The 57,671-nt window shown below is 63.6% G+C and carries 53 protein-coding genes and 1 pseudogene (2 of these 54 cut by a window edge); 36 read left to right on the top strand and 18 right to left on the bottom strand.

Features of this window, described 5'->3' with window-relative positions:
* The 10 genes from AC0L3E_RS02535 to AC0L3E_RS02490 form a co-directional block, all read left to right on the top strand.
* Positions 1-318, top strand: the 3' end of a protein-coding gene (locus AC0L3E_RS02535; RefSeq protein WP_128306936.1) for an NAD(P)-dependent oxidoreductase. The gene continues 621 nt to the left of window position 1, outside the view; only the last 318 of its 939 coding nucleotides appear in the window; its start codon lies beyond the left edge, outside the window; its stop codon occupies positions 316-318.
* Positions 308-1,222, top strand: coding sequence for an NAD(P)-dependent oxidoreductase (locus tag AC0L3E_RS02530; RefSeq protein WP_128306935.1), 915 nt, complete (start codon positions 308-310; stop codon positions 1,220-1,222). The genes AC0L3E_RS02535 and AC0L3E_RS02530 overlap by 11 nt, the downstream gene beginning before the upstream one ends.
* Positions 1,223-1,245: 23 nt before the next feature.
* Positions 1,246-1,995: an SDR family NAD(P)-dependent oxidoreductase gene (locus AC0L3E_RS02525; protein ID WP_473604366.1), complete on the top strand. Its 750-nt coding sequence runs from the start codon at positions 1,246-1,248 to the stop codon at positions 1,993-1,995.
* Between the two features lie 222 nt (positions 1,996-2,217).
* Positions 2,218-2,673 carry a hypothetical protein gene (locus tag AC0L3E_RS02520; protein ID WP_292459493.1) on the top strand — a complete coding sequence of 152 codons (456 nt, stop codon included), beginning with the start codon at positions 2,218-2,220 and terminating at the stop codon, positions 2,671-2,673.
* 25 nt (positions 2,674-2,698) lie between these two features.
* Positions 2,699-3,586, top strand: a complete 888-nt coding sequence (locus AC0L3E_RS02515; protein ID WP_024505467.1) for an N-acyl homoserine lactonase family protein — start codon at positions 2,699-2,701, stop codon at positions 3,584-3,586.
* A 42-nt stretch (positions 3,587-3,628) separates the two neighbouring features.
* Positions 3,629-4,675, top strand: coding sequence for an ABC transporter permease (locus AC0L3E_RS02510; RefSeq protein WP_473604168.1), 1,047 nt, complete (start codon positions 3,629-3,631; stop codon positions 4,673-4,675).
* A 106-nt stretch (positions 4,676-4,781) separates the two neighbouring features.
* Positions 4,782-5,957, top strand: a complete 1,176-nt coding sequence (locus AC0L3E_RS02505; RefSeq protein WP_164898426.1) for a substrate-binding domain-containing protein — start codon at positions 4,782-4,784, stop codon at positions 5,955-5,957.
* Positions 5,958-6,040: 83 nt separating this feature from the next.
* Positions 6,041-8,593 carry an ATP-binding cassette domain-containing protein gene (locus AC0L3E_RS02500; RefSeq protein ID WP_206631145.1) on the top strand — a complete coding sequence of 851 codons (2,553 nt, stop codon included), beginning with the start codon at positions 6,041-6,043 and terminating at the stop codon, positions 8,591-8,593.
* Positions 8,594-8,951: 358 nt separating this feature from the next.
* The gene (locus tag AC0L3E_RS02495) at positions 8,952-10,028 is read left to right on the top strand and encodes a pyridoxal phosphate-dependent aminotransferase (RefSeq protein WP_245469285.1); all 1,077 of its coding nucleotides are present in this window, start codon (positions 8,952-8,954) and stop codon (positions 10,026-10,028) included.
* 48 nt (positions 10,029-10,076) lie between these two features.
* A complete protein-coding gene (locus AC0L3E_RS02490) occupies positions 10,077-10,982 on the top strand; it encodes an allantoinase PuuE (protein ID WP_128306931.1) in 906 nt (301 codons plus the stop codon).
* 54 nt (positions 10,983-11,036) lie between these two features.
* Here the strand turns inward: AC0L3E_RS02490 and AC0L3E_RS02485 are convergent, their stop codons facing one another.
* From AC0L3E_RS02485 to AC0L3E_RS02470, 4 genes are all read right to left on the bottom strand, one after another.
* Positions 11,037-11,939, bottom strand: coding sequence for an SMP-30/gluconolactonase/LRE family protein (locus AC0L3E_RS02485; protein ID WP_128306930.1), 903 nt, complete (start codon positions 11,937-11,939; stop codon positions 11,037-11,039).
* A 97-nt stretch (positions 11,940-12,036) separates the two neighbouring features.
* Entirely contained in the window at positions 12,037-14,466 is a 2,430-nt protein-coding gene (locus AC0L3E_RS02480) for a GcvT family protein (protein ID WP_473604167.1), read from the bottom strand.
* Positions 14,467-14,591: 125 nt separating this feature from the next.
* Positions 14,592-16,247 (bottom strand): ABC transporter substrate-binding protein, encoded by a 1,656-nt coding sequence (locus tag AC0L3E_RS02475; protein WP_128306928.1) that lies wholly within the window; start codon positions 16,245-16,247, stop codon positions 14,592-14,594.
* A gap of 194 nt (positions 16,248-16,441) precedes the next feature.
* Positions 16,442-17,329 (bottom strand): LysR substrate-binding domain-containing protein, encoded by an 888-nt coding sequence (locus AC0L3E_RS02470; RefSeq protein WP_128306927.1) that lies wholly within the window; start codon positions 17,327-17,329, stop codon positions 16,442-16,444.
* Between the two features lie 216 nt (positions 17,330-17,545).
* Here AC0L3E_RS02470 and AC0L3E_RS02465 point away from each other — a divergent pair, with 216 nt between their 5' ends.
* Genes AC0L3E_RS02465 through AC0L3E_RS02420 form a run of 10 tightly spaced genes read left to right on the top strand, consistent with a single transcriptional unit; the run spans position 17,546 to position 28,517 of the window.
* The gene (locus AC0L3E_RS02465; protein ID WP_473604166.1) at positions 17,546-18,916 is read left to right on the top strand and encodes an MmgE/PrpD family protein; all 1,371 of its coding nucleotides are present in this window, start codon (positions 17,546-17,548) and stop codon (positions 18,914-18,916) included.
* A 6-nt stretch (positions 18,917-18,922) separates the two neighbouring features.
* Positions 18,923-19,090, top strand: a complete 168-nt coding sequence (locus AC0L3E_RS02460) for a hypothetical protein (RefSeq protein ID WP_473604165.1) — start codon at positions 18,923-18,925, stop codon at positions 19,088-19,090.
* Between the two features lie 2 nt (positions 19,091-19,092).
* Positions 19,093-19,860: an FAD-dependent oxidoreductase gene (locus AC0L3E_RS02455; protein WP_473604365.1), complete on the top strand. Its 768-nt coding sequence runs from the start codon at positions 19,093-19,095 to the stop codon at positions 19,858-19,860.
* 2 nt (positions 19,861-19,862) lie between these two features.
* Entirely contained in the window at positions 19,863-20,129 is a 267-nt protein-coding gene (locus AC0L3E_RS02450; RefSeq protein ID WP_128306925.1) for a sarcosine oxidase subunit delta, read from the top strand.
* The gene (locus AC0L3E_RS02445; protein ID WP_128306924.1) at positions 20,126-22,984 is read left to right on the top strand and encodes a 2Fe-2S iron-sulfur cluster-binding protein; all 2,859 of its coding nucleotides are present in this window, start codon (positions 20,126-20,128) and stop codon (positions 22,982-22,984) included. Before AC0L3E_RS02450 ends, AC0L3E_RS02445 begins: the two co-directional genes overlap by 4 nt.
* Complete coding sequence (locus tag AC0L3E_RS02440) at positions 22,985-23,575, top strand: aminomethyltransferase family protein (RefSeq protein WP_128306923.1); 591 nt, start codon at positions 22,985-22,987, stop codon at positions 23,573-23,575.
* Positions 23,572-24,480, top strand: coding sequence for a dihydrodipicolinate synthase family protein (locus AC0L3E_RS02435; protein ID WP_127326361.1), 909 nt, complete (start codon positions 23,572-23,574; stop codon positions 24,478-24,480). The genes AC0L3E_RS02440 and AC0L3E_RS02435 overlap by 4 nt, the downstream gene beginning before the upstream one ends.
* A 9-nt stretch (positions 24,481-24,489) precedes the next feature.
* Positions 24,490-25,458, top strand: a complete 969-nt coding sequence (locus AC0L3E_RS02430) for a D-2-hydroxyacid dehydrogenase (RefSeq protein WP_473604164.1) — start codon at positions 24,490-24,492, stop codon at positions 25,456-25,458.
* 19 nt (positions 25,459-25,477) lie between these two features.
* On the top strand, positions 25,478-27,019 hold the full coding sequence (locus AC0L3E_RS02425) for a trimethylamine methyltransferase family protein (RefSeq protein WP_473604163.1): 1,542 nt from the start codon (positions 25,478-25,480) through the stop codon (positions 27,017-27,019).
* A 7-nt stretch (positions 27,020-27,026) separates the two neighbouring features.
* Positions 27,027-28,517, top strand: coding sequence for an N-acyl-D-amino-acid deacylase family protein (locus AC0L3E_RS02420; RefSeq protein WP_473604162.1), 1,491 nt, complete (start codon positions 27,027-27,029; stop codon positions 28,515-28,517).
* On the opposite strand, the gene AC0L3E_RS02415 is transcribed toward AC0L3E_RS02420, so the two are convergent.
* The 7 genes from AC0L3E_RS02415 to AC0L3E_RS02385 are packed head-to-tail and all read right to left on the bottom strand — an operon-like array spanning position 28,502 to position 35,646.
* Positions 28,502-29,167 carry a cysteine hydrolase family protein gene (locus AC0L3E_RS02415; protein ID WP_473604161.1) on the bottom strand — a complete coding sequence of 222 codons (666 nt, stop codon included), beginning with the start codon at positions 29,165-29,167 and terminating at the stop codon, positions 28,502-28,504. The two genes, AC0L3E_RS02420 and AC0L3E_RS02415, sit on opposite strands and share 16 nt — an antisense overlap.
* Entirely contained in the window at positions 29,164-30,447 is a 1,284-nt protein-coding gene (locus tag AC0L3E_RS02410) for a Zn-dependent hydrolase (protein ID WP_127326356.1), read from the bottom strand. The genes AC0L3E_RS02415 and AC0L3E_RS02410 overlap by 4 nt, the downstream gene beginning before the upstream one ends.
* The gene (locus tag AC0L3E_RS02405; RefSeq protein ID WP_127326355.1) at positions 30,444-31,610 is read right to left on the bottom strand and encodes an NAD(P)/FAD-dependent oxidoreductase; all 1,167 of its coding nucleotides are present in this window, start codon (positions 31,608-31,610) and stop codon (positions 30,444-30,446) included. Before AC0L3E_RS02405 ends, AC0L3E_RS02410 begins: the two co-directional genes overlap by 4 nt.
* Entirely contained in the window at positions 31,607-32,929 is a 1,323-nt protein-coding gene (locus tag AC0L3E_RS02400; protein ID WP_128306920.1) for a Coenzyme F420 hydrogenase/dehydrogenase, beta subunit C-terminal domain, read from the bottom strand. Before AC0L3E_RS02400 ends, AC0L3E_RS02405 begins: the two co-directional genes overlap by 4 nt.
* Positions 32,930-32,941: 12 nt before the next feature.
* Positions 32,942-33,856 (bottom strand): nitrilase-related carbon-nitrogen hydrolase, encoded by a 915-nt coding sequence (locus tag AC0L3E_RS02395; RefSeq protein WP_127326353.1) that lies wholly within the window; start codon positions 33,854-33,856, stop codon positions 32,942-32,944.
* A complete protein-coding gene (hydA, locus tag AC0L3E_RS02390) occupies positions 33,841-35,271 on the bottom strand; it encodes a dihydropyrimidinase (protein ID WP_127326352.1) in 1,431 nt (476 codons plus the stop codon). The genes AC0L3E_RS02395 and hydA overlap by 16 nt, the downstream gene beginning before the upstream one ends.
* A gap of 24 nt (positions 35,272-35,295) precedes the next feature.
* Positions 35,296-35,646, bottom strand: coding sequence for a RidA family protein (locus AC0L3E_RS02385; protein ID WP_127326351.1), 351 nt, complete (start codon positions 35,644-35,646; stop codon positions 35,296-35,298).
* A gap of 304 nt (positions 35,647-35,950) precedes the next feature.
* On the opposite strand from AC0L3E_RS02385, the gene AC0L3E_RS02380 reads away from it, so the two are divergent.
* From AC0L3E_RS02380 to AC0L3E_RS02355, 6 genes are read left to right on the top strand one after another with little or no spacing between them, the layout of a single operon-like run.
* The gene (locus AC0L3E_RS02380; RefSeq protein ID WP_473604159.1) at positions 35,951-37,204 is read left to right on the top strand and encodes an MFS transporter; all 1,254 of its coding nucleotides are present in this window, start codon (positions 35,951-35,953) and stop codon (positions 37,202-37,204) included.
* A 10-nt stretch (positions 37,205-37,214) separates the two neighbouring features.
* Positions 37,215-37,964 (top strand): SDR family NAD(P)-dependent oxidoreductase, encoded by a 750-nt coding sequence (locus tag AC0L3E_RS02375; RefSeq protein ID WP_127326349.1) that lies wholly within the window; start codon positions 37,215-37,217, stop codon positions 37,962-37,964.
* Between the two features lie 30 nt (positions 37,965-37,994).
* Positions 37,995-39,020 carry an NAD-dependent epimerase/dehydratase family protein gene (locus AC0L3E_RS02370; RefSeq protein WP_128306919.1) on the top strand — a complete coding sequence of 342 codons (1,026 nt, stop codon included), beginning with the start codon at positions 37,995-37,997 and terminating at the stop codon, positions 39,018-39,020.
* A 12-nt stretch (positions 39,021-39,032) separates the two neighbouring features.
* Entirely contained in the window at positions 39,033-39,968 is a 936-nt protein-coding gene (locus AC0L3E_RS02365; RefSeq protein ID WP_128306918.1) for a polysaccharide deacetylase family protein, read from the top strand.
* Between the two features lie 15 nt (positions 39,969-39,983).
* Positions 39,984-41,318 (top strand): dihydroorotase, encoded by a 1,335-nt coding sequence (locus tag AC0L3E_RS02360; protein ID WP_473604158.1) that lies wholly within the window; start codon positions 39,984-39,986, stop codon positions 41,316-41,318.
* A gap of 7 nt (positions 41,319-41,325) precedes the next feature.
* On the top strand, positions 41,326-42,099 hold the full coding sequence (locus AC0L3E_RS02355; RefSeq protein WP_128306917.1) for an SDR family NAD(P)-dependent oxidoreductase: 774 nt from the start codon (positions 41,326-41,328) through the stop codon (positions 42,097-42,099).
* Between the two features lie 205 nt (positions 42,100-42,304).
* Here AC0L3E_RS02355 and AC0L3E_RS02350 read toward each other — a convergent pair whose 3' ends face one another.
* The 3 genes from AC0L3E_RS02350 to AC0L3E_RS02340 all read right to left on the bottom strand — a co-directional run bounded on the left by AC0L3E_RS02350 (position 42,305) and on the right by AC0L3E_RS02340 (position 45,583).
* Complete coding sequence (locus tag AC0L3E_RS02350; RefSeq protein WP_128306916.1) at positions 42,305-43,495, bottom strand: ROK family transcriptional regulator; 1,191 nt, start codon at positions 43,493-43,495, stop codon at positions 42,305-42,307.
* A gap of 141 nt (positions 43,496-43,636) precedes the next feature.
* Positions 43,637-44,659, bottom strand: coding sequence for an SIS domain-containing protein (locus AC0L3E_RS02345; RefSeq protein ID WP_473604157.1), 1,023 nt, complete (start codon positions 44,657-44,659; stop codon positions 43,637-43,639).
* Complete coding sequence (locus AC0L3E_RS02340; protein ID WP_245469591.1) at positions 44,660-45,583, bottom strand: BadF/BadG/BcrA/BcrD ATPase family protein; 924 nt, start codon at positions 45,581-45,583, stop codon at positions 44,660-44,662. It lies immediately after the preceding gene.
* 151 nt (positions 45,584-45,734) lie between these two features.
* Here AC0L3E_RS02340 and AC0L3E_RS02335 point away from each other — a divergent pair, with 151 nt between their 5' ends.
* The 9 genes and pseudogenes from AC0L3E_RS02335 (at position 45,735) to AC0L3E_RS02295 (ending at position 52,601) form a co-directional block, all read left to right on the top strand.
* Positions 45,735-46,985, top strand: coding sequence for an extracellular solute-binding protein (locus AC0L3E_RS02335; protein WP_128308070.1), 1,251 nt, complete (start codon positions 45,735-45,737; stop codon positions 46,983-46,985).
* A 1-nt stretch (position 46,986) separates the two neighbouring features.
* Positions 46,987-47,922: a carbohydrate ABC transporter permease gene (locus AC0L3E_RS02330; protein ID WP_127326341.1), complete on the top strand. Its 936-nt coding sequence runs from the start codon at positions 46,987-46,989 to the stop codon at positions 47,920-47,922.
* Complete coding sequence (locus AC0L3E_RS02325; RefSeq protein WP_128308069.1) at positions 47,919-48,767, top strand: carbohydrate ABC transporter permease; 849 nt, start codon at positions 47,919-47,921, stop codon at positions 48,765-48,767. Before AC0L3E_RS02330 ends, AC0L3E_RS02325 begins: the two co-directional genes overlap by 4 nt.
* 45 nt (positions 48,768-48,812) lie before the next feature.
* The gene (kce, locus tag AC0L3E_RS02320; RefSeq protein WP_473604156.1) at positions 48,813-49,745 is read left to right on the top strand and encodes a 3,5-dioxohexanoate:acetyl-CoA acetone transferase; all 933 of its coding nucleotides are present in this window, start codon (positions 48,813-48,815) and stop codon (positions 49,743-49,745) included.
* An 11-nt stretch (positions 49,746-49,756) separates the two neighbouring features.
* Positions 49,757-49,888 (top strand): annotated as a pseudogene (locus AC0L3E_RS02315) (ATP-binding cassette domain-containing protein); the annotation flags it as partial.
* Between the two features lie 50 nt (positions 49,889-49,938).
* Positions 49,939-50,640: a periplasmic heavy metal sensor gene (locus AC0L3E_RS02310; protein WP_245469590.1), complete on the top strand. Its 702-nt coding sequence runs from the start codon at positions 49,939-49,941 to the stop codon at positions 50,638-50,640.
* A 122-nt stretch (positions 50,641-50,762) separates the two neighbouring features.
* The gene (locus AC0L3E_RS02305) at positions 50,763-51,356 is read left to right on the top strand and encodes a hypothetical protein (RefSeq protein ID WP_473604155.1); all 594 of its coding nucleotides are present in this window, start codon (positions 50,763-50,765) and stop codon (positions 51,354-51,356) included.
* 57 nt (positions 51,357-51,413) lie between these two features.
* Positions 51,414-51,923: a hypothetical protein gene (locus AC0L3E_RS02300; RefSeq protein ID WP_245469587.1), complete on the top strand. Its 510-nt coding sequence runs from the start codon at positions 51,414-51,416 to the stop codon at positions 51,921-51,923.
* An 81-nt stretch (positions 51,924-52,004) separates the two neighbouring features.
* Positions 52,005-52,601, top strand: a complete 597-nt coding sequence (locus tag AC0L3E_RS02295; protein ID WP_245466201.1) for an ATP-binding cassette domain-containing protein — start codon at positions 52,005-52,007, stop codon at positions 52,599-52,601.
* 437 nt (positions 52,602-53,038) lie between these two features.
* Here AC0L3E_RS02295 and AC0L3E_RS02290 read toward each other — a convergent pair whose 3' ends face one another.
* The 4 genes from AC0L3E_RS02290 to AC0L3E_RS02275 form a co-directional block, all read right to left on the bottom strand.
* Positions 53,039-54,025: an ABC transporter permease gene (locus AC0L3E_RS02290; RefSeq protein ID WP_164762477.1), complete on the bottom strand. Its 987-nt coding sequence runs from the start codon at positions 54,023-54,025 to the stop codon at positions 53,039-53,041.
* 14 nt (positions 54,026-54,039) lie between these two features.
* Positions 54,040-54,894 (bottom strand): ATP-binding cassette domain-containing protein, encoded by an 855-nt coding sequence (locus AC0L3E_RS02285; RefSeq protein WP_473604154.1) that lies wholly within the window; start codon positions 54,892-54,894, stop codon positions 54,040-54,042.
* A complete protein-coding gene (locus AC0L3E_RS02280) occupies positions 54,891-55,436 on the bottom strand; it encodes an ATP-binding cassette domain-containing protein (RefSeq protein WP_473604153.1) in 546 nt (181 codons plus the stop codon). Before AC0L3E_RS02280 ends, AC0L3E_RS02285 begins: the two co-directional genes overlap by 4 nt.
* A gap of 73 nt (positions 55,437-55,509) precedes the next feature.
* Complete coding sequence (locus AC0L3E_RS02275; RefSeq protein WP_128308066.1) at positions 55,510-56,703, bottom strand: ABC transporter substrate-binding protein; 1,194 nt, start codon at positions 56,701-56,703, stop codon at positions 55,510-55,512.
* Positions 56,704-56,897: 194 nt separating this feature from the next.
* On the opposite strand from AC0L3E_RS02275, the gene AC0L3E_RS02270 reads away from it, so the two are divergent.
* Positions 56,898-57,671 carry the 5' portion of a DeoR/GlpR family DNA-binding transcription regulator gene (locus AC0L3E_RS02270; protein ID WP_473604152.1) on the top strand. It continues 99 nt past the right edge of the window, so only the first 774 of its 873 coding nucleotides appear in the window; the start codon lies at positions 56,898-56,900; its stop codon lies beyond the right edge, outside the window.

Below are 57,671 nucleotides of genomic sequence, written 5' to 3'. Positions count from 1 at the left end.
GATGCTGCGCTGCTGCCCGAATGCGTGAAATACGGCCATGCCGACGGCGTTCTGATGCAACAGCTCTATCCACGTATCGCCGCACATGATTTCGCGCCGCGGGCCTATGCGCGTCAGCTGCTGAAAGACCTCGACATGGTGCAGGAGCTCGCCCGTAGTTCGGGCACGGCAACCCCAATGTCCGGCCAAGCCGCCCAGCTCTTTCGTCTGCTTATCACCGCCGGCCACGGCGAAATCGACGGCACCGGCATCTATCGCCTCTACGAAGGCGCGCCGTCACATCTTACAGCGATCGGGGAGAGCGCGCGTGCCCAGTAATTCTTACGGATTCATCGGTCTCGGTGCGATGGGCATGCCCATGGTCAGCAAGGCTCTGGCAGCTCAGCTCGACGTCCACATTTTCGATACCAACGCTGCGGCCGTCGACGTCCTTGTCGCGCAGGGAGCAAAGCGGCAAGACAGCGCCGCCGCGGTCGCCAATGCGGTCGAGACGGTCTTCGTCAGCCTGCCAAACGCACCGATCGTCGAGGCCGTCGCGCTGGGTGAGGCCGGCCTTATCCAAGGCAAACGCATCAAGCACTATATCGATCTCTCGACCACCGGCCCGACTATGGCGCGCAAGGTCGGTGATGCGATGGCGGAACGCGGCGTATCTGTGCTGGATGCGCCCGTCAGCGGCGGACCAATCGGCGTCCGCAACGAGACGCTGGCGGTCATGGCGTCGGGGTCGGAGCAGACACTGGAACGGGCACGACCGTTCCTGGCGACATTTGCAAAGACTTTTGTCCATCTCGGCCCGGACGTCGGCAAGGCACAGATCCTCAAGCTCGCCAATAATCTTCTCACCGCAACCAACATGGTGATCGTCGGCGAAGCGCTAGCATTCGCCGAAAAGGGCGGTATCGAGCCCGAGGATCTGTTCCGGATCATCAATGCCGGCTCAGGCCGGTCTTGGGTGTCGGAGATCGCCTATCCAAAGCATGTGGTGACACGCCGCTACGACCAGAATTTTCGCACCGAGCTCATGCACAAGGACGTGACGCTTTGCATGCAGGAAGCCGAGCGTATGGGCGTGCCAATGTGGCTCGGGGCCAACGTCCGCCAGTTCTGGCAGTTCGCCATGACGCAAGGCATGGCGAACGCCGATTGCTCGCGCATCGCGGCCCTCATCGAGGGTTGGGCGGGCGTGGAAATCGAAGACGCGGCCGAGGCTGCCGAATGAATGAACATGGGGAGGACTACGCCGTGATGCTGAAGGACAAGACCGCCATCATTACAGGCGCGGCGTCGCCGCGCGGCATTGGCAAGGCCACGGCCCGGCGGTTTGCCGTGCAGGGATGCCGTGTGGCAATCTTCGACCTCGACGAAGAAGCCGCCATGAATGCAGCGCGCGACATCGGCCCCGAACACATCGGCGTCGTCTGCGATGTCCGGGATCCTGCTTTTTGCCGCAAGGCAGTTGGTGACGTCATGGCCCGCTTCGGACATGTTGACATCCTGGTCAACAATGCCGGCATCAGCCAACCAGACCGGCTGATGGATATCACCCAGGAGAATTTCGACCTGGTCATCGATTCCAGCCTACGTGGCAGCCTGAACATGGCCCAGGCTACCGTGCCTTCGATGATCGAACGGCGCTCCGGCGCGATCGTTTCGATCGGCTCGATCGCGGCTCAGATCGGCGGTGGCATTTTCGGCGGGCCGCATTATTCCGCCGCCAAGGGCGGCATCCACAGCCTCACCAAGTCGATGGCGCGTGAACTGGCGCAGCACAATATCCGCGTCAACGCGATAGCCCCCGGCACGATCGACACGGACATCTTTGGCGACAAGCTGACCGAAGACAAGCGGCGCGACATAGTCGTGAACATCCCGCTTGGCCGGCTCGGAACGGCTGACGATATCGCAAAAGCTTGCCTGTTTCTGGTCTCAGACCTGTCCGACTACGTGACGGGGCTCATTCTCGACGTCAACGGCGGCCGATTCATGCACTGAAAAGACAGTCCGCACGGCCCTGCGGTCGATGCGACGACGAAACATTGGAGGCGACGCATGCTCAGGATCAATTCCGGACAAGACGAGGCTCCGCTTGCGCATGGGGCGGCGCTTCTACCATTTCGTCGTGAATTTCCAGCGCCTTCTTCAGCGATCGAAGGCGTGCATCGTCCCGCCTGTTCGATATGGGACACCCCCCGCGAGTTCCAGCCAGATGCCTTGTTGAAGTCAGGGATCAAGGATGAAGCGGTTGCCTCCTACCTGTCAGACACCCGCCCGCTCTATGACGCCGCCAAGCGTTGCGTTGGCCAGCTTTCGGGAATCCTGCTTCTGCTCCAGACCGACAGCCTCGACCGCAACCGCAACGATCTCTTGCTGGCGTCGGTGACAAGGCAGTTGCGCGAGGCAACCGACCGGCTGGGTGCGGTGAAGGCGCCGCCGACAGCGGCCCGCCACCAAGCCGCGCTAGCCGATCTGCTTGTGCTTCTCGGCCGGATACTCTCGCGGCTTGATCGTCTTGCCGAGCTCATTGATCCGGCGAGTCCCGATCTCGATGCCGTCGTTGACGCGCTTTTTTTCGCGCAGCGGTCGCTGCGGATGGTTTCGGAACCTTCCGCCGGACTGACGCCCGTGGATTTCACGGCGGCCTGCTGCAACTGCCGACCCGCGAAAAATTAACCGGCTGGATCAAGGGAGGAAACCGGTGTCACTCTATTCGATCTACGTCCTCGAGTACGGATACGTGCCCGAATACCACAAGAGTGGCGTCATCTACGGCGCCCACAATGAAGGCTATGTGAAGTTGCCCTACTGCTACGCCGTCATCAAGGGAGACGGTTGGGCCGCGATGGTCGACGTCGGTTACAACGACCGCGACTATGGGAACTATCTTGGCACGCTGTTCAATGTCCAGAACTGGCGCGGACCGCGCGAGGTTCTTGCCGAAATCGGATTGACGCCGGAAGACATCAACGCGGTCTTTATCACGCACGCGCATTTCGATCATTTCGGCAATGTCGATGCATTTCCCAATGCCACCTTCTACGTCCAGAAGAAGGAGCTGCAGGAATGGATCTGGGCGATGTCGCTGCCGGACCGCATGCGCTGGATCCTGTCCGGCATCGATACGGCGGATATCCTGCGTGGTGTGCAGCTGGCGCGCGACAAACGCCTGATCGCGGTCGATGGTGCCATGGAAAACGTCTTCCCCGGCATCGATCTTCACGTCGCCTATGACAGCCATACCTTCGCATGCATGTGGGTGACGGTGCGCAATGATGGCAAGACGGATTCCCAGGACACCTGGGTGCTTGCCGGTGATCTTGTTTACCAGTTCGAGAACCTGAACGGCGCCTCCGAACAGCTCAAGATCGACGACATGTATCTCCCGGTCGGCCTGGCCACCGGCAGCCAGATCAATCTGATCATGGCCACCGAAGCCATGATGAAACAGGTCGGCCATGAGTCTCGACGGGTCATACCCGTTCACGAGTCGCGGCTCGAACAGACATTCCCGTCCCGGCTCTCCAGCCAGAAGCTGCGGATCAGCGAAATCTGTCTGGCCAGCGGAGCAAGATCCGCACTGCTTTAACGGACAAGTTCGATGCCGCGAATCCGCAGAAGGACAAGACACGTGGAAAAGCTTTCAGACAAGCCGAAGCCGGTCACGGCCTTAGGAGAAGGTGCATCCGGACCGAGCAGTTGGTTTGCCTCAGCTGGCGGGCCGACCGCGGGTATCGCGGCGGCAACGCTGGTCCTGTTCGTCTTCGGCGGCCTGATCGCCCCGCAAAGTCTTGGCACCGGCGCGATGAGCGGAATGCTGCCCTTTGCCGCCATCCTGGCCCTCATCAGCCTGGGCCAAACGCTGGTCATCCAGCAGGGCGGCATCGATCTGTCCGTGCCGGGGATGGTTTCGCTCAGCGCTGTCATCGTCTGCTACTTCGCGGAGAGCCAACCCGATGCCGAGGGCAGTGTTGCCCTGGCCCTCTTCTACGCTTTCGCCGCTGCGGCGGTAGCGGGGCTGATCAGCGGCCTGCTCGTCAGCAAGGTTCGTGTTGCGCCCATCGTTGCCACGATCGGCATGAACGCGCTGCTCTACGGCCTGAACGTCAAGATTTCAGGCGGCACACCGGTGTCTGTGCCCGGGTCGATAGCAGCGTTCGCCAACGGTAAGATCTTTGGCATCACGCAGCTCGCCTATTTGGCACTAGCGATGGCTATCGTCGTCATTTTCGTCGTCAAGGCGACGACCTTCGGGCGCAATTTCGAGGCTGTCGGCGCAAACATCAGGGCCGCACGCGCGGCAGGTATCGTCGCTGACCGCTACCAGATCGCCGCGTATGTGGGTGCGAGCCTGTTTTATGCGGCAGGCGGCATTCTGCTCGGCGGCCTTATGCAGCTGCCAAGTCCGCAGCAGGGCGACAACTACCTGATGCCGTCGATCGCCGCGACGGTTCTGGGTGGAACCTCGCTGTTTGGCGGCAAGGGCAATTTGGCGGCAACCGTGATCGCCGCCCTCTTTCTCACACAGCTGCAACAATTGGTGCTGACGACGGGCGCCAGCATCGGCGTTCAATACCTTTTCCAAGGTGCCGCGATCCTGGTTGGGGTCGGCATCTATGGTCTGAATTTTCGCAATCTCAGGCGGGCAATCAGCTTGAGGAACAGGTCGACCGCATGATGTCGGCGGCCAAGGGAATAAAAAGTTTCAACGCTGTCCAGCACGGGCAGGTTGGAGAACAGCAACCAAACTTCGTTGGGAGGAAATGATGAAGTCTTGCCTTGGAATGAACGTGTTATCGGGCGCGGCGCTCGCCCTGTCGGCCTTTGCAACTGTCTCACCGCTGTCGGTCACGCAAGCCGGCGCCGCGGATTGGTGCAAGGGCATCGCCGGTGGTGTCTTCTGCGCCGAACCGGCGGCGACACCACCGAGCTTTTGCGGAACGAAGGAGATTTCTGTCGCGCTGGCGGATGGCTTCGCCCAGAATCCCTGGCGGCAGATGACGACGGCCGCAGCGATCAACGAGGCCAGCCAGTGCCCGAACGTCACCGGCTGGGATCACACAGACGGGCAAGGTAACACCCAGAAGGCGATCTCCGACCTCAGCGGTCTGGCCGCGCGCGGCGTCAACGCCATTGTCGTGTTCCCCGATGCCGGCCCGGCCATGCTGCCGGCGATCCGCGATGCCTTCAAGCAGGGCAGCACCGTCGTGCCGTACCGAGCCCGTGTTGGTGGTGAGGAAGGCAAGGACTACAGCGTTTTCGTCGGCACGAACTTCCACCAGGACGGCGTCGACTGGGGCAAATGGATGGCCAAGGCCCTCAACGGCAAGGGAAATGTCGCCTACCTCGGCGGGCCTGCCGGAACCAGTCAGAGCCGTGAGCGCGCTGATGGCATCCTCGAAGCCTTCAAGGACTATCCGGGCATCGTCCAGATCGGACAGAAGCCGTTCGAAGTGACGAATTGGGATTCCAGCATGGTCGCCAAATCGCTGGGCGCGCTAATTGCTCAGTATCCGCAGATCGACGGTGTGATCGCGGACCTCAGCATGGGCGTTGTCGCCTCAGGCGTTTTCGAACGGGCTGGTCGGCCACTTCCGCTGATCGCCGGTGAAGACGCCAACGTGTTCGGCTGCACCTGGAAGAAGCTGCACGATGCCGACGCCAAGTCCGCCTTCCAGTACACGACAAACAGCGCCGAACAGTGGAACGTGCGTCTGGCCGTACGCTGGGCGATCGCTGAGGCAGCCGGCGGCAAGATGGATCAGCCGCTCGTCATAACCGACCCCAACGGCACCAAACATACGGTGGCTGAGGCCGGTGTGAAGGAAGTGACGAACTTCCAGCTCGAGGATTCGCTTGCCGGAACTGTTTTCTGCAATCCGAAGCTTCCGGAATCCGCTTCAAACGGCACCAGCCTGACTGACGAACAGGTCCTGGCAGCCCTCAAGGGCGGTCTCTGATCTCGAGCCAAACGGGGCGGGCTTCTGTCCGCCCCTTCATCTCCTCAAGGAGGATGATGGAAGTCACTTAGGAGGATCGACCCATGGCCACCGTCGAGCAGCTTCAGTCTGACATGGCAACGCCGACCAGTACTGCGTTGGACAGCCCGTTGGGATTGCGCATGCAAGGCGTGTGGAAGCGTTTCGGCCATGTCGTCGCCGTGAAGGACATTTCGTTTGTGGCCCGATGCGGCGAGGTTCATGCGCTTCTGGGAGAAAATGGCGCAGGCAAGTCGACATTGATGGGCATTGCCTCCGGCACTTTGAGCTACGATCAGGGCTCGATTGAAATATGTGGACAATCTGTAGATCGCTTTAGCGCGGCACAGGCGCAACGGCTCGGGCTCGCCATCGTGCATCAACATCCGGCAGTGCTTCCCGATCTGACGGTGGCTGAAAACCTGCTGCTTGCAGTTCCAGCAGCGCTTCGAACGGATTATGCGAATGCCAATGACTGGGTAATCGCCCAACTCCGTCGTGTTGGCTCTGCCGTTCACCCCAAGACCCGGCTGTGCGATGTCGACATCGCGCAAAGCCAACTGATAGAACTTGCCAAGGCGCTTGCGATCAACCCAAAGATCCTCATTCTTGACGAACCCACCGCGGCTTTGACAGCCGACCTTGTCGACATCCTGTTTCGCAACGTGCGCGAAGCAGCGACTCGGGGCGCGGCGGTCATCTACATTTCGCATCGGCTGCAGGAAATCAGGCAGATCGCAGACACGGTCACCGTCATGCGTGACGGTGAAGTGAAGGGATCGGCACCGGTGCGCGATGTCAGTGATGACCAAATCCTCAACCTCATTGTCGGACGCACCGTCACCCAGCAATTTCCGCTCAAATCAGCCGGTGTCATGAATGGCGCAAGTATTCTTGAGGTCAAAGGGCTTTCGGGCGCTGATTTCGTAGACATCAATATGTCGGCGCGTGGCGGCGAGATCGTTGGTATCGCCGGCATTACCGGAAACGGCCAGAGCGACTTCCTGCGTTCGCTGGCAGGTCTTGGAAATGCCCGTGGAGCCGTCACTCTGGACGGGAAGACCGTGCCGCTCGGCAACCCGGGTGCCGCTCGTAGTGCCGGCATTATCTATCTGTCTCCCGACCGCCAACATGAAGGCCTTTTTCCCAGTCTTTCCGTGCGCGAAAACGGTACCATCTCGGCCCTGTCACGTTTCGCGAACTTTGGCGTCGTGGACCGTCCGCTCGAACGACGGCAAATGGAAGCCCAGCGAGTGGACTTGAACATTCGCGCGGCATCGATCGAGCAGAATGTCGCCACGCTGTCTGGCGGGAACCAGCAAAAGACGATCCTGTCACGAGCTCTCCTGGCAGAGGCTTCACTCGTGCTGGCAGAGGAGCCGACAGCCGGGGTTGACGTGGGTGCCCGCGCCGAAATCTATCGCATCCTGCGTGACGTCGCTTCGCGCGGGACATTGGTGGTGATCGTCTCATCCGATATTGTTGAGCTTGAGGGCGTATGCGACCGCGTGCTGGTCTTCTCCCGCGGGCACGTCGTGGGCGAACTCTCAGGCCAAGACGTCAATGAGGCCAATATCGGCCGGACCATGATAACGGCCACCACCCATCGCAACACCGACCAGCAAGAACGAGACAGATTCGGCACTACGCGTTCATGGCTGCGAATGGTTGCTGCCGGCGACTATGTTCCAAGCTTCGTGCTTGCCGGGCTAATCGTGCTGCTGGGCGTGGTAGCGTCTGGCCACAACATTCGTTTCGTCTCAGGCTTCAACATCGAGAAGATCCTGTTCCTTTCCGCTGCGCTGGCGTTCGTCTCGTTTGGCCAGATGTGCGCAGTGTTCACTGGCAGGATCGATCTGTCGGTCGGCCCGTTGATCGGGTTGAGCCTCGTTATCGCGTCATTCTTCCTGAATGAAGGTGCCGGCATGGCAACGATAATCGTTGGCGTGTTGGCCGTGTTTGGCGCCGCAGCCCTCGTCGGCCTGACCAACGGGACCTTAGTTCGGTTCGGGAACTTCACCTCCGTCGCCGCCACGCTAGGGGTTTACATCATCATTCAGGGCATCTCGGTGTTGCTGCGGCCCTATCCCGATGGGGCCATCAGCGCCACCGTCATGGATACCATCAAAGCCACTATCGGCAGCATTCCGGTCGTGTTCATCGTCGCGTTGGTCCTGGCGATCATCCTCGAAGTCGGCTTGCGCTACAGCCGTTGGGGGATGAGCTTGCGCGCCGTTGGCTCCAACGAGAAAGCGGCGGCGCATATTGGTGTGCGCACAGGCTGGACCGTCGTCGGCGCGTTCATCGCCTGCAGCTTGCTCACGGCGCTTGGTGGCTTGATGGTGGTGGCGCAGCTCGGCATCGGCGATCCCAATCAGGGCATCGAATACACGCTGGGCAGCATTGCCGCAGTTGTCCTCGGCGGAGCCAGTCTCTTCGGCGGACGCGGCAGCTTCATCGGCGTGTTGCTTGGCGCCGTCCTGATCCAGGAAGTCAATTCGTCGATGGTTTTCCTGGGCCTGTCGCAAGCCTGGCAATATTGGTTCATCGGCTTGCTGACGCTGATCGCAGTAGCAGTCTATTCTCAGGCCCGGTCAGCGTCCATTGAGAGGCCGTGAAACGAACTGCCGCAGACTGGAGATACGACGTCGAGTGCGCGAAGATCCGAAAAAAAGCGCGAAATCTCCCCCAACCGCATGTCGACGCTTCCCGTCACTTGATGATGCCGATCTTCTTGCGACCAGATTTCGGTCAGTTGTCTGACGGCTTTCGGCAACGCCTTTTCGAGGTGCAAGCATACCGTCATCTTTTCTTCCGCTCTCGTGCTGACCGGGCGTTTTGCGTCCTGAAGTGGGCCAGAATTTCGGGCCCTATGCACGATTAGTTTTTGCTTGTGAACGCGCAGGCGATTTGTAACTTGTCCCACGAGCCGGTCCGGCAACGGTGGTTCACAAGATGGCCGACAGGAACATTCCCATGGACCACCCATCTCTGAAAGCTGCCGCTCATGTCGAGGCTATGTCCGCCTTTGCCTTGGCAAATTTTAGCGGCTGCGACCGGACAACCCTTGCCCAGAACGAGAGCGCTTTTCCCCCCAGCCCCAGGGCGATCACTGCCGGCCAGGACGCGATTGCCCGCAGCCATCTCTATCCTGATCCGGACTGGACAGCGCTGCGCGAGGCAATTGGGCGGGGCTATGAGGTCGATGCCAATCTGATCTTGTGCGGCGCCGGTTCGATGGACCTGATCAGTTGCACCATCGCGGCCTTTGCGGGACGAGGTGACGAGGTGCTGGGCACGTCCTATGCCTATAATTTCGCAGCCTCCGCCGCCGCGCGTGTTGGTGCCGCCTACATCAAGGCGGCAGAGCGCGATTTCACCGTTTCGACCGACAGCATTCTGGCTGCCGTCACGCCGGCAACGCGGGTCGTCTTCGTCTGCAATCCCGGCAATCCGACCGGCACCCGCATCCGCAACGCCGAGCTGCTGCGCTTGCGGGCCGCCTTGCCGCGGGATGTCCTTCTAGTGATCGACCAGGCCTACGGCGAGTTCGACGAACAAGACCCCGGACCGATCTTTGCGCTGGTCGCGCGCGGCGATACCGCCGTGCTTCGCACGCTTTCCAAGGCCTATGGCTTGGCCGGCGCGCGCGTCGGTTGGGGGTTGTTTCCGCCTTCGGTCGCGGACGAGGTGCGCAAGATGCAGAACTCCAACCAGGTCACGACGGCAAGCCTCGCAATGGCCGTCGCGGCCGTGGAGGACCAGGCCTATATGCGCGAAACGGTGGCCCGCACGGCGAGGATTCGCGACCAGTTCGCGCATGATCTGAGGGCTAAAGGATATGACGTCCCGGAGAGCCGGACGAACTTCGTGCTGATCCGCTTCTCCGACGAAGCCGCCGCGGGGGCCGCAGAGAAGGCCTTAAGGGGCGCCGATATCATTGTGCGCGGCCTGGGCGGCTACGGCCTCATGGACTGTTTGCGCGCGACGGTCGGCCCGCAAGATATAATGGATCGCGCACTTCGCATACTGATCGACATGCACGGCGAATAGTGTTGGCTACCGCATGTTTTGCGACAGAAGCCTCGGGAGACTTTAGCGATGCCGTATTTGCCTGCCCGTGACTTTATCGGCTATGGCGACAAGCCGCCTGCCGCGCAGTGGCCCGGGGGCGCCAAGCTGGCGCTCAACATCGTCGTCAACTATGAGGAAGGCGCCGAATACAGCATCGGCGAAGGCGACGGCGTCTCCGAGGCGATCCTGTCGGATCTTGCCGTGTCTCCGGCGGTGCCGGGTCTGCGCAACCGCAATATGGAATCGCTCTACGAATATGGCTCACGCGTCGGCATCTGGCGGCTCGCCTCGCTGTTTCAGGACAAGGACATCATCCCGACATTCTACGTGGTGGGGCGCGCGCTCGAGCTCAATCCGGCGGCCGGCAAGGCGATCGCAGCACTTGGCAGTGACATCGTCTGCCATGGCTGGCGCTGGATCGATTACGCGCCGTTGAGCGAGGCCGAGGAGCGCAATCACATCGCGATGACCGTGGATACCGTCGAGAGCCTGACCGGCATTCGCCCGCTCGGCTGGTACACCGGCCGGCCCAGCCTCAATACGCGGCGGCTGGTGGTAGAGCACGGCGGCTTCCTCTACGATTGCGACGACTACAATGACGACCTGCCCTATTTCGTCGATGTCGATGCCAAGCGGCATCTGGTGGTACCGCATAGTTTCGACAACAATGACAGCCGGTTCTCGCGCGGCTCCGGCCTGGAGACAGGCAGCCAGTTCTTCGAATATGTCAGCGATGGTGTGGACTGGCTGCTGACCGAAGCGGAACGGACGCCACGCATGATGACAGTGTCGCTGCATTGCCGGCTGGCGGCACGGCCGGGCCGCATGATCGGGCTCTCCCGCTTCCTCGACAAGATCAAAGCCAATCCAGACATCTGGATCTGCCGCCGCTCGGACCTTGCCCAACATTGGCTGGATCGGTTCGACGGCTGACGCCATCAACCGGACCGGACGGGTGAAGCCTTCACCCGTCCGTCAGTGAACGCGCTATTTGTTTGGAACCTCGTAGACCTTGCCGTGCCAGGGCGCGGCATCGATTTGGTCGAGCGCCATGACGTAGAGCACATTCTCGCCGGGTCCGAAGGCAAAGTTCGGCATGGATGGCGACGGCACCGAAAGAGTGCGCAGCAGCTTCGCGTCCTTGTCGACCACGAGGATCTTGCCTGGCGCGTCGAGCGAGCGCGGGCTCTGGCCGATATACATCTCGCCGGCCTTGTCCATCTTGATGCCGTCAGGCCAGATATGTGGCTGGTTCGGGAACAGATCATCGAGGCGCAGGAAGACGCGACGGTTATTCAGTGCGTGGTCGGACTGGACGTCGAACTCGATGATCCGGTTGTCCTCGGTCTCGACCAGATAGAGGATCTTGCCGTCGTTCGACATGACGAGGCCGTTGGCATTGTGCAGGTCGCCGGCAACCTTCTTCACGTTGCCGTCCTTGCCGATGTAGTAGGCGGAGGCATCGATCAGCGGCCCGCCCTTGCCGGAGCCGGTGAAGTAGATGCCACCATCCTTGTCGGGCGCAAGATCGTTCGGCCCGCTGAACGGCTTGCCGTCGGTGTCCTTGTCATAGGCCGGCAGCGTCTTGCCGTCGGCGGAGATGCGGCCGATCGAGTTGCTGTCGTAGCAGGTGACGAGAAACTCGCCGGTCGTGGTCGGCAGCACGGCTGAAGGCCCGCAGCCGTCCATCTTCCAGAAGATTTCGTTCTTCTTGCCGTCCCACACGGTCACAGTGCCGCGGCCATATTCGACATAGAAGAGCTTGACCTGATACCAGATCGGTCCTTCGGCGAACCACGTGTCTTCATTGATGACCTTGACGTCTCCCGCATAGGCGGACGATGCGAGGGTGAGGGCAAACAACGTGCCCAGCAGATGCCGTTTGATCATGCGATTCCCCTTTGTTTCCGGTCGGTTGAATCTTCCCCCCTCGGCCTCGCCGACGTTACCCGCCAGCGTCGTGTTCTTTCGGCTGGCGCGCGGGCAGTCATAGGGCTATGCCCCGCAGCCGCTTGCCTTCTGGATCGAAAGGCGGTTGCTTCAGCAGCACCGCGTCATGCGGCCTCCCCAATATGGCGACGGATACCTTGTCTCCGGCCCTTGCCGAGCCCGCCTTGACGTAGCCGAGCGCCAGCGACTGCTCGACAAAATAGCCATAGGCGCCTGAGGACACCTGGCCGATCGGCGTGCCATCGGGGAGGAAGATCGGCTCGCCGCCGGTCGCGTCGGCATCCCTGGCCTCGATCGACAGCATGATCAGCTCGTCGCGCGCCGGCCTTTCGGCGACCGCTGCATAGGCATCACGGTTGAGGAATTCGCCCTTGTCCATTTTGACAAGCCGGTCGAACTTGACCTCCTGCGGCCAATATTCGGGCGAGTATTCGCGGCTCCAGCTGCCATAGCCCTTCTCGACGCGCAGCGACATCAGCGCGCGCGAGCCGACCGGTCCGGCGCCAACCTCATTGCCGGCCTTGAGCAGCGCCTCGTAAAGCGCGACCTGGTCGGCGGCCTTGCAATGCAGTTCCCAGCCAAGGTCACCGGTGAAGGAAACCCTGAGCGCCACCACCTCAATGCCGGCGACGGTGATCCGGCGCGACTGCATGAAGGGGAATGCCTCGTTCGACAGATCCTCATTGGTCAGGCGCTGCAGCAGGTCACGCGAGCTCGGTCCCGCCACGTTGAAGCCGCAGAGGTCCTCGGTGCGCGAGCGGAACGTCGTACCCTCGGGCAAGGGGATAGCCTTGAAGAACCTTTGGTGGAAGCGCTCGGCCATGCCGGAGCCGATGACCATGAATTCGTCGTCCGCGAGCCTGGTCACGGTGAAGTCGCCGGCAATGCCGCCGCGCTTGCCGATCAGCGGCGTGAGGCAGGAACGGCCGATCTTTGTCGGCATGCGGTTGGCGAACAGCGCATTGAGCCAAACCTCGGCACCAGCGCCCTTGACCTCGTATTTGGCGAAATTGGAGATGTCGATGATGCCGGCGCGTTCGCGCAGCATGCGCGCCTCGCGGCCCACCGGTTCCCACCAGTTCTGGCGGGTGAAGCCGATGGTCTCCTCGCGCGGCTCGCCCTCGGCGGCGAACCACAACGGGTGCTCCCAGCCGAAATTTAGCCCGAAGACGGCGTTCATGCCCCTCTGCATCTCGTAGGCGGGCCTGGTCCGCACGGGCCGCCCGGCGGCGCGCTCCTCGTTCGGGAAATGGATCTTGAAGCGATGGCTGTACTGATCCTGCACGCGAGCCTTGGTGAAGGCCTCGCCGGCCCAGAGGCCGAAGCGCGCCATGTCCCAGGCAAACATGTCGAGCGAAGGCTCCCCCTCGATCATCCACTCCGCCGCCAGCTTGCCCATGCCGCCCGACTGCGAGAAGCCGGGAATGATGCCGTTGCAGCAGAAATAGTTGCTGAGTTCGGGCACGGGTCCGAACAGCACCGCGCTGTCCGGCGACCAGATCATCGGCCCGTTGATCACTTTTTTGACGCCTGCGGTGCCGACGGCCGGGACGCGCGCGATCGCGCGCAGCATGTTCTCCTCGATGCGGTCGAGATCGTCGGGAAACAGTTCGTGGCCGAAGTCCAGCGGCGTGCCATCCTCGGCCCAGAATTTCATCTTGCGCTCGTAGGCGCCGACGAGCAGGCCGAGCCCTTCCTGGCGCAGATAATACTCGCCGTCCCGATCGGCGACCGAAGGCAGCCGGCGGCCCATGGCGGCGATTTCCGGAATGGTCTCGGTAACGAAATACTGGTGCTCGGTGGGGATCAGCGGCAGTTGCAGGCCGGCCATCGCGGCGACCTCCCTGCCCCAGAGGCCGGCGGCATTGATCACCCATTGCGTGTGGATGTCGCCCTTTGGCGTGCGCACGATCCAGCTGCCGTCGGGTTGCGCCTCGGTGGCGGTGACCGGCGTGAAGCGATGGATCTCGGCGCCGCGCTGACGCGCGCCGGCGGCGTAGGCGGCGGTGACGCCGGACGGATCGACATTGCCGCCTTCCGGCTCGTACATGATGCAGCGTATGCCGTCGAAGTCGACCAGCGGGTGCAGCCGCTCCGCCTCGTCGCGCGCGACTTCGTAAAAATTCATCTTGTAGCGCCGCGCCTTGGCCTCCTGGAGCCTCAGCTGATGCTCGCGCGCCTCCGTCTGGGCGAGATAGAGCGAGCCCGGCTGAAAGATGCCGCAGCCCTGGCCGGTCTCGGCTTCCAGTTCCTTGTAGAGCGCCATCGTGTAGTGCTGGAGGCGGCTGATGTTGGTGGAATCATGCAGGCCGTGAATGTTGGCCGCTGCGTGCCAGGTGGAGCCGGAGGTCAGTTCGCTGCGCTCCAGAAGGACGACATCCCTCCAGCCGAACTTGGCAAGGTGATAGAGGATCGAGCAGCCGATCAGACCGCCGCCGATGACGACGGCTTGAGCATGAGTACGCATGTTTCTTCCCTTTGTTCAGCGACTTTATCTTGGCGTTTGATTTAGCTGATGGGTCAATCGCAGTCGCCCGGCGAGTTCAGGGGCGCAACATGCGCCCCTGAGATATTTGCTGTGGCCGGCCCGGCCTAGGCCTTGTCGAGCCAGACCTTATCCAGCTGCAGTTCGAATGTCTGATGCATGCCGAGGTTCTTCACATAGGTCGCATGGTGCCGATAAAGCGAACGCCAGAACGCCTGGACCAGGATGCCGGAGTCCTGCAGGATGAATTCCACGTCCTTCATCAGTTCCTTGCGCTTGTCGACATCCGGCATGGCCAGAGCCGCGTTGAGCTTCTTGTCGAATTCCGGGTTGGCGTAGCCCGACTCGTTCCAGGCCTCGCCGCTGCGATAGGCGATCGCCAGCACCTGGACACCGAGTGGCCGCATGCCCCAATCGGTGGTCGACCACGGATATTTCGTCCAGTCGTTCCAGAACGACGAGCCCGGAATGATGGTCCGCTTGACCTTGAAGCCGGCCTCGCGCATCTGCGCGGCGACGACGTCGGCGGGGTCCTTCACATAGTCCGCATCGTAGGAGATCAGCTCGAACTCGTGATCCGTCTGGCCGGCCTCGGCCATCAGCGCCTTGGCCTTGGCGAGATCGCGTGGGACTTTCGGCAAAGCGTAATATTCCGGATGGATCGGGCAGACATGGTGGTTTTCGGCGACCTGTCCAAGGCCGCTATAGCCGAGCTTCAGCACGGTCTCATTGTCGACCGCGAGCTGGATGGCGTTGCGCACCCGCTTGTCGTCATAAGGCTTGTTGGTCACATTGGTGCGCAGCACGATGGTTCCGGCCGTGACGACCGGCTCCTTGACCAGCCCCATACTGTCATAGAGGTCGACCGTGCCGCCGACCGTCTGGTAGTTGCAATCGATCTCACCGGCCTCGAAGGCGCTGGCGATGGCGGGGTTGGAGGCGTCGGATCCGTAGTCGGTCCAGTCGACGCCATCGAGATAGGGGTCGCCGCCGAACCAGGTGAAGTCCTTGCGCCGCCGCACCGCGGCCGATTCGCCGACCTTGTAGGAGATCAGCTCATAGGGACCTGTGCCGGGCGTCTTGAGCATGTCGCCGCCGTTCTTCTCGAAGTCGCGATGAACGATGATCGCCGGATAATCGGCAAAGCCCGGAATGATCGTTACGTCGGACTGTTGGCATTTCAGCTTCACAGTGTGGTCGTCGACCTTGGTGATGGCGCTGGCCGCCGCTTTCTTGGTGGCGGGATCGATGAGGGAGTTCATGCGCCCGGCCATCGAATTGCCTTCGGCCGCCTTGTCGCACCAGCGCTCGATATTGTGGATGATGTCGTCGGCGTTGAAGTCGTCGCCATTCGACCACTTCACGCCCTTGCGCAGATGCAGCGTATATTCGACAGCGTCGTCGCTCACCTCCCAGCTTTCGACCAGGTGGCCCTCGAAGGTGAAGTCGGTGGTGTAGCGGATCATGTAGTCGTTGCACTGGCGCATGACATTGGCGATCTCGGACCAGTCCCAGGAGCGCGGATCCTTCATTTCCTTGATGATCATCTGCATCTTCAGGATGCCGCCCTTCTTGCCCGGCTCCAGTGCGGCGGCCTGCGCAGGCGACGAGCCGATCATTGAATAGGCGAACGCCGTGGAAGCGCCCATCGCGCTCGCCATGGCAAGAAACTCGCGGCGATCCATGCCGCCCTTCCTGACTTCGTCTGCGTAGCTTTCGATGACGGCCGGGACGCGGTCACCGTTGCTCTTGAAAATCGTCATTGTGATTCTCCGGTTTGGGCTTTCCGCCCGTTACATTCCCCTTGCATGGAAGATGTTAGAGGCGATGCAAAAATCCCGGAAGGGCTTGAGCCCGGGCAAACGGCCGAAAACCAGCCAATAAGACCTAAAAAAACGAGGCCATTGGCGTGTCAATTTTTGAGTTGGAAAATTCCCATCGGGTAGGACGAACAGCGCTAGGCGCCATCCTCCTGTGCCCGCAGCAGAATCCATTCCCGCACCGTGCGTGCGATGGTCCCCTTCGAAAGCTGGTTTTCGGTGAGGTAGTAGTTCCACGGACTGGCCGGCCGGACCGGGAACGGTTCGACAAGCAGTCCCCGCCGCAGATACGCGTGGGCAAGCGAGCGCTGGGTCGCGACGAGCCCTGCCCCCATGGCGGCCAGCTCAAGCGCGATGTTGGAAGCGTTGGTCGTCAGGCCCTTGTCGTGATCGTCCATGTCGACGCCCAGTGCCGACGTGACGACCTGCCAATATTCCTGGCGGCCATGCACGAAGATCCAATCGACCCCGAGTATATCCTGAGGCAGCTTCAGGGCGCCCTCGCCATCCAGCAGCGTCGGCGCGCACAGCAGAACCAACTCGTCGTTCCACAATGGAATGCCCGCGGGCGGACGGTCGTCGAAACGCCGCGTCGAAATGGTGATGTCGGCGATCTGCTCGCTGAGGTCCTCCCAGATCGTGCCATGCAGCACGATCTCGATTTCGGGATGTTTCTTGCGAAAGGCGGCCATGCAGCCCGCCAGCCAGTTCTCCGCCAGGCTCATCGGGCAGGAGACGACGACCGTGCGATTGCGCGACGAGGTCACGATCGCCTCAGTCGCCTGGTCGATCTGATCGAGCGCCTGACGCAAGGTAGGAAGGAACGCCTCGCCCATTTCGGTGAGCTTGAGACTGCGTGGATAGCGGATGAACAATTGCCGGCCGATATAATGTTCAAGCGCGCGGACATGCGTGCTGACCGCTGCCTGCGTGTATCCGAGCTCCTTGGCGGCCAGGGTGAAGGAGAGGTGCCGGGCCGAACTCTCGAATGATCTGATATAATTCAACGGGGGTGGTGGCTTCATCTGCGGCTCCTGCTTCGTGCAGTGAGAGGTAAACCATGGAAGCGCCGGCGTTCAATCTCAGGCAAGCGACAAGACATAGATATTTTTGGCCAAAGCCGCCGAACTAATTGCGTGAAAGCGCGATGGACCCAAATTAATGATGTCGTGACGCAGAGGGGAGTGATGCCAGTGGCTGTGCCGTCGCACCGGCTTGAAGGGCCTGACGCGAGTACCAGCGTGGCGGTTCGCCTGGCCGATTTCGTGTTGCGGCGGCCGGCGGCCGTATTCCCTGTCCCTGTCCTGGAACAGGCGCGGTATCTCCTGCTCGACACGCTCGGAATAGCCATTGCGGCTGGCCCGATGGAAGCCGGCCGGATCGCCCGCGACACCGCCGCCCTTCTCTACGGCTCCGCCGATCCTCTGCATTCGGCGCGCATGCTTTTCGACGGCCGCCGCGCCAGCATCGCCGGCGCCGCTTATGCGGCCGCAACGCAGATCGACAATCTCGATGGCCATGACGGTTACAGCCCGACCAAGGGCCATATCGGCGTCGTCGTCGTTCCGGCGCTGGCAGCGCTGGCGGAGGCGCTCCCCGACCTCAGCGGGCCGGAAGCGCTGGCATCGCTTGTCGTCGGCTACGAAGTCGCCGGCCGGGCCGGCATCGCGCTGCATGCGACGGTGTCGGACTACCACACGTCAGGCGCATGGAATGCCGTGGGCGTGGCCGCGCTCGCGGCAAGATTGCGGCGGCTCGGCGACAAGCAATTCCGGGAGGCGCTAGGCATTGCCGAATATCATGGCCCGCGCAGCCAGATGATGCGCGAGATCGCTACGCCGACGATGCTGCACGACGGCTCGGGTATCGGCGCGCTGACCGGCCTGTCCGCCGCCGTGCTGGCCGAGCGCGGCTTCACCGGTGCGCCGGCGATCACGGTCGAGGCGCCCGAAATCGCCGCTCATTGGCAGGATCTCGGCGCCTTCTGGCAGGTGCTGCATCAATATGTGAAGCCCTACCCGATCTGCCGCTGGGCGCATGCGGCCATCGACGCAACGCGTGGCCTCGTCCTGGCGCATAACCTGACCCCGTCGGAGATCAGCCATGTCGAGGTCAACAGCTTCCACTACGCCGTGACACTGTTCGACGGCGTGCCGGACACGACCTCGAAGGCGCAATACAGCCTGCGCTTCGCCGTCGCGACCTTCATCATGCGTGGCCGCATCGGTCTGGAGCACATTTCCGGCAACGGGCTTGAGGATGCCGCCATCGCCGAACTGCTGAGCCGCATCACGGTCCGGGAATCGGAGCTCCACAGCGCCCGCTTCCCCGCGGGGCGCTGGGCCGACGTGGCGATCACAACCACGGACGGGCGCGTGCTTGCTTCCGGCGACGTCCATGCGCGCGGCGGACCCGAGGCGCCGCTGACACCGGCTGAGATCGAGGCCAAGTATATGGAATTCGCGACGCCGGTGCTCGGACAGGGCCGCGCCAGCGCGATCCGTGACGCGGTCCTTTCGCTTGCCGATCAGGACAGCCGCTTCTCCGATCTTTCGGTATTGCTCTACGATCCGCCCCTCGTCAGCATGACCCTCCAACGGCCAGCGTGGTAGCCTGGAATGCCGTTCAGGCTTCTGAAATACGGTCTCAGCAGGGATTATCCGGTCAGCGGCGACATTCCCGCAACGCCGGATCTCAAGCCATCCTATGATGTCGTCATTGTCGGCGGCGGCCGCGCACCGAAGTTGTCGACCAGAAGGCGGTCGAGGAACTCGTCCCAAGCTTGAACATGGACTATGGAGGTTCGCTCGAAATCCTCGGCGGGCTCTGGCATGCCGACGGCGGCACCGCGCGGCATGATGCCGTTGCCTGGGGCTATGCCGCGCAGGCGTCGCGGCGCGGCGTCGAGATCCACCAGCGGACCGAAGTGGAGGGCTTCGAAGTCGTCGGCGACCGGGTCCAGGCCGTCAGGACGGACAGGGGCCGTATCGTCTGCGGTCAGGTGCTGATCGCGACCGGCGGGATGAACTACGATGTGGCGCTGATGGCCGGCGTCGAGCTTCCCATCCGCTGCTATCCGCTGCAGGCCATGGTGACGCAGCCGCTGAAGCCGTGGTTGCACACGCTGGTCTCCTCGGTGTCTCTGCACACCTACCTGGTGCAGTCCTCGCGCGGCGAGGTCGTCATCGGCGGTGGCTCCGACCCCTACCAGCTCTACTCGACGCGCTCGACGCTGGACATGAAGGAACACCTCGCCGAGGGCGCCGTGCACCTCTTCCCATTCCTGCAAGGCGTGCGGCTGCTCAGGCAATGGGCCGGGATCACCGACATGACGCCGGACTACAGCCCGATCATGGGTGCCAGCCCACTCGCCAATCTGTGGCTCGATTGCGGATGGGGGACATGGGGGTTCAAGGCGACGCCCGTCGCCGGCAAACGCATGGCGGAGACGATCGCGAGGGGACGCGTGCCCGACATCCTCAAGCCCTTCGCGCTCGAGCGGTTCGAAACCTTCCAGCTGCTCAACGAAATGGGCGCGACGGCGGCGAGCCACTGACCATGAAACTGCTGATTTGCCCGATGAACGGTCCGCGCAACATAGACGAGTTCCAGTCGTTCGGCCCCGTCCGCGCCGAGCCGGATGCGAACCGGACCGCTGATGCCGACTGGTCACGGCATCTGTTCCGCGTCGACAACCGCAGGGGCATCGTGGTCGAGTGGTGGCGGCATGTGCCGAGCAATTACTTTTTCCTGGCCGAGCGCGATCTCGTCACCAATGAAGTCATCCGGACATTCGATCCGTCCGAACGCCGGGGCCAATCATGAACCGGCTGCCCGCGCCCTGGGGAAGCCGAATCGATCGAAGCCGTCCCCTACGCTTCAGCTTCGAAGGCAAGGACTTCGAGGCCTATGCCGGCGACAGCATCGCCAGCGCGCTCGCAGCCTCCGGACAATGGGTGCTGTCGCGTTCCTTCAAATATCATCGGCCGCGCGGCATCCTCTCAATGACCGGCGCCGACGCCAACACGCTGGTGCAATTGCCGTTCGAGCCGAACGTCGCCGCCGACCGCAGGCCGATCAGCGAAGGGCTGCGGGTCAGCGCGCAGAACGTCAACGGCACGCTCGAACGCGACCGCGACGCGATCATCGACAGGCTGGGGCGATTTCTGCCGGTCGGCTTCTACTACCGCACCTTCATGGGGCCGCGCCGCGATAGCTGGCTGAAATTCTGGGAGCCGATGATCCGCCGCAAGGCCGGACTGGGCGTCGTCGACACCACGGCACCGCACCGGCATTTCGACAAGACGCACCTGCACTGCGACATCCTCGTCGTCGGCGCCGGTCCGGCAGGACTAAACGCCGCGATCGCTGCCGCCGAGGCAGGCTCGGATGTCGTGCTTTGCGACGAGAACCCGGAGATTGGCGGATCACTGACCTATGGCCGGCAGGATCCGGCCATGCTTGCCGACCTGTCCTCCAGGCTGCGGGCATTGCCCAATCTGCGCCTGCTGACCGGGACCCTCTGCAATGGATGGTACGAGGACAACTGGCTGCCGCTGATCCAGGGCGACCGGCTCTATCGCACCCGGGCCCGCGCCGTAATCCTGGCCACCGGCTCGATCGAACAGCCTGCCATCTTCCGCAACAACGACCTGCCGGGGATCATGCTTGGCGGCGCGGCTCAGCGCCTGATCCGCCACTACGGCGTACGCCCGGGACAAAAGGCCGTGGTGCTGGCCACCGGCGATGAGGGCTATTGCGTCGCGCTCGATCTGCTCGAGGCTGGCGTTTCGGTCATGCTGGTCGCCGATCCGAGATCCGGCGGCGAGACAGGGCCCTTCGAAGCGGCGCTGCACGGCAAGGGCGTGGCCATCCGCAAGGCCGCGACGATCGAAGCCGCCGAGGGAACAGCGGGAAATCGTCACCTTGCGCGGGTTCGTGTCGGCGGGCGCTGGATCGAGTGCGACCTGCTGGCTGTCTCGGCAGGCAAGGTGCCTGCCTGGCAGCTGCCTTGCCAGGCTGGAGCCAAGGTCGGCTATGACGCCGCCAGCGGATCGATGACGCTCAGCCTGCCAAAAGCGCCGGTCCACCTTGCCGGCTCTGTCGCTGGAGACAGCGATCTGCAGGACGCGATTGCCGGCGGCCGTCGCGCGGCCGTGGCCGCACTTTTGGGGCTCGGCCACGCTGTCGTAGAGGACAAAATATTCACCAGGCCGATGGCCACCAGCCCGCACCATGTGCTGCCGATCGTTGCCGATCCGAAGGGCCGCGACTTCGTCGATTTCGACGAAGATCTGCAGGTCAAGGATCTGCAAAACGCGGTCAAGGAGGGTTATCGCGAGATCGAGCTGGTCAAACGCTTCAGCACCGTCGGCATGGGTCCGAGCCAGGGTCGCCATTCCGCGCTGGCAACAGCCAGGATCGTTGCCGAGGCAACCAACCGCGCGGTCGCCGAAGTCGGCATCACCACTGCCCGCCCGCCGGTCGGACCGGAGACGCTTGGCGTGCTTGCCGGCCACCACGAGCCGCTTGAGCGGCGCACCGCACTGCATGCCAGACACCTGGCGCTCAACGCCGTGATGAAGCCGGTGGGCGCCTGGTGGCGGCCGTATTTCTATGGCGATGCCGGCGCGGCCGAAAAGATGATCCGCGACGAGATCATGGCGGTGCGGCAAGGGGTCGGCCTGCTCGACGTCTCGACGCTCGGCAAGCTGGAGCTGCGCGGGCCGGATGCCGGCGAGTTCCTCGACCGCCTCTACACAATGGCGCATGCCAACCAGCCTGTCGGGCGTGTGCGCTATTGCCTGATGCTCAACGAGATGGGCTCGGTGGTCGACGACGGTGTCGCCTACCGCATGGCGGACGACCGGTTCTATGTGACCGCCACCACGGGTGCGGTGGCGCGTGTCTATGCCGACATGCTGTTCTGGAACGCGCAATGGCGCTTGCGGGTCGATGTCCTCAACCTCACCGGCGCGTTCTGCGGCCTCAATGTCACCGGGCCGAAAGCGAGGGCCGTGCTTGAGGCGCTGGACAGCGACATCGATTTCGGGCGCGAGACATTCCCCTATCTCAGCGGCCGCAAAGGCGTCGTCGCCGGCGTGCCGGTGCGCGTCATGCGGATCGGTTTCACCGGCGAGCTGAGCTACGAACTGCATTGTCCATCCAGCCTCGCACCCGCCCTTTGGGACGCGGTGATGACTGCCGGCAAATCGTACGGCTTGAAGCCTTACGGTCTCGAAGCCTCGCGCATCCTTCGCCTGGAGAAGGGGCACATTCTGATCGGCCAGGACACCGATGCGATCACGACGCCGGACGAGCTCGGCTTTGGCTGGGCGGTCTCGAAGAAGAAGCCGTTCTTCATCGGCAAAAGATCGATCGAGATGCGCGCAAGGCTTGGCCAGTCGCGCAAGCTCGTCGGTCTGCGATTTCCGGCCGATGCGTGCGATCTACCCGGCGAAAGCTGCCTCGTGCTGCGCGGCAATGCTCCTGTCGGACAGATCACCTCGATCGGCTTCTCGCCGACGCTCGGCTGCACCATCGCGCTCGCCTACGTCCATATCGGCGACTCCACGGAAGGGAGCCTGGTGACGGTGAAGTGCCGGAACGGCAATCTGGTCGACGGACCGGTGGTTGCTCACGCTTTCTTCGATCCCGCCAATGCACGGCAGGAGATGTAGATGGCGGCAAGTGCGGTGTTTCCCTTCATGACCGGCGGTGCGGCGGACGGCACGAAGCTGCCCATCGGCGCGGTGAGGCTGAGCAACCTGACGGCCAGTCCGCGTTTTGGCCTTAAGGGTGGCGGCAGCGCCGCCTGGCTCACGGCGCATGGCATCTCCTTGCCTGCAGTCAATCGCATCGGCGCGTATCGCGGCATGCGGATCTTGCGTCTCGGCAACGAGGACATCCTGCTGCTTGCCGAAGGGGCCGGCGAGGCGCTTGCTGAACTCAAAGCCGCTTGGGCGAACGATGTCGGGCCGAAAGGCTATTCGTCATGGCGCGAGGAAGGCTGGGCATGGCTGCGCCTCTCTGGCCCGCATGCGCCGCAAGCGATGTGCCGGCTGTGCGCACTTGATCTCAGAGCCGATATATTCGGTGTCGACGACATTGCGCAAACACGCGTCGGTCACATCGAGGCCGTCACATTCCGCTCGCAATCAGGTTTCGATGTACTGTTCGACGTCACCGCGTCGGCCTACTTCGCCAGGACGGCAGCGGCGGTGGCCAGACACTGCACGGATTTTCTGACCGATACGGAAGGACACACATGACCCGCCCGCAAGGAACCATCGCACCGATCCTGACGCCGTTCGAAAACGACGGCCGCATCGCGCGCGATCTCTGGATATCGCATGCCAAATGGGTGCTGGGCCAGGGCGCGCATTTCCTGTCGCCGTTCGGCACCACCGGCGAGGCGCTGTCGCTGTCCTTGCGCGAGCGCATGCAGGCGTTGGAATGGCTGATCGAGGCCGGCATCTCGCCGAGCCGGTTGATGCCCGGCACCGGCGTCACCGCGCTGCCCGAAACCGTCGAACTGTCGAAGCATGCGGTCGAGCTCGGCTGTGCCGGCGTGATGGTGTTGCCGTCGTTCTTCTACACCGCCGTCGGCGACAACGGCCAGGCGCGCTACTACAGCGAACTGATCGAGCGCGTGGCAAACCCTGCGATGCGGATGATCCTCTACCACATCCCGCAGAATTCCGGTGTTCCGGTGAGCCCCGCTTTGACCGCACGGCTGAGCGAGGCGTTTCCCGAAACCGTCGTCGCCTACAAGGACAGTGCCGGCGACTGGAACAACACGGCGGCGGTGATTGCCGCGGCGCCGAAGGTCGCGGTCTTCCCGAGTTCGGAAGCGCAACTGACCAAGGGCCTTGCCAGCGGAGCGGCAGGCTGCATCTCGGCGACCGTCAACCTCAACGCCGCCGCCATCCGGGCCCTTTACGACGCAACGATCGCAGGACAGGACGTTGCCGAAGCGGATGCCGCAATTAAGGCGTTCCGCAAGATCATCCAGGATGCCGGCCTCATCCCGGCGATGAAGGCCGTTCTGGCGGTGCGCTCCGGCGACCAGCGCTGGCTGAACCTGCGCGCGCCACACGAGAATGCAGCGCTGGAAAGCGGACAAGCGCTGCTTGCCGCGCTGGGCAGTGCCGCCGATCACATCGGTCACGGCTGAGGCCGCGCCATGTCGGCACGCCCAACCGTCATTCTGCACACCGACAAGCCGGCCGGCGCGTTGGCCGTGCTGATGGAGACGCACCCGGACCTCCCGGTCCACCCCTGCGACAGCTACGCTGCGCTTCCCGAGCTCATCGAGCGCGTGGCGGCGGAAGTGGTCTATTCCATCCGCTTTGATGGTACGCCGCGCTACCCACGCCAGGCCCTCGTCGAAAGCCCGACCGTGAAATGGGTGTCCATCGGCGGCTCCGGCACGGATCATCTGGGACGTTGGGATCCGACGCGCGTCACGGTGACCAATTCCGCAGGCGTTGCTGCCGGCATGCTGGCTGAGTACGCACTCGGCGCCATGCTGTCCTTCTCGCTCGACCTGCGCGGCTTTGCGCGCCGCCAGCAGGTGCGGCAATGGGGCGGCGGCCGCGTCGAGCCGATCGAAGGCAAGACTGTGTTGATTATCGGCCTTGGCAAGACCGGCGAGGCCGTCGCCAAAAGGGCGCAGGCGGTGGGTATGCGCACGCTGGGTATCCGCGCACGCCCCAAGCCGATGCCTCGTCTTGACGAGGTGCATGGTCCGGACGCGCTTCTGCCACTCATCGGCCGCGCCGATTTCATCGTCTGCTGCGTGCCTTTGCTGCCGACCACGCGCGGCCTGCTTGGTGAGGCAGCCTTCGCAGCGATCAAGACGTCCGCCGTCCTCATCGACATTTCGCGCGGCGGTGTGGTCGATGAGACCGCGCTGCTCCAAGCTCTCCACGGCAAGACGATCAAGGGCGCCGCGCTGGATGTCTTTGCGACCGAGCCGCTGCCGGCGGAGCATCCGCTGTGGGGCTACGACAATGTCGCCATCACGCCGCATTGCGCGGCGGTCTACGAAGGCTGGGACGTCAAGTCGGTGGGCATGTTCGCCGACAATCTGAAGCGCTACCGCAGCGGCGTGCCGCTGCAGAACGTTGTGAACCCAGAGCGCGGCTATTGAGCCGAGAGGGAAGAGTTTGATGACGCAGGACAGGCGCGGCGGTGGCCGCAGGTTGAGGCTGGAACGCGGCGGCGGCGGTATCGCGCAACTGCCCTGGCAACATGTGGAGAACCCCTACCCACCGATGCAGCTGCTCGACGAAGAGCGGATGGAGCGGCTGCATGACACGTCGATGCGCATCCTGTCGGAACTCGGCATCCGCGTCATGAGCGAGCGGGTGATGGACCTGTTCGCTTCCGCCGGTGCCATCGTCGATCGCGAGGAGAAGATCATCCGCATCGACGAAAGCCTGGTGCGCGAGGCGCTGCGGGCGGTCCCGTCATCCTTCACGCTGACCAGCCGCAATCCGGAAAAACAGGTGCATCTGGGCGGCAATTCGCTGGTCTTCGGACTGGTCGCCGGGCCGCCCAATGTGCATGACCGCATCAACGGCCGCCGCCAGGGCAACCTGCCCGACTACCAGAATTTCATCCGGCTGGCGCACCACTTCAATGCCATCCACATCATCGGCAACCAGGTGGTGGCGCCGATGGAGCTGCCGGCCAATTCCCGCCATCTCGACACCTACTACGCAAACCTGACGCTGAGCGATCTCTCCTTCCACTGCACGGCGATCGGCCGCGTCCGGGCCATGGACGGGATCAACATGATGGCGATCGCACGCGGCATCAGCGTCGAGGCGATGCGCGCCTCGCCTGGCGTGACCACGATCATCTCGATCAACTCACCACGCCTGTTCGACGACGCCATGGCCGAGGGCCTGATCGCGATGGCCGAACATGGCCAGCCGGTGACCGTCACGCCTTTCACGCTGATGGGCGCGATGACGCCGGTGACGCTGGCCGCAGCGCTCTGCCAGCAGAATGCCGAGGCGCTGTTCGGCGTGGTGCTGACCCAACTCGTCAATCCCGGCACGCCGGTGATGTACGGCGCCTTCACCTCGAACGTCGACATGAAGTCGGGCGCGCCGGCCTTCGGCACACCTGAGAACGCCAAGGCCAACATCATCGCCGGGCAATTGGCGCGGCGCTATAATCTCCCCTACCGCACCTCAAATGCGAATGCCTCCAACGTGGTCGATCTGCAGGCCGCCTACGAGACGGAAATGGCGACGTGGGGCGCGGTGCTCGGCGGCGCCAATTTGATCTACCATGCGGCCGGCTGGCTGGAGGGCGGCCTGACGGCTTCCTATGAAAAACTCGTCCTCGACGTCGAGATCCTGCAGAACATGATGGAGTTCCTGCGCCCGCTGCCGTTCCAGGAGGACGATCTGGGCTTCGAGGCCATCAAGTCGGTACCGGCAGGCGGCCATTTCTTCGGCGCTGAGCACACCATGTCGCGCTACACGACCGCCTTCTACCAGCCGATGCTCTCCAACTGGCAAAACCACGGCGCCTGGGAGGAAGCCGGCGGCAAGGATGCCCTCGAACGGGCCACCGAACTCTGGCAGCAGGCCCTGCACGACTACGAAGAACCGGTGATGGACCCCGCGATCCGCGAAGAGCTCGACGCCTATGTCGCGCGCCGCCGCGAGGAGATCGCCGCCAACCCGGAAGGTTAGGACTCCGATGCCCTATGATCTCGTCATCCGCCACGCGACGCTGATCGCCGGCGACGGCGCGAAACCCTTCGAGGCCGACATCGCCGTCACCGGCGACAGGATCACCGCCATCGGTCGGCTGGACGACGCGACTGGCAGCGAGGAAATCGATGCCAGGGGCAAGGTGGTGGCGCCGGGCTTCATCGACGTCCACACCCATGACGACGGCGCGCTTTTGGCGCCACGCGGCATGGACCCGAAGATCAGCCAGGGCGTGACGACGGTGATCGCCGGCAATTGCGGCGTCAGCCTGGCGCCCCTGCTTCTCGACAGGACACCGCCACCGCCCTTCACGCTGGTGGGCGGCCGGGAGAGTTTCCGTTTCGCTCGTTTTGCCGACTATGTCGCTGAGTTGAAAAAGCGCGGCATCGCGACCAACGCGGCCTTGTTGGTCGGCCACACCACTTTGCGCCAACGCTGCATGCCGGTGACCGACCGTCCGGCCAACGAGGCGGAGACGGCGGCGATGCAGGAAGCCGTGGAGCGGGCGATGGCCGAGGGTGCTTTCGGGCTCAGCACCGGCCTCGACTATCCACCGGCGGTCAACTCCTCGACCGAAGAGGTCAAGGCGCTCGCCGCGACGGCGGCAAGCCTCGGCGGCCCGTATGTCACGCATACGCGCAACTATTTCGAGACGATGGAAGAGGCGATCGAGGAAGCCATCGACATCGCCGACCATGCCGGCGGCAAGCTGTTCATCTCACACCACCAATGCACGGGCCACGCCAATTTCGGCAAGAGCCGTCCGTCCCTGGAAAGGATCGACCAAGCGCGCGAAACGATGGACATCGGCATGGATGTCTATCCCTATGCCGCGAGCTCCACGGTGCTGCGGCTGGAGCGGTGCGATACAGGCCTCAAGATCCTCGTCACCTGGTCCGATCCGCATCCGGAGTTGGCCCGGCGTGAGATCGCCGACATCGCGCGCGAATGGAATTGTTCGGAACGCGAGGCGGGCCAGCGCCTGCTGCCGGCAGGTGCCGTCTATTTCCACCTCGACGAAACGGACGTCCGCAACATCATCGCGCATCCGCGCACCATGATCGGCTCGGATGGCCTGCCGCACGACATCCATCCGCATCCGCGGCTGTGGGGGACGTTTCCGCGTGTGCTCGGGCACTATGCCAGGGATGTCGGCCTTTTCAGTCTGGAGGAGGCTGTGTTCCGCATGACCGGCCTGCCCGCGCGGGAATTCGGCATCCAGCAACGTGGCCTGCTGGCGGAAGGCAATTTCGCAGACCTCGTCATCTTCGATCCCGAGACGATCATCGACACCGCCACCTTCGAGCAGCCGCGCCGGCCAGCCGCCGGCATCGAGCAGGTCTTGGTCAATGGCGTATCTGTGTGGCGCGGCGGCAGGGCGACCGGAGCACTGCCTGGCATGGTTCTGAAACCCTCGGCTTCGAAAACGGTTGTCAGAGGCGCGTGCGGCTGCGGCGCCGATCACAGAGCCTCGTAAATCCGGTCGACCGTCTCAAGCGTGTAGACGAACTCCACCGGCCGTGTGCAGCCCCAGCCGCCGAAGGGCTGGCCCGCGAGCGCCTTCAGCGCCTCGGGAAGGCGCAGGATGCCGCCGCCATAGAGCCGGTTGGCCATGTCGAGCATGCCGGTGCGGTGCATGGCGTCGCTCATGCTACCGCAGGCCTCCTTGACCAGCCAGACCCTGAACCCCTGATAGACCGCATCGAACACGCTCTCGGTCACGCAGCTGTCGGTCAGCACGCCGGTCACGATCAGGTTCTCGACCTGGAGCTCGGCAAGCCGTCTTGAAAGGTCGGTGCGGCGAAAGGCGCTCGGCCAGTGCTTGTGGACGACGATGTCGCCGGGCAGCGCCGCCACCTCGGCGCAGATCGCGGCGCCATCGCTGCCGGCCACGGCGGAGCGGAATTCCTCGGTCAGGATCTCTTCCTGCCTTGCATAGCCGTCGCGTTCCTCCGGCTTCACCCAGGCTTGCGCATGGATGACGGGCACGCCGGCTGCGCGGGCGGCTTCGATCAGCGCGGCAGCATTGGCGAGCACCGCGTCATAGCCGATGACCGGCCAGGCGGCACCAGGGCGGTATTCGTTCTGCAGGTCGATGACGAGCAAGGCGGTCGCGGCAAGGTTCATGGCTGTCCCGGGGGGTTGTCGAAGTCGGTGACGAAATGCAAAAGCAGACGGATCGCCTGATCGAGATCGGCGATTTCCATCGCTTCATGCGGGTTGTGGCTGCCGTTCTCGTTGCGCACGAAGATCATGGCGGTCGCAATACCGGCGCCGGCAAAGCTGGCCGCGTCATGCCCCGCTCCGCTCGGCACATGCGGCGCCGGCATTTGCAGCTCGGCGGCGGCGCGGTCCAGCCTCGCGATCAACGCCGGCGACATCGTCGCCGGCTCCCAGGTGAAGCGCGGTCCGGCCTCGAAGCTGACGCCGCGCTTCTTGCCTACTTCTGTGAAAAGCGCGTGCAGCCTTGCCTCGATCCGGTCCAGCACGGCGGCCTCCGCGCTACGCGCATCGAGTGTGAAGCGAAGCTCGCCCAGGACGCGGCTGCCGCCGTGTTGCGCAGGATCCGACTGCACGCGGCCGAAGGTGATGGTGGCTTCATGGCCGTCGCGCTCGAGCGCGTCCCATTCCGCTTCAACGCCGGCGACCAGATCGGCAAAGCCGAGCACGCTGTCATGCCGGGCGAAGCGCGGCTCGGCGCCGGAATGCGCGTAGGCGCCGAGGCAGGTCGCGTCGACATAGCGAAACCCGCCGGCGATCCCGGTGACGATACCGACCGGCGCGCCGGATGCCACAAGGCGTGGTCCCTGCTCGATATGCACTTCGACGAAAGCCGCGATCCGTCCGGCGTCGATGCCCGGCACGCCGCGCCGCACGGCATCAGGGTCGAAACCTTCGTCACGTATGTGATCCGCAAGCGTGCGTCCACTGTCCGACCGCTTCGCCTCCAGCGCTATTGGTTCCAGCAGGCCAAGTGCTGCCTGGCTGCCGGGGTAGGACAGCGGAAACCAGACCGCTTCCTCGGCGCGGGTCGCCAGCACGATCAGGTCGCGCGGCACTTGGATGCCTTGCCCGACCAGTTCGGCCATCACGGCCAGCCCTGCCACCACACCCGCAGCGCCGTCGAAATTGCCGCCATGCGGCACGCTGTCGAGATGCGAGCCGATGACGATCGCCGGCAGGTCTGGGTCGCGGCCTTTCAGCGTCAAATAGAGATTGCCGGCGGCATCGACGCGCGTCGTGGCGCCGAGCTGCTCGGCTTCGTCGCGAATGAGGGCGTGGGCAAAACGCTCGCCGGGCCCATAAGCCGCGCGGGTTACGCCCGGTGGGTCGGCCGTGGCTTGCGCAAGCCTCTCCAGCAGATGCCCGGCCAGGCTGCCGCCGGCCGTGAGTGTGGCATTGCTCATGAAGCTACCTGCCTGGCTTGGGACTCGACGCCGCGCAGCCGGTGCGGCGTGAGATCGTCCATCGAAACGCCCTGCCTAGCGACATCGTCCGGAAAACCCTTGCCGGCGATCAGGCTGGCACAGACCCGCGACAGCGCCGGTGAGGTCTTGATGCCGTAACCGCCCTGCCCGACGAGCCAGACGAAACCCGGCACCTCGTCATCCGGCCCGACCACCGGCGATCCGTCGGCGACGAAGGTCCGCAAGCCCGCCCATGAGCGCGATACACGCTGCACCTCGATCGTGGTCGCCCTTTCGAGACGCTCGGCGCCGATGGCGACGTCGATGTCTTCGGCATAGGCGTCCATCGGCGCTGAGGGCGTCGCATCGGCCGGCGAGACGAACAGCTGCCCTGCATCGGGTTTGAAGTAGAACTCGGCACCGACATCGTTGACCAGCGGCCAATCTGATATGTCGATACCGGCGGGCGCCGGAATGTTGAAGGCGGTGCGGCGCTTCGGCTGCAGGCCGACCGGGCGCACCCCTGCCATGATGGCGACCTCGTCGCCCCAGGCGCCGGCGGCATTGACGAGCATTGGCGCGCGAAAGGTCCCCGCCGGCGTCTCGACCCGCCACTGGCCGCCCTGCCGGTCGATCGCCGTCACGCCGGCATTGGTGACGATGCGCGCGCCGCGCGCGCGGGCGCCGCGCAGATAACCTTGGTGCAGGCCGTTGACGTCGATGTCCATCGAATGCGGTTCGATATAGGCGCCGGCGAGATAGTCCGCGCGCAGCACCGGTACGCGGGCGATCGCTTCGGCCGACGTCATGGCGACGATGGAGGGCACAAGCGCCTGCGCGACCGCCAGATCCTCCCGCAGGAGATCGATCTGATCGGCGCGGGCCACGGTGATCATGCCGCGCTTGCCAAGCAGCGGGTAATCGGTGAAGCCAGCCGGCGGCTCGGTCAGGAAAGACCGGCTGGCAAGCACGATCCGGCGGATGATGCCGTTGCCGTAGTTTTCGGTAAAGCTCGCGGCCGAGCGCCCGGTCGTGTGGTAGCCGCAATGGCTTTCCCGCTCGAGCAGCACCACCTTTGCGGAGCGGGATATCTCGAAGGCCGCACCGGCACCGGCCATGCCGCCGCCGATAATGATGACGTCCGTTTCCTCGGCGGCATTCATCTCGACCCATCCATCAACATGATTGCCCGGCCTTCGCGCGGCACGGCAGGCGGCTCACCCAGGCGTCCGCGCCGCGCGCGGTCGCGAGCGCCGCGCCCCTCGGCCAGATTCTCCGCCAGCGAATTTTGCGCGGCGCAATCTGCAAGCGCGAGATCGGTGACAAAGGGCACCGGCCTGCCGGCGATCGCCATGCCTTTCAGCCGCGCCCAGACGGCGCGCCGCTTGCGCACCTGATGCGACTGCAACTCACTGATCTCGGCAAAGCCGGTCTCGCGCTTGATCTCCAGCGCACCGGCTTCGACCGCCGCGTCGAACAGCTCGAGGCCGCGCCTGGTGCGCACGACGACCCCGTTGAGTGGTTCGTCCTCGACGGCCGGTCCGCCATTCAGCCAGGCATCAGACACGGCAATGTCCGCCACCTGGCCGATCGCGTCCGGACAGATCTTGCAGCGCGGCTGGATCATCCATTTGTCCTCGTCCTCCCACAGCTGCCGATAGGTGAGTTCGAAGGTGCGGCCGTCCCTGGTTTCGATCCGGTTGAGGCCGGGATTGCCATGGCCGCGATAGCGAAACAGCGCGAGCTCGTCCTCGCTGAGGCCAAAACGCTGCAGCACCTGTTCGGACTTCGTCAGGTCCGATGCGCCGCCGCAGACGAAGGCCAAAGCATAGCGCATGTACCGGTCGACGCGGGGATCGATCCGCGCCAAATTGCGCACGGCGCTGATGTCGCAAGGCTTGGCGATCAGCGCGAAGGGTTCGCCGCGATCGAGGATTTCGCCGAAATCCACCAAGGTCGCAGCCGGCCCATAGCGAGAGCCGGCGCCCTCAAGCATCGAAGCGGCATCGAAGCTCAGTCGCCTTTCGCTGCGCATCGGCTGGGACTGCGATGCCGCGACATGCAGCACGAATTTGACGCGCCCGGAGCTCAGCAGGAACTGGCCGAGCGCCGTCAGCACCCCGCCGCCGGAACCGATAAACCGCACGGTCGGGTTTTTCGCGCGGCCAAGCACGAGCTGTTCGGCAGGCCCCCAAACGGTATCCGTCAAAGTGGCTTCCCTCATATGCGCCAGCGGCGGACCGGCGATGCGCGTTCCCGGGCAGACGGCGTTGATCCGCTGCAGCGTCGGTCTGTCCAGCGCCTGCATCGCCACCGGCCGCTCGCGCCCTTCCGGCGTCATCACCATCTCGACCTTGCCGGGACCGGCGATCGAACGGCAGAGCCCGCAACCGATGCAGAGACCGTTTTCGACGATCTCGCCGAGCGACAGCGGCTCGGTCGCGGGCGGCGCCGTGTCCTGGCTGGTTTCGCTGGGGGCCATCACGTTTCGATCTCAGGCCGGTTCCGAAATGCGCCGGTACTGGTCGGGGCGGCGATAGAGCGCGAAGTTGAAATTCACCTTCCGGCAGGTCTCGATCAGGTCGAGATCGGCGCGGTGGACGATGGCCTCGTCGTCGAGCGACATCGCCTGCGCGGCGATCTCGCCGGTCGGCGCGATGATGCAGGACCCGCCGATCAGTGCCTGGCCGTCTTCGAGCCCCGCCTTGGCGGCCGCCGCCACCCACAGCGTGTTCTGGTAGGCACCGGCCTGCATCGGCAGATGGTTGTGGAACATTCTGAGATGCGCCAGCGCCGGCGCCTCGTCGAGCAGCAGCGGCGTGTTGTAGCCGAGCAGGGCCACCTCGGCGCCATTGAGGCAAAGCATGCGGTAGGTTTCCGGCCAGCGGCGATCGTTGCAGATCGCCATGCCGACACGCACGCCGCGATAGTCGAAGACCGGAAAGCCGAGATTGCCCGGTTCGAAATAGCGACGTTCGAGATGCGTGGTGATGCCTTCCTCCGGCTCGCTCGACCCCGGCACATGCATCTTGCGGTAGCGGCCGATGAACCGCCCGTCCGGGCCGACAAGGTCCATGGTGTTGAAATGGCGCGTGCGGCCGTCTTCCCTTGCGATCTCGCAATAGCCGACCGCGAAGCCGATCTTGAGGCGGGCGGCGGCATCATAGAGGCGTCGCGTTTCGGGCCCCGGCATTGCGCTTTCGAAAAAGGCGTCGATCTCCGCCTGATCGTCGATGCGCCAGCGCGGGAAGAAAGTGGTCAGCGCCATCTCGGGGAACACGGCAATCTCCGCCCCGGCGGCAGCGGACTGTTCCAGCAAGTGGATGAGGCGATCGACCGTCTCGCTCCGCGTCGCACTGCGCTGGATTGGCCCGGTCTGGGCGACCGCGATAGTCAGGCATCGAGCCACGGCATCGTCTCCTCGACTGGTTTTCCCGAGCGGGCCGGATCGGCGGCGCTGCGCTCCACGAACTGTCCGAACCCCGGCTGCACCTGGAGTTCGCCGTCGGCGACAACCGGCACGCCGCGCACCAGCACAGTGGTCGGCTTGCCCGTCACGCTCCTGCCCTCATAGGGCGTGAAGTCGACACGCGAATGCAGCGCCCGGTGCCCGAGCGTCCAGGTCACTGTCGGATCCCACAGCGCCAGATCGGCATCGAGGCCGACCGCTATGCGCCCCTTGGCATGGGCCAGGCCATAGATCGCGGCCGCGTTGCGCGAGGTGAGATCGAGATAGCGCTCGAGCGTCAGGCGGCCGCTCAGCAGTCCCTCCGAGAAGAGCAGCGGCAGACGAGTCTCGATGCCGGGAATGCCGCTCAGCGTGGTGGTGAAGTCGGGTGTCTGCGACCGAGCGATCTTGTCGGCGAAGAAATAGGGCGAATGGTCCGACGACCACAGGTCGATGCCGCCATCGATCAGCGCCTGCCACAGATGCCGATGGCTGCGCGGCGAACGCGGCGGCGGCGAAAAGACGAAGCGCGCCGCATCAAGGGCCGGCCGGTCGAGGTCGGCGGCGCCGATGAACAGATATTGCGGGCAGGTCTCGGCGATCGCATCCACACCACGAGCTCGCGCCCGCGCCACCTCCTCGGCCGACTGCCAGGAGGAGACGTGGACGATGGTCATGCGCGCGCCGGTCATTTCGGCGAAGGCCAACGCACGATGCGTTGCCTCCCGCTCCATCGTCTCGCTATGGGCAACGACATGGTAGCGGATATCGGTGCGGCCGAGATCGATCAGGCGCTGCCGCGTGCGCCTTATGGCGGCGTCGTTCTCGGCATGGACCATGACGATCCAGCCAAGCCTATGGGCAGCATCGAGCACCCTGAAGAACAGATCGTCGTCGACGGCAAAGCCCTGATAGGTCATGAACAGCTTGACCGACGCGATACCGCGGCCGGCGAGCAGCGAGAGCTGTTGCTCGACATCCGGGCCGGTGCCCATGGTCACCACCGCGTGCAGCCCGTAATCGATCACCGCGCGCCCTGTGGCACGGTCGAGCGCTCGATCGATGGCGGCGACGGTGCTCATCTCTGGACCCGGCATGCCGAACGGGACGATGCATGTCGTGCCACCGAAGGCAGCCGAGATGGTGCCGGATTCGAAATCATCCGCATTGCCGGCCCCGCCCCAGACCGGCTGGTCGAGATGGCAATGGGCATCGATGCCGCCCGGCATGACCCAACGACCGCCGGCGCCGATCAAGGATTTGCCGGCCAGGCCCGTCCCGATGGCGGCGATGCGGCCGTCGTCGATGGCGATATCGCATTCGGCCCAACCGTCGTCGAGGGCCACGCGTCCGCCTTTGATCACCAGCTCATGCATTCGGTTTGCCCACCCCAATCGGCGTCAGCCGACCGCCGCCGTCACCATGATCTCGACGCGATACTGGTCGCCGGCAAGCCGCGCCTCCACCGTCGCGCGCACCGGCATGGCGCTGCGGTCGATCCAGGCATCCCAAGCCGTATTCATCATGTCGAAGTCGGCGATGTCGCGCAGCCAGATCTGGGCGCTCAGGAGTTTCGACTTGTCGCTGCCGGCCTTGGCCAGAAGCGCATCGATCTTGGCGAATATCTGCTTGGTCTGCGCGGCGGTGTCGCTTGAAAGGTCGTCCGCCGTCAGGCCGGAGACATAAACGGTGCCGTTATGGCGCAGCACCCGGCAAAAGCGTTGTCCGTTCTCAAGACGTTCGATCGTCATCTGCGGGTCCCCTCTCGATCTTTGGCAGGCGACCTATCGTAGGGAGCGCACAAAAGGACTGTAAAGCCTTTCGCAGGGCGCAACGCCGTTTTCCGCCGCCGGGATGGCCAAAAAAAATGACGCCATAGCCGTGTCAATCTTCGCTTGCAGCAGGCATGACTGGGTGTAGCTTCTGTCTGGGAGAGCAGACGCCGGCCAGCGGGACTGCAAAGGGGAGCCGTCGCAATGCATATGAATCCGGCGTCGGTCATTGATCCTGCTTGCGATCTCCGGCGCCCGTCCTAGCCGGCCGACGGCGGCATTCATGGGGTCGATCGCTCAATCCGCGATGCGCTTGTGGCGGAACGCCGAGCGCTCCCGCGCCACGTTGCCGATGATGGCGAGCGTCTGTCTCGCCTGCATCGGCAGCGCCATGCTGACGACAGCGGTGTCGTTCCACCTCGGCAAAGCCGGCGTCGATCCCGGAACCGTGCAGATCGTGCTGACCGCCTATCCGGCCGGTTTCCTGATCGGATGCCTGATGACGCGTCCATTGGTCACCCACTACGGCCATGAGCGGACATTCCTGCTCGTCCTGGCAACCGCGCTGCTGTCGGCCCTGGGCTTCGTCGTGACCGACTTCATGCCGGCATGGTTCTGCTTGCGGCTGCTCGGCGGCATGTCGATGGCCTCGATGTTCGTCGTCTGCGAGAGCTGGATCAATCTCTATGCCGAACAGCACAATCGCGGCTCGCTGTTCGCGCTCTACATGCTGACGACGGCGATTGCCGTGCTGCTTGGCCAGGTCCTGGTGGCGATGGTCGGTCCGCAATCTCCGCATCTGTTTCTGGTCGCGATGGCGACGGTGCTTGTGGCCTTTGCGCCCAACTTCGCCGGGCTGCGCTGGCCGGCGCTGCCTTCGGTGCCAAGCGATCCGGCGCGCGCGCCCGGAGGCAAGGCAGACAGGCGGCTGGGGCCGCTGGCGCTCTTCAGGCTGGCGCCGGTGACGGTCGTGGCGATTTTCCAGGGCGGCATTACCAACATGAACGTCTTCGTGCTGACGCCTCTTTACGGAACGCAGATCGGCCTGTCGGCGGCGGCCACGGTCTGGCTGGTGACCACGATAAGCATTGCCGGAATGGTGGCGCAGGCCCCGGTCGGCTGGCTTTCTGACCGTTTCGACCGCCGCCTGATACTGCTGGTGCAAGGGCTGGTGTCGGTGACGGCCTGCGCCTTGATCGCCTGGGGCGGCACTTTGTCGGTGCCTCTGCTCTTCGTGCTGTTCTTCATCTATGGCGCCACGGCGCTGACGATCTATCCGGTGGCGATGGCCTTCGGCGCATCGCAGCTTCATAGCCGGCACATGGTCGCCGCCTCCGGCACGCTGCTCCTGCTCTACTCGATCGGCAATGTGGCAACGCCGGGCGTCGCCGCAGGGTTGATGGCGCATCTTGGACCTCCCGCCATGTTCCTGCTGCTCGGCGGCGGCGCTGCCCTGGTCACGTTGGCCGCCTGCTACAATCTTCTGCGCCGGCCGGTCACGGCGCCGGTCATGCAACGTATCGAGGAACGGGTTTGAGGAGGCCGCGATGAACCGTCTCGAAGGCAGCGCTGTCCTCATAGCAGGCGCCGCAAGCGGCATTGGCGCGGCCATTGCCCGGCGCTGCGTCGCGGAAGGCGCCGGCGTGATCTGCGCCGATTATGAGCTGGAGGCGGCGCAAGCCCTTGCCGATGAGCTCGGCGCCGCCGCTTCCGCCTGCGGCTGCGATGTGACCGATGCGGAGCAGGCACGCAGCGCCGTCGACATCGCAAGGCAGCGCTTCGGCCGGCTGGACGGACTGGTGCACAACGCCGCCGCGCCATCGACCAATGCCACCGTCGTCGAGCTCGACGAACGGTCCTGGCGCCGCGAACTCGACGTCAGCCTGACCGGTGCGTTCCTGATGAGCAAGTTCGCGGTGCCGTTGATCGCGGCGGGTGGCGGCGGCTCGGTGGTGTTCATCGGCTCGCAGTTTGGACGCGTCGCCACCGCCAATGCCGTCGCCTATTGCGCCGCCAAGGCGGGGCTGATCCATCTCGCCAAGGCGATGGCGGTCGACCACGCGCCGGACAAGGTGCGCGTCAACAGCCTGTCGCCGGGCGCGGTGGCGACAGCGCGCCTGCTGCGCAGATTTCCGGACTTCGAGGCCGCCAATGCGGGCCTTGGCCCCGCCCATCTGCTCGGCCGCATCGCAGAGCCGGATGAGATCGCCGCGGCGGCCGCTTTCCTTTTGTCATCGGACGCATCCTTCGTCACCGGATCCGACATGCTCGTGGACGGCGGCTATGCAACGCGCTGACCCTGTTCGCTCAACTTCAAAGGAGTTCGCATGACACTGCTCGTCACCGGAGGCACCGGCTTTGTCATGAGCGTGGTCGCACGCGCATGGCTGGATCGTGATCCGCAAGCCCGTGCCGTGATCCTCGACCGGTCCGGCCTCGACGCGGCGGCCGAAAAGCATTTTGCCCCGGTGCGCGACCGGCTCACGGTGATCGCCGCCGATGTCCTCGACCCGAAGGCTTGGTCGGTTACTCTCGACAGGCAAGGCATCACGGCAATCGTGCATGGCGCGACGATCACGCCGATTTCGCGCGGCAGCGTTTCGGAGGCAAAACGCCAGCCGGAGGCTGAAGACCCGGCCCGCATCGTCGACGTCAATCTCATGGGCACCGTACGGATGCTTGACTGGGCGCGCGCGCGACCGGGTCTCAAGCGCTTCGTCTATGTCAGCTCCGGATCCGTCTACCGCCACAATGGCCCCGACTGGAGCAGCGAGCCGTTGCCTGAAGACGGCTATGTCGCGCCGCTGACGCTCTACGGCATCTCGAAATTCGCCTCCGAGATGGTCACCAACCGCTATGCCGACCTGTTCGGCCTGTCGGCGGTCTCGGTGCGGCTTGCTTCGGTCTACGGCCCGATGGACCGCGCCACCGAGAGCCGCAACTTTCGTCATGTTCCCAACCGCGTCGCGCATATGGCCCTGGCTGGCGAGACGATCAGGCCGAACAGTCTTGAGCCGGTCGGCGACTACACCGCCTCGTCCGACGTTGCCGCCGCGATCCTCGCGCTGATCGATGCACCGCGCCTCAATTACCGCCACTACAACATCGGCTCCGGCTCCAGCCAGACCATCGGCGAGATCATCGGCTGGGCAAGGGAACGCGTGCCCGGACTGAAAGTCGAGGTGACATCGGGAGATGACGCCAACATCGTCCAGGACGTGAGACTGAAAGGCGGCATGTGGGGCGCCTATGACATCGCCCGCATCCTGCGCGACACCGCATGGCGGCCGCGTCCCGGCAAGGAAGCGTTCCATGCCTACATGGACTGGATCGCCGCCAACGAAACGAGCTGAGAGGAATTTGCCATGACGCCGAGCGCTGCCTCGCAACCGGCCCAGCCGCGCGACTTCGTCGGCTATGGTCCGCGCCCACCCTTCATGACCTGGCCCGGCGGCGTCAAGCTCGCCATCAACCTCGTGCTCAACTACGAGGAGGGCTCGGAATATTCCTGGCCCGAAGACGGCCGCAACGACAATTGGGGCGAATACAATCTCACCTCGAGCCCGCCGGTGCGCGACCTCGGCACCGAGACGCATTTCGAATATGGCAGCCGCGCCGGTGTCTGGCGCCTGGCGCGACTCTTCGATCGCTACGACATCCCGATCACCATCTCCGCTTGCGCGGTGGCGCTGGAGCGCAACCCGCCCTTCGTCGAATGGATGAAGACGCGACGGCACGATCTGCTCGGCCACGGCCTGCGTTGGATCGATTATACGACCATGGAGCGCAGCGAGGAAAGGCGCCAGCTGCATGAAGCGATCGCGCTCTACGAGAAACTGCTGGGGAGGCGGCCCCTCGGCTGGAACTGCCGCTCGCTGCCTAGCGTCAACACGCGCGATCTGCTCGTCGAGGAAGGGGGCTTCCTCTACCACTCCGATCCCTGCAACGATGACCTGCCTTATTTCGTCGACCATCGGGGCACGGAAATCCTGGTCGTGCCCTATTCCAAGACGCTCAACGACAGCCGCTATCTGGTGGCGCCGGGCTACAGCAATCCGCGCGACTTCGCCGAGGATTGCCGCTCGGCGATCGACTACATGCTCGACGAGGCCGATGAGACCGGCGGCCGCATGCTGACTATCGGCATCCATGCGCGCTGGATGGGCCAACCCAACCGGGCCTCCGGGCTGCGCGAGGTGATCGAGCACGTGAAGAAAAAGCCAGTCGCTGCCTTTGTGCGCCGCCAAGACATTGCCCGATTCTGGCTGGAGAACCATGCCGGCTTCGAGCGGCGCGGCTGACGGAAGCAAGACGACATGTTTGAAACGCTGATCCGGGGGGCCACCATCGTCAACGCCGAAGGGTTCGAGCGGCGCGATGTGGGTATTACCGATGGCCGTATCGCGGCGCTGGTCCAGCCTGGCGAGACGGCTTCGGCCAGGACCGTCATCGATGCGGCCGGCACCTATCTGCTGCCCGGCCTGGTCGACGCGCACGCGCATTTGCGCGAGCCCGGCCTGACGCACAAGGAGGACTTTTTCTCCGGCACGCATGCCGCGGCCCTTGGCGGCGTTACGACGGTGCTCGATATGCCGACCGATGAGCCATGGACGGCCACGGCCGAACAGCTTGCCGACAAGATGACGCTGACTGAGGCCCGCATCCATGTCGATGTCGGCTTGCAAGCCGTGGTCAGCCGCAACCTGTCGCTTATCCCTCGCGTGCTGGACTTGGCGCCGGTCTCGTTCGAGCTGTTCACCGCCGATGTGCCCGATGACTTCCTCTTCGCGACGTCCGACGCCGTGGCCGAGGCGTTGAAGGCTTTCGCCGGCAGCGACACTTTGATCGGCATCTCGCCTGGCGATCAATCGATCCTAACCGGCAGCACAGCGCGCGACCGCTCCGGCAACATCGCCGCCTTTCAGGCCAGCCGGACGCCCCTGGCCGAAGCTAACGGCATCGCCCGGGCGCTCATCGCCGCCGCCTCGACCGAGACCAGAATTCATGTCCGCCAGATCAATTCCGAACTCGGCGTCGAGACGTGGGGCCGGCTGCGCGGCATGGCCGACGCCAGCGTCGAAACCACCCCGCAGAGCCTCTTCTTCACCGCCGGCGATTATGAGTTGCAAGGCGCCAATCTCAAGGCCTCGCCACCCCTGCGCTCACCGCATGATGTGGATGCGCTGCGCGCCGCGCTGAGCGCAGGACTGATCGACATCGTCGCCACCGACCACGCGCCGCACACCCCAGCCGAAAAGGCAGCGCCCTATGCGGCTTTCGCTGACATTCCAGGCGGCATGCCAGGACTGCAAACACTGTTGCAGACCATGCTGAAATTGGTCGATGAAGGCTTGATCGCGCTGCCCGATCTGGTGCGCCTGTGCGCCAGCAATCCGGCCGAGCGCTTCGGGCTTGGCCGGCGCAAGGGGAAGATCGCCACCGGCTACGATGCCGATATCCTCATCCTCGATCCGCGCCAGTCCAGCACCATCGCCAATGCCGATCAGGTGTCACGTGCGGGCTATACGCCATTCGATGGCTGGATCGTCGAAGCGCGGCTGACAAACGTCTTCCTGCGTGGTCGCGAGATCGTGCGCGAGGGAAAACCGATCGGCCCGAAAGTCGGACACATCGTCACCCGGGAAAGCTGAGGACCATATGCCCCTGCTCGCCAACAAGGCCGCCATCGTCACCGGAGGCAGTTCCGGCATCGGCCGCGCGATCGCGCTGAAATTCGCGGCCGAGGGCGCGAGCGTCGTCATCGCCGACACGGTCGAGCAGCCGATCGAAGGCGGTGAGAGTACGGTGGAGTTGATCCGCTCGAATGGCGGAGCTGCTGTTTACATCCGGACCGACATCTCTGACTGGAGCGCCGTCGATGCGACGGTCGATGCGACGGTCACGCAGTTTGGACGTCTCGACGTGATGGTCAACAACGCCGCGATCTACACCAGCACCAATCTGATCGACACCACGCCAGGACAATGGCAGCGCGTCATCGGCGTGAACCTGACCGGCTTCTTCTACTGCTCGAAACGGGCGGTGATGCAGATGCTCGGCCAGGCACCGGTCAACGACGTGCGCGGCCGCATCATCAACATTTCGTCCCAGCACGGCATGGTTGCCTGCCCCGGTGACTTTCCCTATTCGGTGAGCAAGGGGGGCATCGTGCAGATGACACGGCAGATCGCCGTCGACCACGCCGACGACCTGATCGTCTGCAACGCGATTGCGCCAGGCAAGATCGTCACCGGCAAGCCGGGTGTCGCCAACGATCCCGACGCGCTCGATTACTCGCGAAGGCGCACGCCATGGCCGCGGCTTGGACATCCGAGCGACGTGGCCGGAGCCGCCTTGTTTCTCGCCAGCGACATGGCAAGCTACGTTACAGGCATCAACCTGATGGTGGACGGCGGCTGGATGGCGGGCTGACCTAGTAAGACCTAAGGCCGAATGCCCGGAGACCGCGGGCAAGGGCTGCAGCAAGGGACGTTGGCCGACGAACAGGGCAAAACATTACGTGGGCACTTTTCGCCCCCAGAGTCGAGACACGCGCTCTGCAACGGTAGTAGTCGCAGTCGCAAACAGTTCTCCAGAAGCGATCTGGTCACGCGGTATCTTCCAAATCAGACCACTACTAGCGCTCCAGCTCTGACAATGGCGGCAGCACCACAGCCGGGTGACGCCCTTCGCGCAGCATCAGCCCGAGAGTGTAATCAACCGCCAGCTTCACGGCACCGAGCGCGGTCCCGTCATCCCCCAGGGAACTGACAGCGATGGGTGTTGACCATGCAAGCTCTGCTGCGACGCGTTCGACGTTTTCCGTCATCAGCGGGTTTCTGCCGACACCGCCGCCAAGCACGATCAGGCCGGGGTCGAGCATGCCGATGCAGCCGGCCGCCAGCCTGCCGATATCGGCGCCATGGCGCGCGACGGCCGCTACCGCCGGCGGCGAGCCCTCGAGCGCGCGTGCAAAAAGATCCTTGGCCGAGTCGGGCGGCACGCCTTCTCCTGCGGGCCAGTCGACACGGCAGCGCTCGATCAACGCCCGCGAGCCGAGATAATGTTCGAGCCCTTCACGATGGGGCGACTCGCTGGCCGACCATGGAAACGGCATGCGGCCGATTTCGCCGGCAGCACCGCCGGCGCCGCGAAACAAACGTCCCTCGGTGATGAAGCCGAGGCCGACCCGCACGCCAACCTGCAGGAAGGCGAAGGTCTGGTGGCCTTGCGCGGCGCCAAAATGCATCTCGCCGATGGCCGCGCAATTGACGTTGTTTTCCAGGATGATCGGCACTTTGATACTGCGCCGCAGCAGGCCAAGCACGGCGGACGGCCCGCCGGGCCGGTCAAAACGATTGTTGGAGACGATGCGCGGCACCGCCACCGCAATGGCGCGCAGCGCGCGAAAACTCTTGGCGACCCTGGCCATGGTGGCACGCGCCACCGACTCTACGACGGCGCCGACCGCGTCGGCATCGCCGGCTATCGCTTCCGGGATGGGTTCTTCGATCGATGCCAGCTTCTGCGCATCTATCGAATAGGCGACGGCGCGCACCTGGGCGGCGCCGACATCGATGCCGATTGCGTAGCCCGCACCCGGGCCGATGCCGTAGATCGTCGCCGTGCGGCCAATGGCGCCGCGCTCAATCCCACGCGAGGCAACGAGGCCGAGCGCACTCAACTCCGATACCGCCGCCGACATGGTCGGCTTCGATAGGTCGAGCATGGCGCCGAGCTTCGGCCGCGTCACCGGCCCGTGCGCGGCGAGCACGCGCAGCACGGCGCGGGCGCTGTCGGTCAGATTGGGGATTTCCGCAGCCGCCATCTCAGCCGTTCGACCTTTTGCCTTAAATCCTGTCTCTAGTCGGTGAAAGCGCAATCGCCGCCCCGACTCGAAAAGCCGCATCCCGTCCTCAATGCCCCATTGCCAGGCGGTTTGGCAATTTCCACGATCCGGACAGCGGCGTCAGACTTCGGTCGCCGACCACGGCTTCAGCTTGGTATCGGTCTGGCGGTAGCGGAACGTAATGTCGGTGAGGCCGGCCGCGTCCTGCATGTCGCCGACTATGAGTTGGATGGCGACGATTTCCAGTATGGCATCGGCGATGGCGTTGCCGAGCGCCGGAATCGAGATCAGCACCAGCCTGTCGGCTACAGCGACATCGCTGCGCCGCGTCACCAGTACTGAGGGGCAGCCGAAGCCCGCGACATCCTGCGCGATCTTCACCTCGCGGCCATCGCCGATGGCGATCAGTCCTGTTGCCGCATCCTGCGATTCCATCGGCCCGTGCAGGTAGTTCAGCGTGTCCCAGCCCGAGGCCGGCACCCGAACCGCCTCGCGGATCAGCATCGCCGCCTCGCCCGCGGTGGCGAAGCCGACGCCGGCGCCGACGATATCGATGGATGTTCTGCCCTGCAGCAGCCCGGCCGCCTGCCCGGCAGCGCTTTGAGCACCAGAGAGAACAGTCGCCATCGCGCTGGGCAAACGCGCCCAGTCGAAGCTATTGCCGGCGAGCTTGTCGATCAACATGCCGAGCGCCAGCAAGGTCCCGGTGTAGCCGGTCGAACTGGCCCCATTGTCGGCACCCGAATCCGTTGCCAGCACCGCGCCGGTGAGACCAGCCAGCGGATTGTCGCTGCCACGGCAGACCGCCAGGCGCGGCGAGCCCGATGCCTCGCGCATGACATCGAAAATCTCGCGGCTCTGCCCGGAGGCGGACAGTGCGATGAAGGCATCTGCAGCCGCATCCGTGCGGCCATAAAGATCGGTTGGCGTGTAGGCAAAAGCCTTGATGCCGGAGGCGCGGAGGTAGGATGCACCGGCTAGCGCCGCCTGGTAGCTGGCGCCGATGCCGGCAAGCCCGATCGTCTTGCCGGCAAAAGCGCTGAGATCCAGGTTGTCCAACGACAAGGCCACCGAGCGCCTGCCAATTTCGAGACTTTCCGTCTGGCGCGCCACCGCCGGGCGGTAGCCGATACGCTTCATCATTCAAAGGACTCCAATTTCTGACGACAGCCCTTGGCCGACCAGCAGCCGTCTGGCCAAGGCGACCGCACCCAGCACCGGCGGCTCCCGCAGCAGCAGCACCTGGCTCGACGGCGATACCTTTGCCATGGCCTCGACAAATGCTGTCATCAGCATCGGCTGCTCCGAGATGACACCGCCGCCGGCCACGACCAGGGCATGATTGGCGCCACGTTCGATCAAGAGTTCGACCAGCGCGGCAAGCCCTGCCCCGCCTTCGCTGATGACGCGGATGGCCAGAGCCGAGCCGGCGATCGCCGCATCGAACACGGCATTGGCATAGCGACCCCAGACCGCCGCGCCGCGCGTTTCGTTGAGCAGGATGCCGAGCTTAGTCTGGTCGTCGGTATTGAGTTCGCGCATCAGCGCGGCGATCAGCGGGTCGCCATCCTGGCCCCGGTCGAGGCTGTGGCGGATCGCCTTCGCCGCCTCGCGCACCAAGGCCGGCGCGCTGCCCTCGTCGCCGAGGATCCAGCCCCAGCCGCCGGCGGCCAGCATCTCGCCATCGACTGTCCGCGCCACCGCGATGGAGCCTGTGCCGGAGACGACGCCGATGCCATCGATATAGCCAGCGGCAGGAACCATCAGTTCGGCATCGTTGACCACCTGCACCGCACCGTCGGTCCTGCTGGCCAACAGCGCCTGGAAGCGAAGGCATTGTTCACCTGTATCGCAGCCATGCGCGCCGACTGCCAGCGCGACAGGTGCTGCGCCGGCGCACAGCCCAGTGACGATGCCGGCCAGTGTCTTGGCATCGGTCTCCATCTGGCGAATGCGCCAGCTCTCCGTCACCAGCACCTCGTCGGCGATCGTGTGCTGGCCCTGGCACGCCATGATGCGCGTCTTGGTGCCGCCTATATCCACGCCTGCAATGATTTTCTGGGTCACCGATATTCCACCGCGCACGCCGGACGAAGCGGGTTGCCGCGTCCAATCCTTGTTAGTTAGGAAACTTTACAAACTATCTTTCCAGACGGCAAGAACTATGATTTGATAATCGTCGTAAAAAGCGCATCAAGCGCGATTGGGAGATTGCAACATGAGCAGGAGAAGGATTGGGCTGGCCCTCGCGGCCGCATCTTTCGCATGGGGACTGGCAGCCAGCGTGGCGCATGCCACCGACATCTCGTTCTGGACCTGGCGCCAGGAAGACAAGGCCGCCTACAACGAACTTTTCGCCGATTTCACCAAGGCCAACCCGGACATCCATGTGAAGTTCGAGTCCTTCCCGGACGAGAACTATCCGACCATCGTCTCGACGGCGCTGGCCGCCGGCAAGGGCGGTGACGTCATCCACACCCATGCTTACGGTTGGCTGGAGCAGTTCGTAAAGGCCGGCTATTTCGAACCGCAGGATCTGACCACGGTGCCTTCGCTCGCCAACCAGCCGGCCGATGCGCTGGTGGCCGGCACCTACCGCGCCGACAAGAAGGTCTATTCCCTACCCTTCGCTTCGCAGACGCTCGGACTGTTCATCAACAAGGACGTCTTCGCCAAGGCCGGGCTGACCCCGCCGACCACATGGGATGAGTTCATAACTGTCAGCAAGGCGCTCAAGGACAAGGGTATTTACCCCCTAGCCAACGGCATGGGCACCAGTTGGTTCAACGAGATGTTCGTCGCCATCTTCACCAACCCGTTCCTCGGTCAGGACTTTGTCAGCGACCTGACGTCGGGCAAGACCACCTTCAAGGACCCGCGTTATGTCGCGGCGCTCGGCAAGCTACTCGAACTGCGCGACTACATGCCGCCCGGCTTCGAAGGCATCGACTATGACACCGCCGGCCAGCTGTTCATCAGCGGCAAGGCGGCGATGCTGGCCGGCGGCAGCTTCGACATCGCCAGCTACCGCACCCAGAACCCGGCCATCAACATGGACTTCGTCGCCCCGCCCATGGCCAAGGCCGGCGACACCCCGCAGGTGACCAAGTTCTTCGACGGCGGCTATGCCGTCAACGCCAAGTCGGCCAACAAGGAGGCGGCGCTCAAGCTCGTCAACTGGATGGGCACAAAGGAGTTCGGCGACAAGTTCTCCGCGCTGCTCGGCAACATCTCGCCGATCAAGGGCGTCGTCATCAAGGACGAGCTTCTCGCCCACGTCGCCAAGTTGAACGAAACCGCCATGCCGCATATCAATGTCGTCTACTTCCGTTTCGAGAAGCCGACGGGATCGGAGCTGCTGCAGGGCGACATCACCAAGATGATGTCGGGTTCGATCACCCCGGACCAGCTGGCCGCCGACCTGACCAGCGGCCTCGCCAAATGGTACAAGCCTTTCCAGGGCAAGTGACATGAACATCGGCCGACGCCACACCACAAAAGCCTTTCCGTGGCGCCGGTCACTCTGGATCGCGTCCCTGCTGACACCGGCCCTGATGGTCATGGTGTTGTTCGTGCTCTGGCCGCTGCTGTCGGCCTTCCGCCTTGCCTTCTATGAGTTCAACGGCTTGCAGCCGACCGGATTCATCGGCTTTGAAAACTTCCGCAAGGTGTTGTTTGAACAGCCTTACAGCGACTGGACCTACAATGCGCTGAAGCACAACATCATCGCCTTCGTGGCGCTGATGGTGTTCGAGAACGGCACCGCCTTCCTGCTCGCCTATGCCTTGCTGAAGGCGCTGCCCGGCCACCGTATCCACCAGGTCATCGTCTTTCTTCCGGTCGTGCTGTCGGCGGTCATCGTCGGCTTCCTGTGGAAACTGTTCCTGCATCCGCTGTTCGGCCTGGTGAACCAGACGCTGGCGCTGGTCGGCATCAGCGCCATCCCGTGGCTCGGCAACGAACACACCGCACTAGGCAGCGTCCTGTTCGCCAATGTCTGGCACTGGCTCGGCTTCCCGACTCTGGTGCTTTTGGCCGGCATGCAGCGCATCAGCAAGGACGTGATCGAGGCCGCCCGTCTCGACGGAGCGGGCGACTATGTACTGATGACCAAGATCGTGTGGCCGCTGATAGCGCCCAGCGTCACCATCGTCACTATCCTGACCTTCATCGGCAGCTTCAACTGGTTCGAAATCCCTTATGTGATGGCCGGCCTTACCGGTTCGCCCGGCGGCGCCACCGACGTGCTCGGCCTTTATTTCTACCGCACCGCCTTCGGCTCCACGACGACCGGCATCCAGGATTTCGGCCAGGGCAGCGCGCTGGCCGTGATGATGTTCATCATCGTTGCAGGCGTCACTGCAATCGCGCTTCGCTACCTGCGCCGTCGCGAGATCGAGCTGTGAGCGCGACAGCCCGCACCGGGCAACCCGCCGAGTTGCTGAAGAATGGCGCCATCCAGCTGATGCTGGCGATCAACGCCGTCATCATGATCTATCCGCTGTTCGTCATGGTGATGTCGTCCTTCAAGACCAATGCCGAGATATTCAGCTCGCCCTTCGCCCTGCCGGCTCACTTTTCGCTGGCCAATGCCGAGCGTGTGTGGAGCGAAACCAACTTCGTCCGCTACCTCGCCAATTCCGTCGGCATCACCGTGGCCGCGGTGGCGCTGATCCTTCTGTTCAGCACCATGGCCGCCTATGCGATTGCCCGCTACCAGTTCAGGCTGAGCGCCTTGGTGCTGATGTTTTTCCTCAGCGGCATGACCGTGCCGCTGAAACTGGCGATTATTCCGCTGTTTATCCAGCTGGATTCACTGGGCATGGTCGACAGCTATGCCGGCCTGGTGCTGGTCTATGTCGCCATGGGCATTCCCTCGGCGGTGTTCATCATGACCGGCTTCCTCCGAACCTTGCCGCGCGAACTAGAAGAGTCCGGACGAATGGACGGCGCCAGCGAATTTCGCATCATGCGCTCGATCATGTTGCCGTTGGCGCGCCCGGCGCTGGTCATCGTCGCCATCCAGAACGCCGTGCCGATCTGGAACGACTTCTTCTTCCCGCTGGTGCTGATCACCTCGGACGAGCTCAAAACCTTGCCGCAGGGCCTCACCGTCTTCGTCGGCGAGTTCACCACCGACTGGGGCGTGCTGTTCACCGGACTGACACTGGCAGCGCTGCCGATCACCCTGCTCTACATCGTGCTGTCGAAGCAGTTCATCTCCGGCATCACCCAAGGCGCAGTGAAATAAGGCGCGGTCAAAATAGCCCGCTCAACCTGACGAGGTTTCTTTCAAGTGGCGAACCAGAACAAGATCATCATCACCTGCGCGATTACCGGCTCGATCCACACGCCGTCGATGTCGCCGCATCTGCCGGTGAGCGCACAAGACATCGCCGAGGCCGCGATAGGCGCGGCGGAGGCCGGCGCTGCCATCGTCCATCTGCATGCGCGCAACCCCATCGATGGCCGTCCCGACCAGTCGACCGAGGCCTTCGCGCCCTTCCTCAGGGTGATCAAGCAGCGCTCGGACTGCGTGATCAACATCACCACCGGCGGCGCCGCGACGATGAGCGTCGAGGAGCGGGTCAAGCCGGCGGCGGCCTTTGCGCCGGAAGTCGCCTCACTCAACATGGGCTCGATGAATTTCGGCCTCTATCCGATGCTGGAGCGCTTCAAGACCTTCGAACATGATTGGGAACGTCCATATGTCGAAGGCTCGCGCGACCGCATCTTCCGCAACACCTTTGGCGATATCGAGCACATATTGCGCACTTGTGCGGAGAACGGCACGCGTTTCGAAATCGAGTGTTACGACATCGGCCATCTCTATACGCTCGCCCATTTCGTCGAGCGCGGCCTGGTCAAGGCGCCGTTCTTTGTCCAGAGCGTGTTCGGTATCCTTGGCGGCATCGGCACCCATCCGGAGGATGTCGCGCATATGAAGCGCACCGCCGACCGCCTGTTTGGGCAGGACTACCACTGGTCGGTGCTGGGCGCAGGCCGAAGCCAACTGCCGATCGCCACCCAGGCGATTGCGCTTGGAGGCAATGTGCGCGTCGGGCTGGAGGACTCGCTGTGGATCGGCAAGGGCCAGCTGGCGAAATCCAACGCCGAGCAGGTGAAGAAGGTCCGCCAGATCATTGAGGGGCTCGGTGCCTCGGTGGCCACCCCTGACGAGGCGCGGCAGATTTTGCAGCTCAAGGGTGGCGACAAGGTCTCTTTCTGAGGACAACACTAATGAGTGCGGTCACCATATCGGGCGTCGAGAGAGCCCTTGGCAAAGCGAAGGTTATCCACGACGTATCTTTCGACATCGCGTCCGGTGAGTTCGTCATCCTCGTCGGACCGTCCGGCTGCGGCAAGTCGACCTCGATACCGTCGAAGCATGGCCGGCGCCTTTCCGCCAGCAGGCGCGGGCCTTGCTGGCGGCGGAGCGGAATGACGATCCGGATGCCGCGCTCGATCTCCTCGTGCTCGAGGCGGCGCTGGCCGATAGCGACGACCAGGCGCTGGCGCGCAAGGTGCTAGCCCGCATCGAAGCCGGTTCGAGCCGGCCGTCCTTCCTGCCGCGCCTGCTCTTGAGTCGGGCCGGGTTTGCCGCCTGCGCTGCTGCCGCGCTCATAGCGGCGACGCTGGTAGGCTACCAGGTGGCGCGGCTGCAGGACGATCCGTCCGCTATGGAGCTTCTGGCGCTGGCGTCGGGATCGTCGCTGGCTTATGGCGTGTCCCGGATGATCCGGCAGAGGAGGGCTCGCTTTGAAGCGTTCCTGGATATGACGGCGAGGCTGGTGGTGCTCGCCCTTTCGCTCGGGGTCAACTTCTTCCTCCTCGGCTATGCCTTGCACGGCCTGCGCAAGGGCGCGGCGCCGCGCGTGCTGTTGTCGGAGATTGCCAGCACTTATCCGCCCGAGGTAAGGAAGGAGTTCCGTGGCGTGCTGCGCGACAACGGCGCTCGCACCTTCCAGGCACTGCGCCAACTGCGTGCCGCGCGCACCATTGTGGCGGCGGCACAAACAGCCAAACCCTTTGACCAAGCGGCGGTGAAGGACGCGATGGCTGGGGTGCGCACCGCCACGACCAGCCTTCAGGCGACGATGCAGGACTATCTCATATGGCGCTGAAGAATGTAACCGCCAAACCCCCCTGTGGGAGGCTGAGCCGCTACGGCCCTACTGGCGGCACAATCGTCACCGACCTATGTCGATATCCAACCGGCTTTGAGGCCGATCACGAAGATGGAACAATGCGGCACGACAGGCTTGTCCTGACCTTGCTCCGGCGCGAACTCTCGGCTGGCTTGCGTTTGATCCGCCGCCGCGACCTTGCCTGGATCGGGTTTGGTGGCTGGGCCCTTTTTGCCTACGCCATGGCCGACGTCGTTGTCGCGTTGCAGGCGGGGGCGGCCACGCTGCGGCAGGAGCAGGCGCTGTGGCTGCTTGGTTTGCCAAGCGCGCTTCTCATTCTTGGCGGCTTCGCTGGCAACGCGCTCGCCAGGCTTTGCCTGTCGCGCGCCTTCGCGCCTTTCCTGAAGGCTTTGCCGCTGTCGCTTCGGGAGCGCCGGCGCATGGCGGCGGTGGCGGCGTGTGCGCTGGGCGTCCCCATTGTTTTCATCGTCGCAGCAGCAGTAGGCCTTGGATGTCTCGTCATTGCAAAACCACTGGCAGCGACCTGGGGTCTCGGCGCCGCGATCCTGTTTGGCGCCGGCTTCTGTGCGACAGCCGTCCTGTGCCTGCGGAGCGCGCGCGACCTGGTCAACGCCGACACTGCCGATCTGGCAAGGGATCCGGACGGGCGCCGCCCCTTGCTAGGTGCCGTCGATCGTTCGACGCCGGCCTAGCTCTCCAGCTGGGCCTGGGATCTACCCGCCGGCCGCATAGTACTTTCATGGCGCCTAGTGGGAGCAGCCATCCTGTTTGGTTTCGCGACGGTTGTTGCTGCCTCCATCAGCTTCGTTCGTCACGATGCCGTGCCGGCGGCCATGGCCGGCCTGACCGGCGGCCCTCTCGTCTTCATGCTGAGCGCGCGCTTCCATCCGCTCGACTCGCCAGTGCTGCGCACGGCTCCGCTCGGCTTCACCAGGGCCTGGCTGCGCCTGGCGCGGCTGCCCCTGCAATTGTCGGTCGCCTACTTTCTCCTGCCGGCCGTTGCTGCCCTGGCGGCTGAGCCGTCGGCCTGGGCGTTGCCGCTCGCTAGCGGCTTCTGGCTGCTGGCGCTGAACGGCGCCTATGCGGTGTTTGCCGCCTATTTCATGACCTCGCCATTCGTCGCCGCGCTGAGCTTCCTCGGCACCATCGCCTACACCAGCTACGAGTCGCTCGAATATGGGCGCACGGTGCTGATCGGCTTTGCCGCCCTTGTCCTGTTCCTGTGGCACCGGGCGCAACGGAGATATCGCCATGGATAGCAGTGTCGATCTGTCGAGATACTCGCGGTTCGCGGGCTCGGCGCCGGCTATGGGGGCCGACCAGTTGTCGCCGGCATCGGGATGACGCTCGATCGGGGTGACATCCTTGGCCTGCTCGGCGCAAACGGCTCAGGAAAATCCACCTTGCTGAAGGCGATCACCGGTCAGATCCGGCTGCTCCAGGGAAGTGTGGCGATCGACGGCCTCGATCTCGCCAGCGCGCCGGAGCCCGCCAAGGCCGGCTTCGGTCTGGCCATCGATCCGCCTGAACTGCCGGCAGCGCTCACCGGACGGCAATATCTCCAGTTCGTCGCGTCGGTCCGTGGCTGTACGGAGAATGACTGGCCTGGCGTCGATGTTGTCGAGAGATTGGGGCTGAGGCGCTGGATCGAACGGCCGATTGCCGAATATTCGCTTGGCACGCAGGCCAAGATTGCCATTGCCGCCGCATTGCTCGGCGCGCCACCGCTGCTCATCTTCGACGAATCCCTGAATGGCCTCGATCCGCTCGCCGCCTTTGAGGTCAAGCGCATCATCCGTGCCATCGCACTGAGGGGCAGCCACGCGGTCATCATCTCCACCCATATCGTGGAAGCCGTTCCCGGCCCTTTGCAACCGCGCGGTGCTTCTGGCCGAGGGCAGCATTGTCCGAGAGTGGGATGCCCGGCAGTTGGCTGAGGCCAGCCACGCGCCCGGCGCTTTTGAGCTCCACGTTATGCAGGCGCTGTCGGAACCCATGAGCTGGCCAAAGAGGTAACGCGGCTTTTTTACCCAGAGGGAACGGCTTTCGGGTGACGTCTGCCTTTGGGTAGTGGCAAAGGCATCCCGAACTAGCGGACGGAGGCGCAAAGCTGCCATTCGTTTCAAAATAAATATGATCAGCAAATGCTGTATCAGCTTCTTGAGTCAAATTGGGCGAACCGCTTACGCCACGTAGGTCGGCTGCGTGAAAGCCGGCAGGAAGCGACCGCCACCCTTCAACCGCACCATGGCGTACGTGGCTGGAAGAGCGACGGACGGCGACCAGCAGCGAGTTCGCCAGCAGACTGGAGATACAACGTCGAGTGCACGAAGATCAGAAAGGCGCGAGATCTCGCCCAACCGCAGTTCGACGCTTACTTGATGATGCCGATCTTCTTGCGATCAATGGTCACGAATACGGCGCAGACCAAAACCGTACCCTTGACGATATTCTGAAGGTACGGATCGACACCGGCCATGTTCATGCCGTTGGAAAGCAGAGTGATGATCAAAACGCCCAGCATGGTACCGACAACACTGCCTACGCCTCCAGTCAATGGTGTTCCGCCGACGACCACCGCGGCTATGACGTCCAGTTCAAGCCCCTCCCCGAGTTGGGCGGTGGCGGCCATGGCGCGCGCGGCTTGTAGCAAGCCGGCAATGCCGCACAAGGCACCGAGAAGCACATACATATAGATTTTCACGCGCGCGACCTGAATGCCCGTTAGAATGGCGACACGTTCCCCACCGCCTATGGCGCGAACCTCGCGCCCGAACACCGTCCTGTTGATGATGCCATACGCGACAACCATCAGCACCAGGCCAATGATCACGGAGTGCGGAATGCCCAAAGTCCGATTGGTATAGACATCAAGGAATTGCTCATCCTCGATCGAGACAGGAGCGCCACGTGTAAAAAGCAGCACGATGCCGCGATAGACCACCATCGCTCCCATGGTTGCGATGAAGGACGGCACCTTGCCTTTGGCTAGGAGAACGCCGTTGATCAATCCGGCAACAGCACCGACGGCAATGGCGGGAATGATCGCCGCGGCGCCAAGGCTGTCAGCTGTCAATGCGGCTGCCAATGCCGCGAGTGCAACAATTGAACCGACCGAAAGATCGATTGAACCGGCCATGATGACGAAGGTCATGCCGAGCGCAGCAACCAGCAGCACCGTGCCCTGTTGAAGCACGATGAGAAGGTTGCTGAAGGTCAGGAAGCGTGGCGAGGCTATCGAGAAGATCACAATGAGCAGGACGAGCATGGCAAGCGGAACGCCGCGTTTGACGACTTCGAACTTGGCATTGACGCCGGGTTCCCTGGTTGCGTTCGGTGTCTTGGTGGCGATCGAGGTCACGTTCGTTTCCATGGTCAGGCCATATGTCCAATGATGTCATGCTCGGTGGCATCGGCTGCCGTCTCGATGCGATGCGTAATTTGTCCTTGCCGGAGCACCAGCAAGCGGTCCGACATACCGATCAGTTCGGGCATGTCTTCTGATGACAGGATCACGGCGAGGCCCTGCGCCGCCTTCTGCCTGACGAGGCGATAGATTTCCGTTCGGGCGCCGATATCGACCCCGCGTGTAGGATTGTTGAGCAGGAGCAAGCGCGGCTGGACAGCCAGGCATTTGCCGATCACCACCTTTTGCAAATTGCCGCCCGAGAGCGAACGGCAGGACGAATCGACGCTTTGTGTCTTGATGCCGATCTGGGCGATCAGGTCACCCGCGATGGCAGTGGCAGCGGCGCGATCAAAGAACGGCCCATGATGCGGCGGGCGGGCCATCACCAGATTGTCGAGGATACTGAAGTCGGCGATCAGGCCCTCATTGTGACGGTCACCCGGCAGGTAGGCGACGCCCTGTCCCCAGGCGAAAGTCGGACTCGACGGCGCATAAGAACCACCCGCAAGCTTCATCGAGCCACCACGCAAGGGCAAGTCGCCGCAAATGGCTGCGAACAGCGCCTCGGCGCCAGCGCCCTTCAATCCGGCAAGGCCGAGGATTTCGCCGGCATGCACATTCAGGCTGACGCCGCCGAGTTCGCGTCCAACGGCGACCTCGCAGGCTTCGAAGACAACAGGCTTGCTTGGATCTCTCGGCGGCGGCGGCGGATAGATGCTTCTCGCGAGCTCGCGCCCCACCATGCGGCGATGAATTTCATTGGGCTCGATCTCGGTCGTGCGATAGGTTCCGACATACTGCCCGTCTTTCAGGATCGTCAATTCATCCGCGACGGCTCTCGATGATCGAGATAGGCGGTGGATTCGTCGAGAAGGAGGATTTTCGGATTTGTAGACAGCGCTCGGGCGATCTCGATGCATTTCAGCTCGCCGAGATTGAGGCGGCCTGTGTCGGCAGAGACCGATATTTGCGCGCCGATCCGTTCGAGGATCGTTTGCGACGCGGCTTCCATACGTCTGCGGTCGATAAAACCGAGAGGGCCGGCGAACTGCCGCAGGCGATCGATGAAGATGTTTTCGGCAACGGTCAGCGAACGGTTGATCGTGATTTCCTGGTATACAAGCGAGACGCCAAGGGCCGCCGCACCGATGACACTTGGTGGCGCATAGCTTGCTTCATCCAAGGTCATGACGCCACCGTCAGGCCGTTCCGCGCCCGCAAGCATACGCAAGGTCGTCGATTTGCCGGCTCCGTTTTCGCCGACGATGGCGTGAACCATGCCGGGCCGAAGCACCACCGATACGCCATCTACGGCGCGTGTCTGGCCGTAGCTCTTGCGCAGGTCGCTCGCAGTCAGTGTCATGAATTGAATACGCCCAAATGCCAGGCAGGTCCTGCCCGCAACCGGAGGATTGCAGGCAGGTCCAACCGTACGTTCAGTTGCTATATTGCATCTCGAAAACGGCTGGCTTGGCGTCCTTGTTGTAGAAGCGGGAGTGCTGTCTGAAATCATATGTCGGCACGCCGCCGGGAAAGTCCTTCTCGAACTGCGCAACGCGATCCTTGGTCAGCGGCAGCAGCTTTAGCTTGACATTGTCGGCGTCCGCGGGAACCGGAATACCCTTGATGTGATCGAAAAGGGCGACAAGGGCGAAGCCGCCCTGAAGCCAATGACCGCCAATATCGAAAAGCAGGTCACCGGACTTTACCGCATCGACATTCTCAGGGTTGAGATCCATTCCGACGACCATAACGTCCTTGCCGGGCGCTTTCCCGTGATTCTTGAGCGCAGCCATCACGCCGGTCGCAGTGCCGCCGTTCGCGGCCCAGACGCCGATGATGTCCGGATTGCCCTGGAAGAGCGATTCAAACGCGGTCTGTGACGTATCACGGACGAAATTGCCATCGACTTCGCCGGCGACGCGCACATCGGGCGCTTCCTTGAGAGCGTCTTCCAGCCCTTTGCGGCGATCAATGGCGACCGAGGTGCCGGCGGTGCCGTTCACTACGCCGATCACTTTCTTGCCATCCGACCCCGGCTTGATCGCGGCGAACAGCGCCTTGGCCATTTGGTATCCGGCGTCTTCATCGCTCGGCCCGATAAAGGCGATGTAATTGGGGAAACGCTCGGTTTGAGGCGAAAAATCCGGGTAGCTGTCGGTGAGGATGACCGGTATCTCGGCTTCCTTCGCCAAGGTAAGCCCGCGAGCGGCAGTGGCCCAATAAGGTGTGAAAACAATGCCGTCAACTTTCTGGGCCACCAGGTCCTCAAGCGACTTGACCATCTGGTCGGGCTTGTTGTCGGCATTGAGCACGACGAGCTTTACCCCAAGCTCATCCGCTCCCTTCTTCATGAAGGCGACATAGCTGTTCCAGAATTGCGCATCCAGGGTCGGCACGACAACGCCGACCGTGGGTTCATCGGCAGCGACAGCCGCCGTTGACAAGACGGCCGCGGCAGCGGCGCCGACAAGGGCCGATTTCAGCTTCGACAAGAAAGACATGGTTCCTCCAACCCGGTTCGCAACAGAGCCAAGCGCTCTGAATCGCTGACTTAATTCCCATTTTTTGACAAGAACTGCGCACTTGTCAGCGCCAATTGACGACGATTGACGAACATCGCTTATCACATATGGTCAAAATCAGTCAAAATAATTCTAATAAGGCCAAAAGCGATTGGAATTCGCTCATCGCCATGACAAACCAGTGGGCTCGCCGAATGGATTCGTGATATTCGCGATGCTGGGCTCGCCATGATTCCGGCGAGCGTGTTGCTGCACTGTGCGGAGATACGAACGTGGCAAGGAATGTTCGAAAATCAACGGTGGAAGATACCGGGCCCTCGGCGTCCGCCGGGTCATGGGAAGACGATGGCGGGCGTGGACGGGTCGATCTGATTCCGGCCAAGCGCCATGCTTTCATTCTCGAATGCCTCAAACGGGAAGGAACCGTCGGCGTTCAGGAACTCATCGATCTCATCGGCGCGTCACCTTCGACCATACGGCGCGACCTCGAGACACTTGAGCGGCAGGGAGCATTGGAGCGAACGCATGGCGGAGCGATGCTTCAACGCACGGAACTCGCCACCTTCGAGCCAGATCTCGCCACTGCCGCACACTTCGCCAGGGCCGAGAAGGAGGCCATAGGCGCGGCCATGATGTCGGAACTTCGCCCCGGGCAGAGTGTCATTTTCGATGCAAGCACGACTGTCCTGGAAGTCGCCCGCGCCATCGCGGCTGCACCCATTGCGCTTACTGCCGTCACCAACAGTCTGGCGATCGCGCAGATACTCGCAACCGTGCCGGGAGTACGCCTCGTCATGCTTGGAGGCACCTGCAAGCCGGGTTCCCTAACTCTGGTTGGCCAGCCGGGCGAGAATTTCCTGCGCACCATCCACGCCGATGTGGCAATTCTGGGCACGCATGCCATCACCGGGGACATGCTCACGGAGACCTCGCTCGAGGTCGCGGCGATGAAGCAGGCGATGATCGCCGCGGCACGCCGGGTGGTCGTGCTTGCCGACAATTCCAAATTCACCACTCCCAATTTCTGCACCATCTGCCGCCTGGCCGACATCCACCAGATCATTACCGATGAC

The organism is Mesorhizobium sp. WSM4822, assembly GCF_055811155.1.
The sequence above is the reverse complement of the archived record's forward strand: the minus strand, read 5'-3'. Positions and strand labels throughout refer to the sequence as shown.

What these genes read in the sequence shown, in the direction of transcription:
- AC0L3E_RS02505 (WP_164898426.1), top strand. Translation starts at nt 4,782, where the DNA reads ATGAACGTGTTATCGGGCGCGGCGCTCGCCCTGTCGGCCTTTGCAACT.
- AC0L3E_RS02500 (WP_206631145.1), top strand. Translation starts at nt 6,041, where the DNA reads ATGGCCACCGTCGAGCAGCTTCAGTCTGACATGGCAACGCCGACCAGT.
- AC0L3E_RS02495 (WP_245469285.1), top strand. Translation starts at nt 8,952, where the DNA reads ATGGACCACCCATCTCTGAAAGCTGCCGCTCATGTCGAGGCTATGTCC.
- AC0L3E_RS02490 (WP_128306931.1), top strand. Translation starts at nt 10,077, where the DNA reads ATGCCGTATTTGCCTGCCCGTGACTTTATCGGCTATGGCGACAAGCCG.
- AC0L3E_RS02485 (WP_128306930.1), bottom strand. Translation starts at nt 11,939, where the DNA reads ATGATCAAACGGCATCTGCTGGGCACGTTGTTTGCCCTCACCCTCGCA.
- AC0L3E_RS02480 (WP_473604167.1), bottom strand. Translation starts at nt 14,466, where the DNA reads ATGCGTACTCATGCTCAAGCCGTCGTCATCGGCGGCGGTCTGATCGGC.
- AC0L3E_RS02475 (WP_128306928.1), bottom strand. Translation starts at nt 16,247, where the DNA reads ATGACGATTTTCAAGAGCAACGGTGACCGCGTCCCGGCCGTCATCGAA.
- AC0L3E_RS02470 (WP_128306927.1), bottom strand. Translation starts at nt 17,329, where the DNA reads ATGAAGCCACCACCCCCGTTGAATTATATCAGATCATTCGAGAGTTCG.
- AC0L3E_RS02460 (WP_473604165.1), top strand. Translation starts at nt 18,923, where the DNA reads ATGCCGTTCAGGCTTCTGAAATACGGTCTCAGCAGGGATTATCCGGTC.
- AC0L3E_RS02455 (WP_473604365.1), top strand. Translation starts at nt 19,093, where the DNA reads ATGGACTATGGAGGTTCGCTCGAAATCCTCGGCGGGCTCTGGCATGCC.
- AC0L3E_RS02450 (WP_128306925.1), top strand. Translation starts at nt 19,863, where the DNA reads ATGAAACTGCTGATTTGCCCGATGAACGGTCCGCGCAACATAGACGAG.
- AC0L3E_RS02445 (WP_128306924.1), top strand. Translation starts at nt 20,126, where the DNA reads ATGAACCGGCTGCCCGCGCCCTGGGGAAGCCGAATCGATCGAAGCCGT.
- AC0L3E_RS02440 (WP_128306923.1), top strand. Translation starts at nt 22,985, where the DNA reads ATGGCGGCAAGTGCGGTGTTTCCCTTCATGACCGGCGGTGCGGCGGAC.
- AC0L3E_RS02435 (WP_127326361.1), top strand. Translation starts at nt 23,572, where the DNA reads ATGACCCGCCCGCAAGGAACCATCGCACCGATCCTGACGCCGTTCGAA.
- AC0L3E_RS02430 (WP_473604164.1), top strand. Translation starts at nt 24,490, where the DNA reads ATGTCGGCACGCCCAACCGTCATTCTGCACACCGACAAGCCGGCCGGC.
- AC0L3E_RS02425 (WP_473604163.1), top strand. Translation starts at nt 25,478, where the DNA reads ATGACGCAGGACAGGCGCGGCGGTGGCCGCAGGTTGAGGCTGGAACGC.
- AC0L3E_RS02420 (WP_473604162.1), top strand. Translation starts at nt 27,027, where the DNA reads ATGCCCTATGATCTCGTCATCCGCCACGCGACGCTGATCGCCGGCGAC.
- AC0L3E_RS02415 (WP_473604161.1), bottom strand. Translation starts at nt 29,167, where the DNA reads ATGAACCTTGCCGCGACCGCCTTGCTCGTCATCGACCTGCAGAACGAA.
- AC0L3E_RS02410 (WP_127326356.1), bottom strand. Translation starts at nt 30,447, where the DNA reads ATGAGCAATGCCACACTCACGGCCGGCGGCAGCCTGGCCGGGCATCTG.
- AC0L3E_RS02405 (WP_127326355.1), bottom strand. Translation starts at nt 31,610, where the DNA reads ATGAATGCCGCCGAGGAAACGGACGTCATCATTATCGGCGGCGGCATG.
- AC0L3E_RS02400 (WP_128306920.1), bottom strand. Translation starts at nt 32,929, where the DNA reads ATGGCCCCCAGCGAAACCAGCCAGGACACGGCGCCGCCCGCGACCGAG.
- hydA (WP_127326352.1), bottom strand. Translation starts at nt 35,271, where the DNA reads ATGCATGAGCTGGTGATCAAAGGCGGACGCGTGGCCCTCGACGACGGT.
- AC0L3E_RS02385 (WP_127326351.1), bottom strand. Translation starts at nt 35,646, where the DNA reads ATGACGATCGAACGTCTTGAGAACGGACAACGCTTTTGCCGGGTGCTG.
- AC0L3E_RS02380 (WP_473604159.1), top strand. Translation starts at nt 35,951, where the DNA reads ATGGGGTCGATCGCTCAATCCGCGATGCGCTTGTGGCGGAACGCCGAG.
- AC0L3E_RS02375 (WP_127326349.1), top strand. Translation starts at nt 37,215, where the DNA reads ATGAACCGTCTCGAAGGCAGCGCTGTCCTCATAGCAGGCGCCGCAAGC.
- AC0L3E_RS02370 (WP_128306919.1), top strand. Translation starts at nt 37,995, where the DNA reads ATGACACTGCTCGTCACCGGAGGCACCGGCTTTGTCATGAGCGTGGTC.
- AC0L3E_RS02365 (WP_128306918.1), top strand. Translation starts at nt 39,033, where the DNA reads ATGACGCCGAGCGCTGCCTCGCAACCGGCCCAGCCGCGCGACTTCGTC.
- AC0L3E_RS02360 (WP_473604158.1), top strand. Translation starts at nt 39,984, where the DNA reads ATGTTTGAAACGCTGATCCGGGGGGCCACCATCGTCAACGCCGAAGGG.
- AC0L3E_RS02355 (WP_128306917.1), top strand. Translation starts at nt 41,326, where the DNA reads ATGCCCCTGCTCGCCAACAAGGCCGCCATCGTCACCGGAGGCAGTTCC.
- AC0L3E_RS02350 (WP_128306916.1), bottom strand. Translation starts at nt 43,495, where the DNA reads ATGGCGGCTGCGGAAATCCCCAATCTGACCGACAGCGCCCGCGCCGTG.
- AC0L3E_RS02345 (WP_473604157.1), bottom strand. Translation starts at nt 44,659, where the DNA reads ATGATGAAGCGTATCGGCTACCGCCCGGCGGTGGCGCGCCAGACGGAA.
- AC0L3E_RS02335 (WP_128308070.1), top strand. Translation starts at nt 45,735, where the DNA reads ATGAGCAGGAGAAGGATTGGGCTGGCCCTCGCGGCCGCATCTTTCGCA.
- AC0L3E_RS02330 (WP_127326341.1), top strand. Translation starts at nt 46,987, where the DNA reads ATGAACATCGGCCGACGCCACACCACAAAAGCCTTTCCGTGGCGCCGG.
- AC0L3E_RS02305 (WP_473604155.1), top strand. Translation starts at nt 50,763, where the DNA reads ATGCGGCACGACAGGCTTGTCCTGACCTTGCTCCGGCGCGAACTCTCG.
- AC0L3E_RS02295 (WP_245466201.1), top strand. Translation starts at nt 52,005, where the DNA reads ATGACGCTCGATCGGGGTGACATCCTTGGCCTGCTCGGCGCAAACGGC.
- AC0L3E_RS02280 (WP_473604153.1), bottom strand. Translation starts at nt 55,436, where the DNA reads ATGACACTGACTGCGAGCGACCTGCGCAAGAGCTACGGCCAGACACGC.